We start from the raw sequence: 56104 nt of genomic DNA on the forward strand, positions 1-56104 counted from the left end.
CCGCATCAGGGCGTGGCGCTCCTCGGTCCAGCCCCGCCGTGCCAGCTCGGCGTCCAGGAGGGCGTCCTGCTCCGGGTCCCCGGTGGTGATCTGGACCAGCGCGGGCAGGGAGCGCTCGGCGTACCAGGCGGTCACCCGGTCCACGGCCTCCGGCAGCGGCAGCCCGCAAGGGCCGAGGGGCAGGACCGAGTTGGCGCGGGCGGTGAAGCCGCCCGCCGCGCGCAGGGTCCAGGCGCCGAGCCGTGCGGTCTCCCGCGCCGGCCAGCCCCGGGTCGCGATCTCCTGGAGCTCGCGCACGGTCGCCGCGGGGCCGCGGCGGCGGGGCGGCGGGCCGGGGACGACCTTGCCGGCCACGAGCGAGGCCTCGTCGAAAGTGACAATCTCTCCGGTCCGCCGTGTGATCCGCAGCACGCCGCCCTCCCAGGAGGTGAGGGTGCCGACGGTGTCCGTGAACCGCTCGGAAGATCCTTCCGAAGACCCTGCGGAAGGGTTCAGACGGCGTACGGATACCCTTTTTCCCACATCAGCGGTACTGATCCTGATTTCCAGCCGTCCGCCCGTGGTGAATTCCACAGCTCTCCTCGCCCCTCTTGTTCGTCAAGTGCCCGGGAACGGAGATACTAGGTGTGGGCATCGACGACGCCGCGCTCCCGCGCGAGATGAGCCCTACCGAGGAGGAACGACAGCGTGACCTACGTCATCGCGCAGCCTTGTGTCGACGTGAAGGACAAGGCGTGCATCGAGGAGTGCCCCGTCGACTGCATCTACGAGGGTTCCCGGTCCTTGTACATCCACCCGGACGAATGTGTCGACTGTGGTGCCTGTGAGCCGGTCTGCCCCGTCGAGGCGATCTTCTACGAGGATGACACTCCCGAGGAGTGGAAGGACTACTACAAGGCGAACGTCGAGTTCTTCGACGAGCTCGGTTCGCCCGGTGGCGCCTCGAAGCTCGGCCTGATCGAGCGCGACCACCCCTTCATCGCCGCGCTGCCCGCGGACATCAACCCGGCGGAGCACTGACCCGAGCGGCCACCCCGGCCCCGTACGGCCGCCGCCGTGCGGGGCCGCGGCGTATCGCCGGTCACCCCCAGAGCAAGAGAGCGAACACCGTGAGCGCAGTCTCCTCCCGCCTCCCCGTCTTCCCCTGGGACCGGCTCGCCCCCTACAAGGCGAAAGCGGCAGCCCATCCCGGCGGAATAGTGGACCTCTCGGTCGGCACGCCCGTCGACCCGGTGCCCGCGCTGATCCAGCGGGCGCTCACCGACGCCGCCGACAGCCCCGGCTATCCCACGGTGTGGGGCACGCCCGCGCTGCGCGACGCGCTGACCGGCTGGGCGGAGCGCCGGCTGGGCGCCCGGGACCTGGCGCACACCAACGTGCTGCCGATCGTCGGCTCCAAGGAGCTGGTGGCCTGGCTGCCGACGCAGCTCGGCCTCGGCGCGGGCGACAAGGTCGCCTACCCGCGCCTGGCCTACCCGACCTACGAGGTCGGCGCGCGCCTCGCGGGCGCCGAGCCCGTCGTCTACGACGACCCCACGGAGCTCGACCCCACGGGCCTGAAGCTGCTCTGGCTCAATTCTCCGTCCAACCCCACCGGCCGCGTCCTGTCCGCCGAGGAGATGCGCCGCACCGTCGCGTGGGCGCGCGAGCACGGGGTGCTGCTCTTCAGCGACGAGTGCTACGTGGAGCTGGGCTGGGAGGCCGACCCCGTCTCCGTCCTGCACCCGGACGTCTGCGGCGGCTCCTACGAGGGCATCGTCGCCGTGCACTCGCTCTCCAAGCGGTCGAACCTGGCCGGCTACCGCGCGGCCTTCCTGGCCGGCGACCCCGCCGTCCTCGGTGAGCTGCTGCAGATCCGCAAGCACGGCGGGATGATGGTCTCCGCCCCGGTCCAGGCCGCCACGGTCGCGGCCCTGGGGGACACGGCGCACGTGACCGAGCAGCGGGCGCGCTACGCCCGCCGCCGCGACGCCCTGCGGGCCGCCTTCGAGGGCGCGGGCTTCCGCATCGAGCACAGCGAGGCGTCGCTGTACCTGTGGGCCACGCGGGACGAGCCGTGCTGGGACACCGTCGCGGCCATGGCCGAGCTCGGCATCCTGGTGGCGCCCGGCGTCTTCTACGGGGAGGCCGGGGAGCGGTTCGTGCGGGTCGCCTTCACCGCGACCGACGAGCGGGTCGAGGCGGCGGTCCGCCGCCTGGCGCAGTAGCCGCCCGCAAGGGAGCACACGCGAGAGGGCCCGGGAGACGTCTCCCGGGCCCTCTCGCGTGCTCGTGCGTGCGCTGGGTCAGCCGCCGATCGGGAGCTGGCCGCCGCCGAGGGGCAGGCCCTTGGCGTTGACGCCGTTGGCGGCCTGGGTGGCCTGGCCCGCGAGCCCGGAGGTGGCGCCCGCGGCCTGGCCGGCGACCTTCTGGACGGCGGGGGTGGCGGTCTTGGCGGCCTTGCCGGTGGCGTCGGCGGCACCCGGGACGGTGGTCTTGATGGCGCTGGTGCCGACGCCCGTCACGGTGTCCCCGGCCTTGTGGGCGGCCGCGTCGACGTTGGTGCCGAGGTTCGCGCCGTCCACCGCGGTCAGGCCGCTCGCCAGGTCGGTGGCCTGCGGGGCGGCGCTCGCCGCTCCGGCCGCGCCGAGGACGGGTGCCGCACCGGCGGCTACCAGCAGGGCGGCCCGGGCGATCCGACGCGTCAGGGGGAGGGACATGATGCTCCTTTGGCGGAGTTGAGGACGTTGGCTGTCCGGCGAGCGGACGCAGTGACTACCGCGCGAATCCGTGGAAGGTTGCGGTGCGCCACGGTAAAGAGTTGGTAATGCGTCGCATTATCTGTCCCCCTAAAAGCGGGGCAAAACGGGCGCGCGGTATGCAGGTCGGGAAGGCTGACAAGCCTTTAGTCACAAGGAATTCCCGGGAAATCCGGACGCCTGGGGCGGGCGTTGCCCATTAAGCGCGCGGGGCTGTTGTGCCTACCTCCGGCGGGGGGACGCTCGCACTACTGAGCGGTCGTGATCCGTACCTCTGCGGCCGCGTTCCCGGGGGAATTCCCGGCCTCCGCCGCGCCCTCGCCGTCCTTGCGCCAGCCGTCCCGCGAATCGGCCGCCGTCCACACCCGGCCGCCGAAGGCGATCCGCTCGATCCGCAGTTCGGTCGCGTGGGCCACCGCCCACGAGGCCAGCTGCCAGCCGCGCCGCTCCCGGCCGCTCCCGGCCGGCTCGCCCGGCCCCGTCGCCCTGTCCGGCACGGGCACCGCCAGCGTCCGCGCGGCGGCACCGCCCGCCACGCCCGAACCGCCGCCCCCCGGGGCCGCCAGGGTCTCCGCCGCCGGCACCGCCGCCGCACCGAACTCCCGGCGCAGCTTGGCCCGTACCGCCGCGACGTCCCCCTTCTTGCCGTCGCTCGGGCTCGTCGTGCAGCTGAAGGCCGCCACCGCCCGGCCCGTGAGCGCCGACGACAGCAGCGACGCGTCCGGCTCGTGCTTGGCGTACGCCTGCGGGAAGCCGCTGCGCTGCACCTTCTGCGCGGCCACCGTCAGCGGCAGCCGCGAGTAGCCCGGCACCTCCACCAGGTGGTCGTAGAACTTCCCCGCCGCGTACACGGGGTCGGTGATCTGCCGCGCGGAGCCCCAGCCCTGCGTGGGCCGCTGCTGGAACAGCCCCAGCGAGTCCCGGTCGCCGTGGTGGATGTTGCGCAGCCCCGACTCCTGCATGGCCGTGGCCAGGGCGATCGTCACCGCCCGCTCCGGCAGCCCGCGCTCGGACCCCACGGCCGAGATCGTCGCCGCGTTCACCGCCTGCTCGGGCGAGAGGGAGTACGAGGCGCCGTCGGCGCGCACCGTGCAGCGCGGCGCTCCCGGGCCGCCCGTCACCAGCTGGGCGATCCCGTAGCCGATCAGCGCCAGCAGCACGGCGCAGGCGGCCACGATGCGCAACACGCGGCCACGTCGGGTGACGAAGATCCGGGACATGCGGCCCACGTTACTGGAGAGGACAGGTGGCGGCCCGGGGCCGCCCTCCGGCCCGGCCGCGCCCGCACCGCCCGGGCTAGAGTCGCACGCATGGATGACGCCGCACTCGACCTGTCCCTCGACGCCGCCGCCCTCACCGCCCAGCTCGTCGACGTCCCGTCCGAGAGCGGGAGCGAGAAGACGCTGGCCGACGCCGTCGAAAACGCCCTGCGCGCACTGCCGCACCTGACGGTGGACCGGTACGGCAACAACGTCGTGGCCCGCACGAACCTGGGCCGCGCCGAGCGCGTCGTGCTCGCCGGTCACATCGACACCGTCCCCATCGCCGGCAACGTCCCCTCCCGGCTGGACGAGGACGGCTTCCTGTGGGGCTGCGGCACCAGCGACATGAAGTCCGGCGTCGCGGTGCAGCTGCGCATCGCCGCCACCGTGCCCGAGCCCAACCGCGACCTGACCCTCGTCTTCTACGACAACGAGGAGGTCGCCGCCCACCTCAACGGCCTCGGCCGCATCGCCGACGCCCACCCCGACTGGCTCGCCGCCGACTTCGCCGTCCTCCTGGAGCCCTCCGACGCCCAGGTCGAGGGCGGCTGCCAGGGCACCCTCCGGGTCCACCTGCACACCGCGGGCGAGCGCGCCCACTCCGCACGCAGCTGGATGGGCAGCAACGCCGTCCACGCCGCCGCGCCGATCCTCGCCCGCCTCGCCGCCTACGAGCCGCGCCGCCCCGTCATCGACGGCCTGGAGTACCACGAGGGCCTCAACGCCGTGCGCATCGAGGGCGGCGTCGCCGGCAACGTCATCCCCGACGCGTGCACCGTCACCGTCAACTACCGCTACGCGCCCGACCGCAGCCCCGCGGAGGCCCTGCAGCACGTCCGCGAGGTCTTCGCGGACTGCGGCGTCGCCGGGCTCGTCGTGGACGACGAGTCGCCCGGCGCGCTGCCCGGGCTGTCCCACCCCGCCGCCGCGGCGTTCATCGAGGCCGTCGGCGGGACGCCCAAGCCCAAGTTCGGCTGGACCGACGTCTCCCGCTTCAGCGCGCTCGGCGTCCCCGCCGTCAACTACGGCCCCGGCGACCCGACGCTCGCCCACAAGCGGGACGAGCGCGTCCGCGCCTCGCTGATCAACGACTGCGAGGAGCGGCTGCGCGCCTGGCTGACCGCCTGACCCGGCGGGTCACCGCGCGCGTGGGCCTACGCTGAACAGCAACGATCTGCAGCGGAGGGAGCACGGCATGGCACATCCCGAAGGATCGCGCGCGCGGCGGGAGCAGCGCCGGGGGCCGGTGGTACGCCGGTACGGCCAGATGCAGGCGGGCACCACGGACCAGCACCTGCTGGACACGAGAGGGGCCGCGGACTGGGTCCACGAGGACCCCTTCCGGGTGATGCGCATCCAGTCCGAGTTCGTCGAGGGCTTCGGGGCCCTCGCCGAACTGCCGCCCGCCATCAGCGTCTTCGGCTCGGCCCGCACGCCCCGGGACTCGCCGGAGTACGAGGCCGGCATCGCCATCGGGCGCGGCCTCGTCGAGTCGGGCTTCGCGGTCATCACGGGCGGCGGGCCGGGCGCGATGGAGGCCGCCAACAAGGGGGCGACGGAGGCGGGCGGCATCTCCGTCGGCCTCGGCATCGAACTGCCCTTCGAGCAGGGGCTCAACCAGTACGTCAACCTCGGCGTCGACTTCCGCTACTTCTTCGTGCGGAAGACGATGTTCGTGAAGTACGCGAGCGGATTCGTCGTCCTGCCGGGCGGACTCGGCACGCTGGACGAGCTGTTCGAGGCGCTCACCCTCGTCCAGACCAAGAAGGTCACGCGCTTCCCGATCGTCCTCTTCGGCTCCGCCTACTGGGGCGGCCTGGTCGACTGGTTCCGGGACACGCTCATCGCCGGAGGCAAGGCCGGCCCGAACGACCTGCACCTCTTCCACGTCACGGACGACGTGGAAGAGGCGGTGCGGCTGGTCACGAAGGAGGCGGGGGCCTGACGGACCCCGCCGCGCCGGATCCCCGCCGGGCCACCGCGGAAACGCGGTGGCCCGCGAAGGAGAACGACCGGCTGCGCCGGACTCCGTCCGTCGGGTCGTGGGTGCGGTCAGGCCAGGCCGCGGCGGGTGGCTGCCGGCGCGCGGTGGCCTGCGATGGACGCCACCATTTCCAGGATTTGCTTGGTCTCCGCCACCTCGTGCACGCGGTAGACCTGCGCGCCCAGCCACGCCGAGACGGCCGTCGTCGCGAGCGTGCCCAGGAGGCGTTCCTTCACCGGCTTGTCGAGCGTCTCGCCGACGAAGTCCTTGTTCGACAGCGAGACCAGCACCGGCCAGCCCGTCTCCGCCATCTCGCCGAGCCGCCGGGTCGCCTCCAGCGAGTGCCGGGTGTTCTTCCCGAAGTCGTGCCCGGGGTCGATCATGATGCCGTCGCGCCGGACGCCCAGCGCCACCGCGCGCTCGGCCAGCCCGAGCGTGACCCGCAGGATGTCCGCCATCACGTCCTCGTACTCCACCCGGTGCGGGCGCGTGCGCGGCTCCACGCCGCCCGCGTGCGTGCACACCAGGCCCACGCCGTAACGGGCCGCGACCTCGGCCAGCTTGGGGTCCACGCCGCCCCACGCGTCGTTCAAGAGGTCGGCGCCGGCCTCGCACACCGCCTCGCCCACGTCGTGCCGCCAGGTGTCGACGCTGATCACCACGTCCGGGTGGCGCCTGCGGACCTCGGCCACGAAGCCGACCGTCCGCCGGGCCTCCTCCTCGGCGGTCACCTCCTCGCCGGGGCCGGCCTTCACCCCGCCGATGTCGATGATGGCGGCGCCCTCCGCGACGGCCTGCTCCACCCTGGCCAGGGCGGGCTCGTCGCTGAACGTCGCACCCTGGTCGTAGAAGGAGTCCGGCGTCCGGTTGACGATCGCCATGATCACCGGCTCGTGCGCATCGAACTCGCGTCGTCCCAGCCGCAGCATGTCCCTACTCCCTCTCGGTGGTCCGCAGCGACCTTAACCGTCAGTGCGGCATGGCACGATCGGGGTGGACGGAAACGCAGTCCGTGTTCCTGGGAGATGGTCGTGTTCTGGTTCCTGCTCATCGCGCTGGTCGTGGTGGTCGCCGCGGTCGCGCTCTTCGTCGCCGGAGGCGGAAGCGGCGCGGCGCTGCCCGAGGCCGCGGCCGACCGGACCGTCTGGCCGCTCCCCGCGGACCGCCCCATGGCCCGCGCCGACGTCGAGACCCTGCGCCTGCCCGTGGCCCTGCGGGGCTACCGCATGGCGGAGACGGACGAGGCCCTGGACCGCCTCGGCGCCGAGCTCGCCGAGCGCGACGCCCGCATCGCCGAGCTGGAGGCCGCCCTCGCGGGCGCGCAGGCCGCGGCCATGGCCGGCGGCGCGAAGGCCGGCCCCGAGAAGGGCGAGAGCCGCGACCGCCACGAGGACGAGGGGGAGAAGGAATGAGCGGCGCACCGGTCATAGGGGCGGACGGGCTGCACCGCTGCCCGTGGGGCCTCGAAGCGGAGTCCATGGCGGACTACCGCGTCTACCACGACACCGAATGGGGCCGCCCCGTGCGCGGGGACGACGCCCTCTACGAGCGGATGTGCCTGGAGGCCTTCCAGTCCGGGCTCTCGTGGCTGACGATCCTGCGCCGCCGCGAGGGCTTCCGGGCCGCCTTCGCCGGCTTCTCCATTGCCAAGGTCGCGGCCTTCACCGACGCCGACGCGGAGCGGCTGCTGGCCGACCCCGGCATCATCCGCAACCGCGCCAAGATCACGGCCACGATCGCCAACGCGCGGGTCGCGGCGGAGGGGGCACCCGGTGAGCTGGACGCCCTGATCTGGTCCTACGCCCCGGAGCGGGCCGCCGCGCCGCGCACGGCCGCCGACGTCCCGGCGGTGACGCCGGAGTCGACGGCCCTCGCCAAGGACCTCAAGAAGCGGGGCTTCCGCTTCATCGGGCCGACGACGGCGTACGCACTGATGCAGGCGTGCGGGCTGGTGAACGACCATCTGGCGGGGTGTCACGCGAGGGAGAGCGCGGGGGCCCGCTGACGCCGGGCCCGGCCCGCCGGGCTCCGGCGGTGCCGAGCGGAGCTCAACCCGTACTCAGCGCCCCACGAATCGCGGCTTCTCCTTCTTCAGGAACGCGTCCACCGCGATCCCGTGGTCCTCGGAGGCCCCCGCGCGGGTCTGCAGCTCGTCCTCCTTGGCCAGGGCCTCGGTCAGGGGCCGCCCCGCCCCGTAGGCGAGGCACTCCTTGATCGCGGCGTAGGCCCCGGTGGGCCCCTCGGCCAGGCGCCGGGCGACGGCCGTGGCCTCCGCGGCCAGCTCCGCCGCCGGCACGACCTTGTTGGCGATGCCCAGCTCGTACGCCTCCTGCGCCGGCACGTTGCGCGGGAACAGCAGCAGGTCCGAGGCCCGGCTGTGGCCCACGAGGCGCGGCAGCGTCCAGGAGACCCCCGAGTCGGCGGTCAGGGCGACCCCGGCGAAGGAGGTGTTGAACGCGGCGGTGTCGGCCACCACCCGGTAGTCCGCGGCGAAGGCGAACCCCGCCCCGGCGCCGGCGGCGACCCCGTTCACGCCCGCCACGACCGGCTTCGGCATGCCGGCGATGGCCGTGACGATGGGGTTGTAGTGCTCCTTGACCGTCGTCATGGTGCTCCCCGTGCCGTTCTCACGGTCGGCGGCCAGCGACTCGACGTGCTCCTTGAGGTCCTGCCCGACGCAGAAGGCGCGCCCGGTGCCGATGAGCAGCACCGCCCGGACGGCGGCGTCGGCCCCGGCCCGCTGCAGGGCGTCGCGCAGGGCGGCCTTGGTGTCGGTGTTCAGCGCGTTCATCGCGTCGGGACGGTTCAGCGTGATCGTCGCGAGCCCGTCCGTCACCTCGTACAGCACGGAGTCGGCCATGTGCCGGTCCCTCCCTCGTCGCAAGCCCCGTCGGCGTCGTTCCGGGCCCAGCATGCCGGAGATCACCGGACACCGATATGTGACCTGCGTCAAAGAAACCGGCCACAGATGCATGGTCGAAGCGGCGCAGTATCGCAGTCCGATCGCCGAATTGAGTGGTTTTGCGTGATCGCGTTGCCGAAGGGATACGGACCGATGTTGTTCATTGGGTCACGCGATGCGAGATAATGGCCTGGAAGCAATGTGTTCGATGCCGGTGACGCGGGCCTGTCGTGGGGCCGTCGGCTGACGATGAGCTGGTTTCAGGAAGGGGAACGAGCATGGCGGCCATGAAGCCGCGGACGGGCGATGGCCCGCTCGAGGTGACCAAGGAGGGGCGGGGCATCGTCATGCGGGTTCCGCTCGAAGGCGGCGGTCGGCTCGTCGTCGAGCTGACCCCGGATGAGGCCGAGGCCCTCGGAGACGCCCTGAAGAAGGTTGTCGGCTGACGCACGCCGAACCACCGTTCTTACGCTGCCCCGGCAGCCGGTCCGCACCGGCTGCCGGGGCAGTGGTGCATCCGGGGTGCGCCGCGCGCGGCGGCGGTCCGGGGCGGCGGCGCCGGCCCCGGGGAGCGCCCGGCGGGCGGGGTGCCCGCGCCGGGTCAGCCGCGCCGGGCCGCGCACAGCAGCCCGTCGCCCACCGGCAGCAGCGACGGCACCAGCACCCGCGACTCGCGCACCGCCCGCAGCAGCTCGCGCAGCCGCTGCACCTCGGCGGGCTGGGCGGCGGAGTCGACCGTGCGGCCGTCGGCGAAGACGCCCTCGAAGCAGACGAGGCCGCCGGGCCGCAGCAGGCGCAACGATTCGGCTAGATAGTCCAGGCACTCCAGCCGGTCGCCGTCGCAGAAGACCAGGTCGTAGCCGCCGTCGGCGAGACGCGGCAGCACCTCCAGGGCGCGGCCGGGGATGAAGCGCGCGCGGTTGCCCGCGAAGCCCGCCGCGCGGAACGCCTGCCGGGCGAACTGCTGGCACTCGGGGTCGCTGTCCACCGTCGTGAGCACGCCGTCGGGCCGCATGCCGTGCAGGAGGTGGATGCCGGAGACGCCGGTGCCCGTGCCGATCTCGGCCACCGCCTTGGCGTCCACCGCCGCGGCGAGCAGGCGCAGCGCGGCGCCGGTGCCGGACGACACCGAGCGCAGGCCTGCCTCCAGGGCCCGGTCCCGGGCCCAGCGCAGCGCCTCGTCCTCGGCGACGAACGCATCGGCGAACGCCCAGCTCGTCTGCCGGTTGCCGGTAATGGCCCTCTCCTGTCCCCGTAGTCGACGCAACCGTGACTGTATCCGCTGACCACGGGAACCCGCAGATGGGACCGTGCGTTGAAGGGGCGGGACGGCAAATGGAGGGGATGGCCGGGAGGACGGGGGAAGCAAGACCAAATGCAGGTCAAAATTCCTTATCCGGAGCTAACGGGCGGGATGGATATGGTAGGGGCTCTACTGGACACCACCAGAGCCGACAGGGGAGGTGCGGCTGCGGCCGACGACCGTCGGGGAGTGCTCAAGCGCTTTCGCAGGTCCGCCGGCGAGCCGAAATCCGTGACCAAGACCGCTGACCGTTCGCGCACCAACGACTCCGCACAGACCGCGACCTTCGCCACCGATGCGGACTCGCAGGCGTGGACGCCTCCCACCTGGGAGGAGATCGTCAGCACGCACAGCGCCCGCGTCTACCGCCTGGCCTACCGCCTCACCGGCAACCAGCACGACGCCGAGGACCTCACGCAGGAGGTCTTCGTCCGGGTCTTCCGGTCGCTCTCCACGTACACCCCCGGCACGTTCGAGGGGTGGCTGCACCGCATCACCACCAATCTCTTCCTGGACATGGTCCGGCGACGCCAGCGCATCCGCTTCGACGCGCTCGGCGAGGACGCCGCGGAGCGGCTCCCCAGCCGCGAGCCCTCCCCCCAGCAGCACTTCAACGACACGCACTTCGACGCGGACGTCCAGCAGGCGCTGGACACGCTCGCCCCGGAGTTCCGCGCCGCCGTCGTCCTGTGCGACATCGAGGGCCTGTCCTACGAGGAGATCGCCGCGACGCTCGACGTGAAGCTCGGCACGGTCCGCAGCCGGATCCACCGCGGCCGCTCCCACCTGCGCAAGGCCCTCCAGCACCGCTCGCCCGCCGCCCGGGCCGAGCAGCGTGCCGTGGCGGGCGTGGCCCCCGGCGTTCCTGTCAGTGGGGAGGTAGGGATCGCGTGACCGGTTCAGGCGGTCAGTCCCCCGCCGAGCACCATCTCGGCGACCGCCTCGCGGCCCTGGTCGACGGGGAGTTGGGACACGATTCTCGGGAGCGGGTGCTCGCCCACCTGGCGACCTGCTGGAAGTGCAAAGCCGAAGCCGACGCGCAGCGCCGGCTCAAAAACGTGTTCGCGGAAGCGGCGCTCCCGCCGCTCTCCGAGAACTTCCTGGCCCGGCTGCAGGGCCTGGCCGGGGGCGATCCCCGCGCCCCGCTCGGCGCGGACCACGACGGCTGGGCCGACCGGGACCACCCGGATGCCCGGGAGGGCCACGAGGGCCCCGGAGGGCCGGGAAAAGCCGGCCTCGGCGCCCGGGCTGACTCCCTCGCGCCCCTCGGCCTCATCCCCGGCGGTGCCGCCCGGCCCCGCGAGGGCGGCTTCCGGATCCACGAGATGCCCGAGCCGCCCCGCGGTGGCATACGGGGGCGGCGGATCGCCTTCGCCGCCGCCGGGGCCGTCTCGCTGGCCGCGTTCGCCCTCGGCGGCGCGGCTCCGCTGACCTCGGTCGCCGGCCCCCAGGGCCCGCGCGCCGAGAACCCGCGCACCGCGACCACCCCGCTGTCGGCCTCTTCGGCATCCTCGGCCGCCGGGCGCGACCGGCGCCTCGCCCGCTCCGCCTCGCAGGGCGGCGCCGGGGGCTCCGGCGGGTCCGCCCCGTCGGCCGCCGTGCCGGTGCGGGAAGTGTCCCTGCTGCGCCCCTCCGCGGCGCCCCTGCTGCCCCCGCTGATACGGAGGGGGCACCCGGCACCGGGAGCGCCGCCGGGGGACACCGCCCGGCGCTGACCCCCGCCCGGGCCCCCTGCGCACTTGTGTGCAGACCTGGTTGAATTCCTGTGGGCCGCGCATCCCTCGGGCGATGCCGTGCGCCCTCCGGCGATCGGTGGGGAGAACATGGACGAGGGGAAGGCGCGGACGTCCGCGCCGCAGTGGTGGAGCCGCCCGCGCCCGGCCGGGCCGGCCCCGGCCGAGCACGAGGGCCCGCAGTTCCTGGACGAATCCCCGTCCCCGGCGGACGAGCCGTCCCCCTCGGAGGCGGAAACGCGCCTGCTGCCGCAGTACGGCCCGGATGCGCCCGCGCCCGACGACTCACCGACGCGCCCGCTGCCGCCGTACGGCCGGGAAGGGTCTTCCGGCGCCGCGCCCTCACCCGCCCCGCAGGCCGGCCAGGACGCCGTGCGCGGCCGGCCCGACCGGTCGGCGACGGCTCCGCTGCCCCCGTACCGCCCGGACGAGGCTTCCGCCGCCGGGCCTGTGACGGGGCAGTCCGCCGAGGACGTCACGCGCCCGCTGCCTGCGTTCGGGGCCGAGGAGGCTTTCGCCGCCGGGCCGGAGGCCGGCCGGTCCGGCCAGGGCCCCACGCCGCCGCCCGCGCCGGATGCGGCTTCCGGTGCCGCGCCGGGCGTCGGGCAGTCCGCCCAGGACACCACGTACGCCTCCGGCGCCGTCCCCGCCTACGGGGCCGACGCCTCTTCCGGGGCCGGGACCGGGGCCGTTCCGCTGCACGCTCCCGATCCCTACGGCACGCCTCCGTACGGGCGGCCGGGGCCGTGGGCGCCTGCGCCGCCCGTTCAGCGGCCGGTCACGCCGCCGCAGGGCACGCTGCTGCCGCCCGCAGGGCCCGTCGTAGGGCCGCCCGCGCCGCAGGGGGCTGCCTTTCCGTCGTCCGGCATGACGCCGCCGCAGGGCACCCCGCTCCCGCCCGCAGGGCCCGCCGCGCCGCAGGGTGCTGCCTTTCCGCCGCCCGGTGTGACGCCGCCGCACGGCACTCCCGTTCCTCCCGTGGGGATGACGCCCGCACACGGCACCCCGGGGCCGTGGCAGTACGACCCCTGGGCGGCCGCGTCCGCGGCCCGTGCCGCGGAGCCCGTTCCGGGGAAGCGCGGCCGCGGGCGGCTGCTCGCCGGGGCGCTGCTCGTGGCGCTGGTCGCCGGCGGCATCGGCGGCGGCGTCGGGGCGTATCTGGAGCGGGACGGCGCCATGGGCCGTCACGTCAGCCTGCCCCAGGCCACCGCGGACCGCTCGGCGCGCGCCCCGGGCAGCATCGCGGGCATCGCCGCCCGCGCCCTGCCGGGCGTGGTGACGATCCACGTCCGCGGCGGCAGCGACCAGGGCACCGGCACCGGCTTCGTCCTCGACAAGGAGGGCCGCATCCTCACGAACAACCACGTCGTGGAGCCCGCGGGAGCCGCCGGTGACATATCGGTGACGTTCAGCAGCGGTCAGACCGCCAAGGCCACCCTCGTCGGCCGGGACAGCAGCTACGACCTCGCCGTGATCAAGGTTTCGGGCGTGTCCGGCCTGACCCCCCTCGCCCTCGGCAACTCCGACTCCGTCCGCGTCGGCGACTCCGTGATCGCCATCGGCGCCCCGTACGACCTCGCGGGCACGGTCACGACGGGGATCATCAGCGCCAAGGAGCGCCCGATCACCGCGGGCGGCCGGAAGGGTGACGGCAGCGACGTCAGCTATGTCGACGCCCTGCAGACCGACGCCCCGATAAACCCGGGCAATTCGGGTGGTCCGCTGGTGGACTCGGAGGCCCGGGTCATCGGCATCAACAGCGCGATCCGTTCCGCGGGCGACAGCGGGGACCTCGGCGGCGGCCAGGGCGGCAGCATCGGCCTGGGCTTCGCCATACCGATCAACCAGGCCAAGCGGGTGGCCGAGGAGCTCATCAACACCGGCAAGGCCACCCACCCGGTCATCGGCGTGACGCTGGACATGGGGTATTCGGGCGACGGCGCCCGGGTGAACACCAAGAGCGGCGACAGCGCGCCCGTCACCCCCGGCGGCCCGGGCGACAAGGCCGGCCTCCGGGCGAACGACGTGATCAAAAAGGTCGACGGAGTGGCCGTGCACAGCGGCCAGGAGCTTATCGTCAAGATCCGCAGTCATCGTCCGGGCGACCGGCTCACGCTGACCGTGGAGCGGGACGGCCGGGAGCGGGCGGTCGAGCTGACCCTCGGCTCCGCGGGCGCCCGCTGACGCCCGCGTCCTCCGGGGCCGGCCCGGGGCGGGCCCCGGAACCGTCGCCGGCGTCGGCTTTGGCCTGATCTTGCCCCAGGTGTATCCCTTCGACCCCGCAGGGCCAGGTACCGTGATAGGTGGCCTGGACCGTCGGCCATTGACGCATCAAGGAGCTTCAACGTGCTCGACATAGGACCCCTCGAGCTGGTCGCGCTCGTGGTGCTCGCTGTGCTCATCTTCGGACCGGACAAGCTGCCGAAGATGATCCAGGACGTGTCCCGCACGCTGCGCAAGATCCGGCAGTTCTCCGAGAGCGCCAAGGAGGACATCCGCTCCGAGCTGGGCCCCGAGTTCAAGGACTTCGAGTTCGAGGACCTCAACCCCAAGACGTTCGTCCGCAAGCACGTGCTGGACAAGGACGAGCTGGGCCTGAAGGAGATCCGCAACGGCTTCGACCTCAAGTCGGAGATGACCGAGGTCGCCGACGCCGTCCACGGCCGCAGCGGCGACACGACGGCGGCCCCGTCCTCCGGAGCCGCCCAGGCTCCCTCGAACGGCGGCTCTCCCGCCCGTCCGGACCTGCTCAAGAAGCAGGACAAGCCGGACCCCGGAGAGCGTCCTCCGTTCGACTCCGACGCCACCTGAGTACCGCGCATCCCGTGCGCCATTGACGGGGGTGGCTATCCTCCCTGTGTTTGGGGTGAAGTCGTCCGAGGGGGGCGGGCTCGCCCAGGACACCGGGCAACAAGGAGGCGCCGCGCAGATGGAGACGACGAGTCGGGTTGGGGCTCAAGGGGCCGGCACGGCCGACGCGTCCGCCGCGGACGCCGCAGCGCAGGACGCACCGGGCGTGCCCGCCGACAGGCGGGCGGTCGACGGCTATCTGCGGGCCTCGTTCCCCTGGTACGGCCTGGACGAGGCCTACACCGGGCCGCGCTGGCTGATGCAGGTCGGCACCGCCGCCGACGGGACGGTGGAGCACGGCTCCACGGGCCACGGCGAGGAGCCCACGCTGCGCAGCGAGCGCGCCGATCCCCACGCCGCCAAGCAGCGGTTCGCGGTCGTCGTGACCGTCGCCAGCCGCCCCGGCCGCCGCAGCGCCGACGGCACGGGCGTCCTGGAGGCCACCTCGGTCTCCTCCGCGGCGTGGCTGGCCGGGTCGGGGCTGCTGTCGTGCACCTGGCCCGCGCAGATGGAGCGGGCGCTGCGGCAGGACTGGCTCGACCAGCAGACGGCCCTCGCCTGGGAGCTGGCGGACCACCTGGACGACCCGGCGTGGTCGACGCTGTCGCTCCCGGTGGACGGCGTGCCCACCGACTTCCGCTACCGCGAGTCGGAGTACGGCTGGGTGCTCGCCGGATCCGCCACGGACGAGGGCGGGGACGGCCGCGCCGGTGCCGGCGGCGGGGTGCACATCGGGGCGTACGGCCGGGGCATGAGCGCCTACGGCATGGGCTTCTCGGTGATCAAGGACATCACGGCCTACCGGGGCTGACGGCCGCCGGGCGGCTCCCGCCGGGGCCGCCGGTCACCCGCTGGGCCCTCCCGGGCTGCGAGTGCCGTTGCGCCGGGCTTGAATTTCCGGCAGGGGGCAGCACTCGGAGAGGTGATGAGCCATGCCAGGCAAGTTCGAGATGTACGAGGACAACTCCGGCAAGTACCGCTACCGCCTTAAGGCGGGCAACGGCGAGATCATCGCCGTCGGCGAGTCGTACAACAGCAGGTCGGCCTGCGAGAAGGGCATCGAGTCCGTGAAGCAGAACGCGGCCTCGGCACCGGTGAAGGACCTGGGGCACCAGAGCTAGCGGTGCGCGCTCCGGCGCGCGGACAGGGCCGAAGGACAGCCTGCCCGCGCGTCGGCGCGACCGGTCAGAACTTGTTGCGCGGCGTGATGCCCAGCGACATTCCGGAGAGGCCGCGCTGCCGGCCGCCGAGCTTGCCGGCGATGGCGCGCAGCGCCGCACCCGCCGGGGACTCCGGGTCCGTCAGGACCACCGGCTTGCCCTCGTCGCCGCCCTCGCGCAGGCGGACGTCGATGGGGATGGAGCCCAGGACGGGTACGTTGGTGCCCGTGGTGCGGGTCAGGCCGTCGGCGACGACCTGGCCGCCGCCGGTGCCGAAGACGTCGACCATCTCGTCGCAGTGGGGGCAGGGCAGCCCGGACATGTTCTCCACGACGCCGACGATCTTCTGGTGCGTCTGCACGGCGATCGATCCGGCCCGCTCGGCGACCTCGGCGGCCGCCTGCTGAGGCGTCGTCACGACGAGGATCTCGGCGTTCGGCACGAGCTGCGCGACCGAGATCGCGATGTCGCCCGTGCCCGGGGGCAGGTCGAGCAGCAGGACGTCCAGGTCGCCCCAGTAGACGTCGGCGAGGAACTGCTGGAGGGCGCGGTGGAGCATCGGGCCGCGCCACACCACCGGGGCGTTGCCCGGGGTGAACATGCCGATGGAGATGACCTTCACGCCGTTCGCCGACGGCGGCATGATCATGTTCTCGACCTGGGTGGGGCGGCCCTCCGCGCCGAGCATGCGCGGGACGGAGTGGCCGTAGATGTCCGCGTCCACGACGCCGACCTTCAGCCCGTCGGCCGCCATGGCCGCCGCGAGGTTGACCGTGACGGAGGACTTGCCGACGCCGCCCTTGCCGGACGCCACCGCGTACACCCGGGTGAGCGAGCCGGGCTTGGCGAAGGGCACCTCGCGCTCGGCCGTGCCGCCGCGCAGGGAGGCCGCGAGCTCGCGGCGCTGCTCGTCGCTCATGACGTCGAGCTCGACCGTGACGCCCGTGACGCCGGTGACGCCCGAGACGGCGGCCTGCACCCGGCTGATGATCGTCTCCCGCATGGGGCAGCCGGAGACCGTCAGGTAGACCGCCACCGCGACCGAACCGTCCGCCGCGATCTCCACCGATTTGACCATCCCCAGGTCGGTGATGGGTCGCTGGATCTCGGGGTCGTTCACCGTCGCGAGCGCGGCGCGGACCGCGTCCTCGCTCGGGGACGTTCCGTTCGTGTCGGTAGCCATACGGACGATGGTACGGCGCGTGAGGGGGCCTCCGGAAAGAGCCGTCAGCGGTCGCGTTCCTCACTCTCCGCGGGGAATACGCGGCGCTGTTCCAGTTCCTTGACGAGCTCCTGGAACTCGGAGCGGATCCAGTCGCGCGTCGCGACCTCGCCGAGGCCCATCCGCAGCGCGGCGATCTCCCGGGTGAGGTACTCCGTGTCCGCGATCGACCGCTCGTTCTGCTTCCGGTCCTGCTCCAGGTTGACCCGGTCGCGGTCGTCCTGGCGGTTCTGCGCGAGGAGGATCAGCGGCGCCGCGTAGGAGGCCTGCAGCGACAGCATCAGGGTCAGGAAGATGAAGGGATAGTTGTCGAACCGCAGGTGCCCGGGGACGGTCGTGTTCCACACCACCCACAGGATGATGACGACCGTCATCCAGACGATGAACCGCCCCGTCCCCAGGAAGCGCGCGATCCGCTCCGAGGTGCGGCCGAACGCCTCCGGGTCGTACTCCGGCAGCCAGCCGCGCCGCTTGACCCGCGGCAGGTCCAGCCGGACGCGCGGTCGGGCGTGCGGGTGCGGGTGCACGGCCTCCGCCTGCGCCCGGACGCGTTCGGCCCGGTCGGGGCGGTGCCCCGGGGTGCCCTCGCGTCCCCGCTCACTGCCCGCCATCGATGCCCTCCGGCAGCTCGGTCATGCCCGGCGCCCCGTGGTGCAGCTCGGTCTCGCGCCAGTCCTCGGGCAGCAGGTGGTCCAGGACGTCGTCGACGGTGACCGCGCCCAGCAGGGAGCCGCTCTCGTCGACGACGGGCGCGGCGACCATGTTGTACGTGGCCAGGTAGCTGGTGACGGCCGGCAGCGGGGTGCCCGGCGGCAGGGGCCGCAGATCGGTGTCCACGATCGAGCCGACCAGCGTGAAGGGCGGGTCCCGCAGGAGCCGCTGGAAGTGGACCGTGCCGAGGTACTTGCCGGTGGGCGTCTCGTCCGGCGGCCGGCACACGTACACCTGGGCGGCCAGCGCGGGGGAGAGGTCGCGGTTGCGCACGCGCGCGAGGGCGTCGGCGACGGTCGCGTCCGGGCGCAGCACGATCGGCTCGGTCGTCATCAGACCGCCCGCGGTCCGCTCCTCGTACGCCAGGAGCCGGCGCACGTCCGCCGCCTCGTCCGGCTGCATGAGGGTCAGCAGCCGCTCCTTGTCGTCCTCCGGGAGCTCCGAGAGCAGGTCGGCCGCGTCGTCCGGGTCCATGGCCTCCAGGACGTCCGCGGCGCGCTCCTCCTTGAGCTTGCCGAGGATCTCGATCTGGTCGTCCTCCGGGAGCTCCTCCAGGACGTCCGCGAGCCGGTCGTCGTCCAGCGCCGCCGCGACCTCCGAGCGGCGCTTGGGGGAGAGGTGGTGCAGGACGCTGGCGAGGTCGGCGGGGCGCAGCCGCTCGAACGTCGCGAGGAGGCTCGCGGCGCCCTGCCCGTGCTCCTCCAGGGAGAAGCCGGTGACGGCCGACCACTCGACGGTGAGCGTCTCGCCCTTGCGGCGCAGGGCCCCGCCCTTGCCGCGGCGCACGAAGACCTTGTCGATCTCCCAGTCGCGGCGGGCGGGCAGCTGGATGATCGCTACATCGAGGACGGTCACCTCCTCGCCCCCGTCGACCAGACGTACGCGCCGGTCGAGCAGCTCGCCGAGGACCAGGGTCTCGGTGGGGCGCTGCTCGAAGCGCCGCATGTTGATCACGCCCGTGGTGATGACCTGGCCGGACTCCACGCCCGTCACCCGCGTCATGGGCAGGAAGATCCGGCGGCGGCTGACGACCTCCACGACCAGGCCCAGGACGCGGGGCGGCCGGCCGCCGACGCGGAGCATCGCGACGAGGTCCTGGACGCGGCCCACCTGGTCGCCGTTGGGGTCGAAGACCGCCACGCCCGAGAGGTGCGACACGAAGACCCGGTGGGCGCCTGCTGCCATGCCGCGCACCTCCTCCGTGGTCCGGTGTCCGGTTCAGGCTAACGTGACCGGGTTCTCCCCGGCGCGGGGGAGACGCCCGTCCGGACTGCTTGCTTCCGCCTGCGGGCGGCACGGGTACGCTGCCGTACTCCAGCGGCTGAACAGGGCTGAACAGGAGGCAGGAGCGACGTGCGAACCCGGAAGGCGGCTCTCGTGGGAGCGCTGTGCGCCGGCCTGTCCGTGGCGCTCACCGCCTGCGGCGGCGGTGGTGGTGCCGAGGACCCCGACGCCGGGACCAACGGCGTGGGCAGGCTCGACCCCGCGAAGATCCAGGACAAGGCGCGGTCGGCGGCGCGGGACGCCTCCTCCGTCCACCTGTCCGGCAGCGTCGTCAGCCAGGGGCGCACGTACAAGCTCGACATGCGGCTGAAGCGGGACGGCGGGACGGGCCGGGTCGCCTCCGACGCCAGCACCTTCGAGCTGCTGCGGGTCGGCGACGAGCTCTTCCTCAAGGCGCCCGCGGCGTTCTGGTCGCGCGGCGACAAGGACGCCAAGGACGGCAAGGGGGACGGCGCGGCCGCCGCGGGCAAGCTGGAGAAGAAGTACGTGAAGGTGCCGACCGGCGACCCCGCGTACCAGCAGTTCAAGGGCTTCACCGACAAGGACGTCCTGCTCGACGGGCTCATCGGCCTGCACGGCAAGCTCGCCCGCGGGGAGCACGGCACCGTGGCCGGCACCCCCACCATCCGGGTCAACGGCGCCGGCGGCTCGGGCGGCACGCTCGACGTCTCCCTCATGGACACGCCGTACCCCCTGCGCGTCCGGCGCGCGGGCGGGGCGGGCCAGCTGGAACTGTCGGACTGGGGCAAGGACTTCGCCCTGGCGCCCCCGCCGAAGCAGGACACGGTCGACTACGGCAAGCGGATCCCCTCCGGGGGAGAGGGATCCTCACTACCGGGTCCGGCGAAGTAGCTCCGCGGCTCGCGCCGCCTCTCGGCGTACCGGGCCTCTCGCTCGGCCACGCCATGTGCTTCCGCCGCGATGGCGAGACGCCCGACGGCGGTGTCCGGCGTGCCGGGCTGTGCGTAACTCTCGAAACAAGGCCGGGCCGGCACCGCCGGTCAGGTGCGTCCCGGCCGGGCGCCGCTGCGGCGGAGACGTGCGGGGCGCCCGGAACGACAGCCGCTCCTAGCGGCCCGCGCGCCGGCCCCTCCGGAGGAGTTTCGGGAGTGCCGCGGGCATCGGGCGGCGCGTCGTCGCCGGTGTCGGGAGCGGGCGGGCCGTCAGGGCCGTGTCCGGGAGCGCCGCCGTGGCCCCGGTCGGCTCCAGGCGCAGGACGCGGCAGCCCTCCGCCCACCGCTCCGTGACCCGCTCCGCATCCGGCGCGTTCAGCCGCTTCGCCTTCAGCTCGGCGACCGCCGCCGTCCACGCCTCGCCCCCGGCCGGGAGCTCGGCGACGCGCGCGGTCCAGGAGACCAGGCGCCCGCCCTTGTCCTTGCTGCGGACGGTCACCGTCGCCTCGGCGCCGTCGGCGAGCCCGAGCCCGTCCAGCGGCTGCTCACCGGTGCCGCCGACGAGGTGGACGGCCCCCTCGTGCCACACGTGCCACAGCGCACGGCTCGGCCCCGCCGGTCCCTGCACCCAGATGAGGCCGGACTTCTTCGTGGCCTCCTCGATGAGCGCCCGGTCGAGCAGCTCCTGCGTCTGTGTCATGCGGCCTACTGTATGCGCCGGTGCCCGCGACCAGGAGATCTACCCTGGACGGGTGACCAGTGCCCGTACGCGCAGCGATGCCCCGCCCGGCGCGACCGCCGCCCGGGCCGAGACCGCCCACCCCCACCCCGGCGTCCGTACGGACCTGTTCCTGCTCGCGATCGCCATCTCCGGCATCTCCCTGTCGGCTCCCCTGATCGCCGCGACCGCCGCCCCCGCCCTGGCCATCGCCTTCTGGCGCAACGCCATGGCCGTGGGCGCCCTGACCCCCCTCGCGCTCGTCCGGCACCGCGCCGAGCTCCGCGGCATCGGCCGCCGGAACCTGCTGCTGGCCGTGGCCGCCGGCGCGCTCCTGGCCGTCCACTTCGGGGTGTGGCTGCCGAGCCTGCACATGACGTCGGTGGCGTCCTCGACCGCCCTGGTCACCACCACCCCGATCTGGACGACGCTCCTGATGCGCCTGCGCGGACACCGGCCGCCCGCGCTGGTGTGGGCGGGCACCGCCCTGGCCTTCCTGGGCGTGGTGATGCTGACCGGCGTCGACCTGTCCCTGTCCCCGCGGGCCCTCGCGGGCGACGCGCTGGCCCTCTCCGGCGGCATGGCGGCCGCCGGCTACGTCCTGCTGGGCGCGGAGGTGCGCCGGACGGTGGGCACGGTCACGTACAGCTACGTCTGCTACGCGACGACGACCGTCCTGCTGCTCGCCGCGTGCCTGTTCTCCGGCTCGTCCCTCGCGGGCTACAGCGGGGACACCTGGCTGAAGCTGGCCGTGCTGACGGTCACCGCGCAGCTGCTCGGGCACTCGCTGATCAACCGCGTGGTCAAGGGGCTCGGCCCGTCCGTCACCTCGACGGCGATCCTCCTGGAGACCCCCGGCGCGGCCCTGATCGCCGCGCTGTGGCTGGGGCAGACCCCGCCCGTGGCCTCCTGTCCCGCGCTGGCGGTGATCCTGGCCGGGCTGGGCCTCGTCATCATGGCCGGCCGCGCGGCGAAGAAGGGCTGAAGAACGGCTCAAGAACGGCTGAAGAGCGGCTAGAGCCAGCCGTTCCGCTTGAAGCCGCGGTGGATCGTCACACAGATGGCGACCGTGACGACCATGACCGCCGGATAGCCGTACTTCCAGTGCAGCTCCGGCATGTGGTCGAAGTTCATCCCGTAGATCCCGGCGATCATCGTCGGCACGGCGAAGATCGCCGCCCAGGACGTGATCTTCCGCATGTCCTCGTTCTGCGCCACCGATGCCTGCGCGAGGTTGGCCTGGAGGATGGAGTTCAGCAGGTCGTCGAAGGACAGCACCTGCTCGTGGACGCGGGCGAGGTGGTCGGCGACGTCCCGGAAGTACTTCTGGATGTCCGGGTCGACCAGCCGCATCGGCCGCTCGCTGAGCTGCTGCATCGGCCGCAGCAGCGGGGCGACGGCCCGCTTGAACTCCAGCACCTCGCGCTTGAGCTGGTAGATCCGGCCCGCGTCGCCGCCGCGCGAGGCGCCCTTGCCGGCGGGCGAGAAGACATCGATCTCCACCTCGTCGATGTCGTCCTGCACGGCGTCGGCGACGGCGATGTAGCCGTCCACGACCTGGTCGGCGATCGCGTGCAGGACGGCGGAGGGGCCCTTGGAGAGCAGCTCCGGGTCGTCCTGGAGGCGGTGGCGCAGCGCGCGCAGCGAGCCCTGGCCACCGTGCCGGACGGTGATGATGAAGTCCGGCCCGGTGAAGCACATCACCTCGCCGGTCTCGACGACCTCGCTGGTGGCGGTGAGCTCGGCGTGCTCGACGTAGTGGATGGTCTTGAAGACGGTGAACAGCGTGTCGTCGTAACGTTCCAGCTTGGGCCGCTGGTGGGCGTGGACGGCGTCCTCCACGGCGAGCGGGTGCAGCCCGAACACCGCGGCGATGCCCGAGAACTCACGCTCCGTCGGCTCGTGCAGCCCGATCCAGGCGAAGCCGCCGCCGGTCCGCACCCGGCGCATCGCCTCGGCGGGGCTGACGTGGTCGCTGAGGCGCTTGCCGTCGCGGTAGACGGCGCAGTCGACGACCGCACTGCTGACGGACGGGTCCCGGGTCGAGTCGTACTCGTACGGCAGGGCGCCGCGGCGCAGGGCGGGGCGGACGGCCTCACGCAGATCACGGATCATCGACATGGCAGGGCTCCTTCACGGGCCGGCCGCCAGCCGGTGCGGAGCGCGAGTGCAACGCGGCCCGGAACGTGGACGTGAGGCCCTGTACGGCGGGAGGCCGTGTGCGGGACACGTCCGCAAATCGGACGGCGCTTCGTGCGGTGCGGCGAGGCTGACGGCAGTTCGCGGAGAACTTCGCAGAGAAGCAGAGAACTTCGCGGAGAACACGGAACAAAGCGGGACGAAGGCGCTCTTCCGTCGGCGCTGCGGGCGCAAAAGAACTTCCGGGAAAACGTCGGCGGCACTGCCGAGGGCGGAAGATCTCAGATCACGAGGAGTGCGTCCGGAGCGAAGGGACGGGAGAACTGTCGGTACTGCACGGTCGACTAGGATCCACCGCAGCCCCACCTCCTCCGGCCGGTCCCCGCTGAGGGACGAACGTAACTCCCTGACCAGAGGTCAAGGCTAGCAGCCACTTGACCCGTCAATACCCTCCTTTGCCCGTTCGATACGCGTTCTATGCTCACTGCATGTCAGACGTTCTCGCACTGGTCGAGGCCCGGCTCCGGACAGCCCTGGGCGAACCGGACGCGCGCGCAGCGGTGACCTTCCTCGGCACGGACCGGATCGAGGTCCTCCGCTTCCATGACGGGGACGTCGTGCGCTACGCCACGCTCGGCATGTCCGCCCAGCCGATGGCCGACCCGACGGCCGTGATCGCCGACCCGCTCCGCGGGCCCCGCGCCGAGCTGGTCCTCTCCGTCCGCGCCGGCCTCGCCGACACCGACAAGGTGCTGCGGCCACTGGCCGTCCTCGCCGCCTCCCCCCAGGTGGAGGGCCTGATCGTGGCGCCCGGCGCCTCCCTCGACACCGGCGAACCGCTCTGGCCCGGGGCGCCCTTCACCTCCGTCCTCGTCGCCGAGTCCGGCGGTCTGGTCGAGGACCTGGAGCTGGACGAGCCGATGGACCCCGTCCGCTTCCTCCCGCTGCTGCCCATGACCCCCAACGAGGCGGCCTGGAAGAGGGTGCAGGGAGCGGCCGCGCTGGAGGAGCGGTGGCTGAGGAACGGCACCGACCTGCGTGACCCGATGCGCTCCGGGGTACCCCTGGGATGACCGTCCGGGCCGTCGACGTCCGGACGGGTGATCGTCCTTGACGCGGCGGCGGCCTGGGAGGACCGTTGGAGGTTATGAGGGGCGAACCCAGTTGCCCGAAGTGCGGTGGCCGGGTGCGAGCGCCCGGTCTCTTCGCCGACTCCTGGCAGTGCGACGTCCACGGCACGGTGCACCCTCTGCAGCCCGTCGTCCCGCCGAGCGTGGAGGCCCTGGCCGTCGTCGTCAACCGGGCCCGGGTGCCCGTGTGGATGCCCTGGCCCCTGCCCGTCGGCTGGCTCTTCACCGGCGTGGTCTGCGCGGGGGACGACCGCAGCGGCGGGCGGGCCACCGCCGTCGCCTGCTCCGGCCCCAGCCCCCTTGGCGGCCCCGGTGAGCTGCTCCTCGTGGCCGAGGAGCTCGGCGTCGGCCTCGGCGCGCGCTACGCGGGCGTCGCCGGCCCCGACCCCGGCCCCTACCTCCGCGTCGACCGCTCCCCGCACGCCAAGGTCCACGCCGCCGGCCGCCCCACCCCCCTCTGGCACGTCGAGGGCGCCCCGGAGGACCGGGCCGTCTTCGCGGGCGAGGCGCGCGGGCTGTGGCTGTGGGCCGTGGTCTGGCCGGAGCAGTCGGGACTGCTGATGTACGACGAACTGGTCCTCACGGACCTGCGGGACGCGGGGGCGGAGGTCGACCTCCTGCCGTGCGGGGCGCTGTCGCCGCGCCTGCTGCCACCGGCGGGGCGCTAGCCCGCCGACCCGGCGCGGGGCCTTCGGCCGACCGCCCCCGCTGCCCGGGCCTTCGGCCGACGGCCCCCGCTGCCCGGGGCGCCGGGCCCTCGGCCTGCTGCCGCCTGCCGGGTCTCGTTCCGCCGCGGCGGCGATCTGGCACAGCGGACGTGTCCGGCGGTGCCGTACGAGCTCAGGTGCGCTCGGCACCGCCGGGTTCCACCGTGGTGGTTGCGCGCCGCTGCGGCGGATGAACGGCGCGGGGGCGTCTTCGGCCGGCGGCCGAGCAGCCCGGGCGGGCGCCCGGGCGGGCGCCCGGCTCGCGCGGCGTGCGGGCCCGGCAGTCCGCGCGCGGCCCGGTGCGAGCCTTCGCGCCGGTTATCCTGAACCGGTCCCTGTCCGCCGTCAGTCGTGAGGAGTCGTGTCGTGCGCATCGACCTGCACACCCACTCCACGGCCTCGGACGGTACGGACACCCCCGCCGAGCTGGTCCGCAACGCGGCCGCCGCCGGGCTGGACGTCGTGGCGCTCACCGACCACGACGGCGTCGGCGGTCACGCCGAGGCCATCGCGGCGCTCCCCGCCGGGCTGACCCTCGTCACCGGCGCCGAGCTCTCCTGCAGGCTCGGCGGCCCGGACGGCTTCAGCGTTCACATGCTGGCCTACCTCTTCGACCCGCTGGAGCCCGAGCTGGCCCGCGAGCGGGATCTCGTCCGCGACGACCGCGTCCCCCGCGCCCGCGCCATGGTCACCAAGCTCAACGAGCTCGGCGTCCCGGTCAGCTGGGAGCGCGTGGCGCAGATCGCGGGCGACGGCGCCGTCGGCCGGCCGCACGTGGCCACCGCCATGGTCGAGCTGGGCGTCCTGGACAGCGTCTCCGACGCCTTCACCTCCGAGTGGCTCGCCGGCGACGGCCGTGCCTTCGTCGAGAAGCACGAGCTGGATCCCTTCGACGCGATCCGCCTGGTCAAGGCGGCCGGCGGGGTCACCGTCCTCGCGCACCCGTTCGCGCTCAAGCGCGGCAACTGCGCCTCCGAGAGCGCGATAGCCGAGCTGGCCTCGGCCGGGCTCGACGGCATCGAGGTCGACCACATGGACCACGACGCCCCGACCCGCGCCCGGCTGCGCGGCCTGGCCGCCGACCTCTCCCTGCTGACCACCGGCTCCAGCGACTACCACGGCAGCCGCAAGACCTGCGCGCTCGGCGAGTTCACGACCGATCCGGAAATCTACGGCGAGATCACGCGCCGGGCCACGGGCGCGTTCCCCGTCCCCGGCGCCGGCGGCTGACCGCACCCACCCCTCTTCCGGGTCCGGTCGCGTACGCACGTCCCCATCCCTGTGATGCCGTGCGCGGGTGACCGCGCCCGTACGCCCCTGCCCGCGCCGCCCGTACGCCCGTACGGGCCCGGCGGGCGTCCCGCACCTGCTCGCACCACCCACTCCCGCAAGGCTCAACTGTGTTCGACTTCGCCGTCTTCGGATCCCTCTTCCTCACCCTTTTCGTGATCATGGACCCGCCCGGGATCACCCCGATCTTCCTGGCGCTCACCTCGGGCCGCCCGGCCAAGGTCCAGCGCCGGATGGCCTGGCAGGCGGCCGCGGTCGCCTTCGGCGTGATCACCGTCTTCGGGCTCTGCGGCCAGCAGATCCTGGACTACCTGCACATCACCACCCCCGCCCTGATGATCGCGGGCGGCCTGCTCCTGCTGCTGATCGCGCTGGACCTGCTCACGGGCAAGTCGGAGGAGCCGACGCAGACCAAGGACGTCAACGTGGCGCTCGTGCCGCTCGGCATGCCGCTGCTGGCCGGCCCGGGCGCGATCGTCTCGGTGATCCTCGCGGTGCAGCACGCGGACTCCGCCGGCGCGCAGATCTCGGTGTGGGCGGCGATCGCCGCCATGCACGTCGTGCTGTGGCTGGTGATGCGCTACTCGCTGCTGATCATCCGGGTGATCAAGGACGGCGGCGTGGTGCTGGTGACGCGGCTCGCGGGCATGATGCTCTCGGCGCTCGCCGTCCAGCAGATCATCAACGGCATCACGCAGGTGATCGCGGCCAAGTGACGGCCTCCGCCGCACGGGCGGCGAACGGCGACACCCCCGTACGGACAGTCCGTACGGGGGTGTCGCCGTTCGCGAAGGAGCGTCGGCGCCGCTGCGCCCGCTACTGTGCCGCGGAGGTGGCTGGGCGGATGTAGATGCGCTGGCCGGTGGAAGCGGCCTGCTGCACGATCCGGTTGACGGAGGCGGCGTCCACGACGGTGCTGTCGACGGCCGAGCCGTCGACGTCGTCCAGGCGCATGATTTCGAAGCGCAAGGGCTTCTCCCTTCGTCTGATCCTCCTGAGGAGAACTGCATGGCTGACGGAGCACGCCGCGTCGGCGGGGCGCGTTCCGTACGGGTACAACGAGGTTACCCCTGAAAACATTCCCTACGCTAAGGAAATTTTTAACTTGACTAAGAGTTGTTAAATCCGTGCAACGGAACGTGTCCGTCGTGTAACCGAACGAGATGACATCCTATGGCTGACTCCCCCGAGCACCTGCACGCGATCGCCGCCGCCGTCGAGCGCACCAACGACCTCCTGACGCGCGTGCTGGCCGAGGTCGCGACCACCCCGTCCACCCACGCGATCTTCGTCGACGCCGGCTACGTGTACGCCGCGGCGGGCCGCCTCGTCGCCGGCACCGAGGACCGCCGCTCCTTCGACCTCGACGCCGAAGGGCTGATCGAGGCCTTCATCGACCGGGCGCGCACGATCTTCCCCGACAGCCGGCTGCTGCGCGTCTACTGGTACGACGGCGCCCGCCGCCGCATCCACACCACCGAGCAGCAGCGCATCGCCGAGCTCCCCGACGTCAAGGTCCGCCTCGGCAACCTCAACGCCAACAACCAGCAGAAGGGCGTCGACTCCCTCATCCGCACCGACCTGGAATCGCTCGCCCGCCACCGGGCCATCAGCGACGCGGCCCTCATCGGCGGCGACGAGGACCTCGTCTCGGCCGTCGAGGCCGCCCAGGGCTACGGCGCCCGCGTCCACCTGTGGGGCATCGAGGCGACCGGCGGGCGCAACCAGGCCGAGCCGCTGCTGTGGGAGGTGGACAGCCAGCGCACCTTCGACCTCGACTTCTGCAAGCCGTACGTCACCCGGCGCCCCGTCGCCGAGCTCTTCGCGGACGCCGCCTCCGCGGGCTGGCCCGCACCCGGCCGCGACGACGTGCGCTTCGTCGGGGCCCAGGTCGCCGCCCAGTGGCTGGCCTCGCGCGGCCGCGACACCGTCGCCGAGCTGATGCCCGGCCACCCGATCCTGCCCGGCGCCGTCGACCAGGAGCTGCTCGTCGAGGCCGAGGCGCTGCTCGGGCTCTCCCTGCGCGGGCACGCGGACCTGCGGCGGGCGCTCCGGGACGGGTTCTGGGACCACTTGCAGACGCAGTTCTGACCACCTGCGCACGCAGTTCTGACCGCGCGGTTGCGGCGGCCCGGCCGCGCGGCCGTCCGCACAGGCGGCCGGGCCTCCCTCGGATAGGACGAACTCCGCGGTGAACGCGCGTGCCGGAAATGCATACGGGGAAGCCGAGTGGAACCCTGGCAGGGGGTCGTGGCCACCGGCCCGGCCACCCCTGACGGGGATCCCCGACCCGCAATCCGGAACAGAAACGAGGCGATCGGCCATGTCGCTCACTGACCGTGCCGTGCCCGGGGCACCGTGCTGGGTGAGCCTGCTGACCGGCGACCTCGCCGCGTCGCAGGCCTTCTACGGTGCCGTCATGGGCTGGACCTTCCGCCGCGGCAGCCTCGGCGAGGACTTCTCCGTCGCACTCTCCGACGGCAGGCCCGTCGCCGGCATCAGCAACGTCGCCCGCCGCATGGGCGTCAACGTCAAGGTCCCCGTCTCCTGGACGTCCTACTTCGCCGTCGAGAACGCCGACGTGACCGCCTCGCGCATCCGTGAGCGCGGCGCCACCGTCGCCGTCGGCCCGCTCACCGTCGGGCCCGGCCGCGCCGCGCTGGCCGCCGACCCCGCGGGGGCCGTCTTCGGCTTCTGGGAGGGCAAGACCCTGCGCGAGTGGAGGATCGGCCGGCAGGGCGCCCCCGCCTGGCTGGAGCTGCGCACCCGCGACGCCTTCGCCTCCGCCATCTTCTACGGCGAGGTCTTCGAGTGGGCCACGGGACGTCCCGACCGCTGCGAGGTCCGCTACGAGGACGAACTCGTCATGGTGCGGTCCGGCGGCCACACCGTGGCCTGCCTGCGCGGCGGCGCCATCGAGGCCGCCCCCGACCCGCAGGTCCGGCCGCGCTGGCACGTCTACTTCTGCGTCGACGACGTCGAGAAGGCCGTCGAGTCCGCGCTCGCCGCCGGCGGCACGGTGGTCGCCGAGCCGGGGGAGTCGCAGGTGGGGCACGAGGCGACGCTGCGCGACCCCGACGGCGGGCTCTTCACGGTCACGACGGCCACGAGGAGCTGACCGCTCGCGGGCCGGCTGTTCACGGGACCGGGCTCAGGACAGGTCCCAGAAGCGGACGAGCGCCTCCGCCGTCGGGCCGGGGCGCTCGGCGTTGGGGGAGTGCTCGGCGCCCTCCACGACCGTACGGACCGCCGACAGCTCCTTCGCCATCGCGTCGATCGACGGCACCGGCCAGGCGTAGTCCACGGCGCCCGAGATCACGTGCTTGGGCAGCGGCACCGCCGCCAGCTCCGCCGTACGGTCCGGCTCGGCCGTCAACTGCCTGCCCGTCGCCATCAGTTGCTCGGGCGCCGTGCCCATCCAGCGGCGGCGCAGGAACGCGTCGAGCTCCGGCGGGACGGGCGCGGCCGGCGCGCTCTCCCCGTCCGCCCTGCGCATCTCCAGCCACACCGTGCCCATGTCGTACGCGCCCAGCGCCGCGACCAGGAGCCGCGTGCGCTCCTGCTGCGCGGCGCAGATCGCGGCCGGGCCGCAGCTCATGATGGTCAGCGACCGGAACGGGGACGCGTCGTCCAGCACCGCTGCGCGCGAGATCAGCCCGCCGAGCGAGTGCCCCAGCAGGTGCACCCCGCCGCCGTCGCCGCCGAGGGCCTCCGCCTGGGCGAGGACGTCGCGCGCCAACTCGCCCAGCGCGTACGCCGCCTCGTCCCGCGGCCCCTCGGTCTCGTGCTGCCCGCGCCCGTCCACGGCGACGGCCCGGTACCCGGCCGCCGCGATCGGCTCCAGCAGCGCGATGAAGTCCTCCTTGCTGCCGGTGAACCCCGGCACGAGCAGCACGGTGCCGCGCGGCGGTGAGGAGGGCTGCGCATCGTGCACGGCGAACTCCCCGCGGGAGGTGGACAGCCGGTGGGCGCGGGCGCACGGGGGCAACGTGAGGAAGGGGGGCCTGCTCATGGGTCGAGGCTAACGCGGTGCGGTACGGGGGGTGCGCCCCGGGCGCTGCGGATGTCCGGCACCGCCGGGCTCCCCGGTGGCGGGTTGCGCGCCGCTGCGGCGGAGGGAACGGCCCCGCTCCCGCCCTTCCACCGTTTCCCGGGGGCGCAGCCCCATCCCCGGCGCGGGGCTGCTCAGCCCACCACCGGCGTATCCGGCGGTGCCGGACCGGCCGGTGGAACGGCGAAGGCCGGTCACCCCACTGCAGTGGGACGACCGGCCTTCGTCAGTGGACCTGGCGTCAGGCGTCCACGTCGGCCTTGGCCTTGGGCGCAGCGGCCTTGCGCGTGCGCTTCGGCTTCTCCGCCGCCTCGGCCGGGGCCTCCGCGGCGTCCGCCTTGGGAGCGGCGGCCTTACGGGTGCGCTTGGGCTTCGCCTCGGCGTCCGCCACGGGCTCGGCCACCGCGGCGGCGGCCTTCTTCGTGGTGCGGGTGCGCTTGGGCTTCGCCTCGGCGGCCTCGGCGGTGCCGACCGCGGCCTCGGCCTCGGCCTTCTTGGCCGCGGCGGTCTTGCGGGTCCGCTTGGGCTTCTCCGCGACCTCGGTCGCGGCCTCGGCCACCGGCTCCACCGCGGCCGCAGCCTTCTTGGTGGTGCGGGTGCGCTTCGGCTTGACCTCGGCCTCGGCCTCGACGGCCGGCTCCGCCACGGGGGCGACGGCGGCCTTCTTGGCGCGGGTGCGCTTGGGCTTGGCCTCGACGGTCTCCACGACCTCGGTCGCCTCGGCGGCGACCTCGGCGGGCGCGGCCTCGGCCTTCTTGGCGCGGGTGCGCTTCGGCTTGGCCTCGGCCGGAGCCTCGGTCACGGCCACGGCCTCGGCGACGACCTCCGCCACGGGGGCGGCGGCAGCCTTCTTGGCGCGGGTCCGGCGGGCCGGCTTGGCCTCGGCCTGCTCCTGGGCCTCCTGGGCCGGAACGACCGGCGCGGCCTCGACCGGGGCGGTCTCGACGGGCGCGGTCTCGACGGGAACCGTCTCCGCCGGCACGAGCGCGGCAGCGGCCTCCGGCTTCGCGGCGCGCGTACGGCGGCGGCGCGGCTGGGCCGGAACCTCCGCGGTGGGCGCCGCGACGGCGGTCTCGGCGGGAGCGGCGGCCTCGGTGGTCACCACGGTCTCCGTGGCGGCCGGCGTCACGGCTGCGGCCGGGCCCGAACCGCCGCGCGTACGACGGCGGCGACGCGGCTTCGACGGCGTGGCGGGCGCGCCCTCGGCCACCGGTGCGGCGGACGCGACCGGAGCGGACGCGGTCTCGGCGCCGAGCGCCGATCCACCGCGGGTGCGGCGGCGCTGACGCGGCGTACGCGTACGGGCGGGACGCTCCTCGGACTCCTGGCGCGGGCCGCGGTCGCGGTCACGGCCACGGTCACCGCCGCGGTCGCGGTCACCGCCACGGCCGCCGCGGGCACCACGGCCGCCGGTCTCGCCGAGGTCCTCGATCTCCTCCGCCGCGAGCCCGGCACGGGTCCGCTCGGAGCGCGGCAGTATGCCCTTCGTACCGGCGGGGATGCCCAGCACCTCGTACAGGTGCGGGGAGGTGGAGTACGTCTCCTCCGGCTCGTCGAACGGCAGCTCGAGCGCCTTGTTGATGAGCTTCCAGCGCGGGATGTCGTCCCAGTCGACCAGGGTGACGGCCGTGCCCGACTTGCCCGCGCGGCCGGTGCGGCCGATGCGGTGCAGGTAGGTCTTCTCGTCCTCGGGGGACTGGTAGTTGATGACGTGGGTGACGTCGTCGACGTCGATGCCGCGGGCGGCGACGTCGGTGCAGACCAGGACGTCGACCTTGCCGTTGCGGAAGGCGCGCAGCGCCTGCTCGCGGGCGCCCTGGCCGAGGTCGCCGTGGACCGCGCCGGAGGCGAAGCCGCGGCGGACGAGCTGGTCGGCGATGTCCGCGGCGGTGCGCTTCGTGCGGCAGAAGATCATCGCGCGGTTGCGGCCCTCGGCCTGCAGGATGCGGGCGACCATCTCCGGCTTGTCCATGTTGTGGGCACGGAAGATGTGCTGCGCGATGTTGGCGTGGGTCTGGCCCTCGTCGTCCGGCGAGGTGGCGCGGATGTGCGTGGGCTGGGACATGTAGCGCCGCGCCAGGGAGATGACCGCGCCCGGCATGGTGGCCGAGAAGAGCATGGTCTGGCGCTTGGCCGGGAGCATCGTGATGATGCGCTCGACGTCGGGCAGGAAGCCGAGGTCGAGCATCTCGTCGGCCTCGTCCAGGACGAGGGCCTTGACGTGCGCGAGGCTGAGCTTCTTCTGGCCGGCGAGGTCGAGCAGGCGGCCGGGGGTGCCGACGATGACGTCGACGCCCTTCTTGAGGGCCTCGACCTGCGGCTCGTAGGCACGGCCGCCGTAGATCGCCTGGACGCGCACGTTGCGCACCTTGCCGGCGGTCAGGAGGTCGTTGGTGACCTGCTGGCACAGCTCACGCGTGGGGACGACGACGAGCGCCTGCGGGGCGTCGGTCAGCTGCTCGGGGCGGGCCCGGCCGGCCTCGACGTCCGCGGGGACGACGACGCGCTCCAGGAGGGGCAGGCCGAAGCCCAGCGTCTTGCCGGTGCCGGTCTTGGCCTGGCCGATGACGTCGGAGCCCGAGAGGGCGACCGGGAGCGTCATCTCCTGGATCGGAAAGGGGTGCACGATGCCGACGGCTTCGAGCGCTTCGGCAATCTCGGGGAGGATTCCCAGATCTCGGAAAGTCGAGGGGTTCGAAGGAGTGGACAGGATCTTGCCTCTTCTGTGAGACGCGGCGGCGCTGGGCGGCGAAGGGGGTCGTACAGGTCGTACGGACCGCGCCGGAGTACTGTCCGGCCTGGGGACGCCGGATGGCGCGGGACCACTGCCTTCGCTCGAGCACACGTGCCGCGAGCGGATCCCTCCTGGTGCACACGTCTCGTGTGCGCCGCGCGGAGGGCGGTCGGTTTTGGAAGCCGATCGGGCCACCGACCGGGCATCCGCTGGAGGTCCAGGGGCTGGGGCGAGAAGACGCCCCCGGAAGACACAGCATGGGACTGCCTGCCGACACACTCGACAGGCGCATTACCACTGTACCCCGGAAAGGCGCATGTGTGTCCGGACAATCCTTCGGACAGATCCGGATGAAGTAGCTGACCTGGGCCTTCACCGGGTTGCGAAGCGGGCTATTGTGCGCTCCATGGAGACGTCCGACAACGCTGAGAACGCCAACGAGCCCGCCGAGGCGCTCACCGGGATCGCCGCCCAGGACTGGGCTCAGGCATCCGCCGACCCGCAGTACCGCGCGGCGGTCGTGGACCTGCTGGGCGCGCTCGCCTACGGCGAGCTGGCCGCCTTCGAGCGCCTCGCCGAGGACGCGAAGCTGGCCCCCACGCTGGACGACAAGGCAGAGCTGGCGAAGATGGCCGCGGCGGAGTTCGGCCACTTCCAGCGGCTGCGCGACCGGCTGGCCGCGATCGACGCGGAGCCGACCGGCGCCATGGAGCCCTTCGCGGCCGCCCTCGACGAGTTCCACCGCCAGACCGCGCCGTCCGACTGGCTGGAGGGCCTGGTCAAGGCCTATGTGGGCGACTCGATCGCCAGTGACTTCTACCGCGAGGTGGCGGCCCGGCTGGACTCCGACACCCGCGCCCTGGTGCTGACCGTGCTGGACGACACGGGGCATGCGACCTTCGCGGTCGAGAAGGTGCGCGCCGCGATCGAGGCCGAGCCGCGCGTGGGCGGCCGCCTCGCGCTGTGGGCGCGCCGGCTGATGGGCGAGGCGCTCTCGCAGGCGCAGCGCGTGGTCGCCGACCGCGACGCGCTCTCCACGATGCTGGTGGGCGGCGTGGCCGACGGCTTCGACCTCGCGGAGGTCGGGAAGATGTTCTCCCGGATCACCGAGGCGCACACCAAGCGCATGGCGGCGCTGGGCCTCGCGGCCTGACGCCCCCGGCCCGGGCTCCGGCCCGGGCCGCTCCGGCCCTCTTCAGGCCGTGGCTGATCGGCGGGCCCGGTCCCCCTGGCGCAGCAGCAGGGACAGCAGGGCCACGGCCACTCCGAGTGACACCGCCAGCGTGGCCGGCGTGTGGCCCGGGCCGAGGACCGAGTGGGCGAGCAGGGCGCCGAAGAGCGCCGCGACGGGACCGGTGGCCAGCGTCAGGGTCCGGGAGCGGAACTGCCCGTACCGCTCGGGCAGCCAGCGCAGGGCGCCGTAGGAGACGGCGAGTCCGATGAGGACCGAGCCGAGCGCTTCCCACAAGATCATGGTCACTTCCCTCCCGTGCCGGGGCGAGGAGCGGGTGCAAACCGGTCGAAGCCGTACTACCCCTCGGGGATGCGTGGCAACCCTCGTCCGGTCTGCACCGGGGTGTACCGGTAAAGACAACGGCGGGGCCCCGGTGATTCCTCACCGGGGCCCCGCCGTGCGAAGCCTCTGCAGCCTCCGAAGCGCGGGCTCAGAGCGCGCCGAAACCGACCTTGCGGGTCGCGGGCTCGCCGATCTCCACGTAGGCCAGGCGCTCGGACGGGACCAGGACCTTGCGGCCGCGGCTGTCCTCCAGGCTGAGCAGCGGTGCCTTGCCGGCCAGCGCGTCGGAGATCGCCCGCTCGACCTCCTCGGCACTCTGCGTGCTCTCGATGACGATCTCGCGCGGCGCGTGCTGCACGCCGATCTTGACCTCCACGGCTTATGTCCCTCCGAAGGTGTGGGTATTCGTCCACACATTAGCCGGTCGGGCGCCGGGTCAGCCCTGCTCGGGGGCGTTCTTCGGGAAGCCCGCGATGCCGCGCCACGCGAGCGAGGTCAGCAGCTGGACGGCGGTCGCGCGGGGCACCGTGCTCTCGCTGGAGAGCCAGTAGCGCGCGACCACCTGGGAGACGCCGCCGAGGCCCACGGCCAGCAGCATCGCCTCGTCCTTCGACAGGCCCGTGTCCTCGGCGATGACGTCGCTGATCGCCTCGGCGCACTGCAGCGAGACCTTGTCGACGCGCTCGCGCACGGCCGGCTCGTTGGTCAGGTCGGACTCGAAGACCAGGCGGAAGGCGCCGCCCTCGTCCTCCACGTACGCGAAGTAGGCGTCCATGGTGGCCGCGACGCGCTGCTTGTTGTCGGACGTGGAGGCCAGCGCGGTGCGCACCGCGTGCAGCAGGTTCTCGCAGTGCTGGTCCAGCAGGGCCAGGTAGAGGTCGAGCTTGCCGGGGAAGTGCTGGTAGAGGACCGGCTTGCTGACGCCCGCCCGCTCGGCGATGTCGTCCATCGCCGCCGCGTGGTACCCCTGTGCGACGAAGACTTCCTGGGCTGCGCCCAGCAGCTGGTTGCGTCGGGCTCGGCGCGGCAGGCGCGTGCCCCGCGGCCGCGCCTCGGTCTGCTCGATGGCTGTCACGCCGCCTCCCATGATCGTTCACTGCACGGTGTGCACCGCGTCCGCCATCGTACTTTTGGGTAACCCGGGCGTGCGTGGTCGGAGCGGAGAATTTCACGGACCGGACGCTGTGGGAAGTTGACAAAATCCTGACAATTGGCGCAGCTCAGCCCATGGCCCCGCGGTCATTCACGATCAGCGGTAGTCGTCCTCGTCCAGGTCCACGACACGCGCCTGCTCGGCGACGTCCGCCATGTTGGCCGTGGTGGGGTCCAGGAGGGCGAGCGGGTCGTCGCGGTGCTGGGCGAGGTCGGCGTGCTGCTCCGCGGCGTCCGCTTCCGGGGCCTCTGCGTCGAATTCCGTCACGTCGGCGTCCTCCTCGTCGAAGTCTTCGAACGTCTCGGGGTCGCTCGGGTCGACAGGCATGCGGAACCTCTTTCCGGTATCCGGGATGTGCGCCCTCGTACTCCTTGCGGTCGAGCCTAGGAGACAAGGCCCCGGGCCGCCAGGTGATCTGTGACGCCCGCCACAACAGGCCCGGCGTGATCGTCTCGTAACATTGCCCGCATGTCTTCGACCGAGTCACCGGATGCCCGCACCGTCCCCGTGGTGCCTCCCGGTCGGCCCTCGCGCGTCAGCGAGGGCGAGGAGGTCCGTACGGTGACGCTGCCCGGCGTCACGCTGGCCGTGCGCTCCCGCCCGCCCCGGACCGAGGGGCTGCCGCCCGCGCTCTGCATCCACGGCCTCGGCGGCTCCTCGCAGAACTGGTCCGCGCTCATGGAGCTGCTCGCCGGCGACACCGCCTGCGAGGCGCTCGACCTGCCCGGCTTCGGCGACTCCCCGCCCCCGGACGACGGCAACTACTCGATCACCGGCTTCGCCCGCGTGGTCATCCGCTACCTCGACGCGAGCGCCCGCGGCCCCGTGCACCTCGTCGGCAACTCCATGGGCGGCGCCATAGCGACCCGCGTGGCCGCCGTCCGCCCGGACCTCGTCCGCACGCTCACCCTGATCTCGCCCGCGCTGCCCGAGCTGCGCCCGCAGCGCACGGCGGTGCCCACGGCGCTGCTCGCGATGCCCGGCGTGGCCTCCCTCTTCGCCCGGATGACGAAGGAGTGGACACCCGAGCGGCGTACGCGTGACGTCCTCGCCCTCTGTTACGGAGACCCCGGACGGGTGACATCCGAGGGCTTCGCCCTGGCCGCCGCGGAGTACGAGCGGCGGCTGGAGCTCCCCTACTTCTGGGACGTCATGGCCCGCTCCGCACGCGGAGTGGTCGACGCATACACCCTTGGGGGCCAGCATTCGCTGTGGCGGCAGGCGGAACGCGTCCTTGCCCCTACTCTTCTGGTCTACGGAATGCGCGACCAGCTCGTCTCCATCCGGATGGCCCGCCGTGCCAGCAGGACTTTCCGCGACTCGCGGCTGCTGACACTGGTGGATTCAGGACATGTCGCCATGATGGAGGACCCGGACGCGGTGGCTCGTGCCTTCCGCGACATCCTCGTGGACACCGACACTGCCGATCGGAGCGCCTCGCCTCGTGGGTAAACACAGCGCACGCGCCCCCCGCGCCGTCTCCCGGCCCGCCGCGCCCACCGCTCCCGGTGCGGGCGGCGGACAGGGAGCGGCCGGCCACGAGCCCGCGGCCGCCCCGGGGGAGGGCGAGGGCGACCCGCTCCACGACCCCGCCAGACCTGCGGGCCCGGTGGGCCAGGCGGGCCCCGACGGGTTCCCGGGGCAGCGCCAGGAGGTCGGCGTCGGCTGGGGCGTCATCGGAGTGCAGCGCGCCCCTGCGGCGGACGCGGGGGCGTACGGGCCGGGGAGCGTGCCCGGCTACGACACGCGGCTGGCCGGATACCTCGGCGGGTACGGAACGGGTCAGGACGCGGCGGCCTACGACGCCTCTTTCGACGCTCCCTACGCCTCCTCCTACGCCTCCTCCGATTCCTCTTACGCCTCCTCCTACGAGGCGGGTCACGACACGTCCTATGACACGTCCGCGTCCTACGGCACGTCCTCGTCCTATGACGCGTCCTATGACACGGCCTACGACAGGGATGCCGCCGGACCTGCGGCCGCCACGGATGCCGCCGGGCACGCCGCCTACGTGGACCAGGCGTACTCCGCGTACTGGCTGGGAGGCGCCCCCGCCCCCTCCGCCCCCGCACCGGACGGCGGCCTGGGCGACGATCCGGGCAGTGTGCTGACCGACGTCCACGCGCGCGTGGACGTCGGTCAGCACACTGCCCGGATCGTCGCCCAGGCCGCCGTCCGGTGCGGGGGCGGAGGGGGCGGGGGCGCCTCCCAGCCAGTACGCGGAGTACGCCTGGTCCACGTAGGCGGCGTGCCCGGCGGCATCCCTGTCGTAGGCCGTGTCATAGGACGTGTCGTGACCCGCCTCGTAGGAGGAGGCGTAGGGAGCGTCGAAAGAGGCGTCGTAGGCCGCCGCGTCCTGACCCGTTCCGTCCCCGCCGCTGCAGCCGCCCCCGGCGGCGGGCGCGGCCCCGCGCGCGGGGCGGCCGGCGGGGCCGGCCCCGCCGGCCGCCCGGCCCGTCCCCGCACCGGCGGCTCCCGCGGCGCCCCCTCCGCGAAGCCCGGCGGCGCCGTGGCGCGCACGGCCACCGGCGTGGCCGCGGCCGTCGTGACGGCCGTGCTCGCCGTCGTCGTCGCCGGACAGGTCGAGGACGGCACCGAGACCCAGGCGCAGGCCCGCCCGGCGGACGTCGAGCGGCAGAGCCCGGACGCCGCCTCCCGCTCCGACAGCCGCCCGACGCCCAACGGCGGCGTCGCCGCGCCGGTCACGTACGAGCAGAAGATGGACCGCAAGTACCCCCTGGACGCGAAGGCCAAGGGCAGCGGCTCCTTCGACACGGTCGGCGGGCACGACCGCGCTCCCGGCCGGGGCGACGTGGTGCACTACCGCGTCGACGTGGAGAAGGGCCTGCCGCTCGACGGCGAGCTCTTCGCCACCGCCGTGCACCGCACGCTCAACGACGAGCGCAGCTGGGGCCACGGCGGCACCCGCACCTTCGAGCGGGTCTCCTCCGGCGACGCCGACTTCGTCATCACCCTGGCCAGCCCGGGCACCACGGCCGCCTGGTGCGCCAAGTCGGGGCTCGACACCACGCAGGACAACGTCTCCTGCGACTCCGCCGCCACCGACCGCGTCATGATCAACGCCTACCGGTGGGCGCAGGGCGCTGCGACGTACGGCGACAAGATGCACGCCTACCGGCAGATGCTCATCAACCACGAGGTCGGCCACCGCCTCGGGCGCGACCACGAGTCGTGTTCCAAGGAGGGCGCGCTCGCCCCGGTGATGATGCAGCAGACCAAGTTCCTGACGTCGGACGGCGTCACGTGCAAGCCGAACGCCTGGCCCTATCCGTGATCCAATGTCTCGTTTTCCGGGATGATTCATCTCTGGATATGAGACACCTTGGACAGGGGGCGAAAATTCGTTCAGTGTTCTGCGCATGTCGCACCACCACGCCCCCGAGACCGCCGGCTTCGAGCTGGCGCTGATCGGCGTGGCCGCGCACAGCGTCGCCGACATTCACTGTCGCTGAGACCGCACTCTTCCCCCGAGCACTTCCCCGCGCCTGCACTTCCGCGTTTCCGCACGCAGCGTCGCGTCCGCCGGGGGGCGGTCCGGCGCCTCCGCGCTCCCTTCCACCGCCTTCCGTGGGTGCTTCCGGCTCAGCAGCTCACCCCCTCGCTCTCCCGCTTCCGCGAAAGGCCTCCTTCGTCATGCGTCAACTTCCCGCGATATCCCGCCGTGTGGCGGCCGCCGCCGTCAGTGTGGTCCTGATCGGGGGCGCGGCAGCGTGCGGCCCGGAGGAGAGCGGCGCCAAGGGCGGCGGCGCCGACGGCGCGCCCGAGAAGGGCGGCACGCTCACGGTGCTCAACAGGGCACCGCAGAAGCAGTTCGACCCGGCCCGCCTGTACACCTCCGGCGGCGGCAACATCCCCTCGCTCGTCTACCGCACCCTCACCACCCGCAACCGCGAGAACGGCGCCGAGGGCACGAAGGTCGTCCCCGACCTCGCCACGGACACCGGCACCCCCAGCGACGACGCCAAGACCTGGACGTACAAGCTGAAGGACGGCCTCAAGTACGAGGACGGCTCGCCCATCACCTCCGCCGACATCAAGTACGGCGTCGAGCGCTCCTTCGCCGCCGAACTCTCCGGCGGCGCCCCGTACTTGCGCGACTGGCTCATCGGCGGCGACAGCTACCAGGGCCCCTACAAGGAGAAGAAGGGCCTCGACTCCATCGAGACGCCCGACGCGAGGACCATCGTCTTCAAGCTGAAGAAGTCCGAGGGCGACTTCCCCTACTTCGCCACCTCCACCCAGTTCGCCCCCGTGCCCAAGGCCAAGGACACCGGCGCCAAGTACGCCGAGCACCCGGTCTCCTCCGGCCCGTACAAGGTCGTCAAGAACGTGGGCGACGGCGAGCAGATGACGCTGGAGCGCAACACCCACTGGTCGGAGGAGACCGACAAGGAGCGGCACGCCTACCCCGACCGGATCGAGGTCAAGTCCGGCCTGTCCCCGGCCGTCATCAACCAGCGGCTGTCGACCGGCTCCGGCGCAGACGCCGCCGCGGTGACCACCGACACCAACCTCGGCCCGGCCGAGCTCGCCCAGGTCACCGGTGACAAGAAGCTCGCCGGCCGGGTCGGCACCGGCCACTTCGGCTACACCAACTACCTGGCGTTCAACCCCGAGGCCAAGCCCTTCGACGACCCGAAGGTCCGCCGGGCCGTCGCCTACGCGATCAACCGCACCAGCGTCGTCAACGCCGCCGGCGGCTCCTCGCTCGCCGAGCCCGCGACGACGTTCCTGCCCAACCAGAAGTCCTTCGGGTACACCGCGCACGACCACTTCCCGGCGGGCGCCAAGGGCAATGCGGCCAAGGCCAAGGAGCTGCTGAAGGAGGCCGGTCACGAGAACGGCCTGGAGATCACGCTCACCCACTCCACCGCCCAGAACTTCGAGACCAGCCCCGAGATCGCGACCGCGATCCAGGCGGCCCTGAAGGAGGCCGGCATCACGGTCAAGCTGGAGGGCCTGGAGGACAACGACTACGAGGAGAAGGTCCACAGCGTCGACAAGCAGCCGGCGCTCTTCCTGGCCCACTGGGGTGCCGACTGGCCCTCCGGCGGCCCCTTCCTCGCCCCGATCTTCGACGGCCGGCAGATCGTCAAGGACGGCTACAACTTCAACGCCTCCCGCCTCGACGACTCCAAGATCAACGACGAGATCGACGAGATCAACAAGATCACGGACCACGACGCCGCCGCACAGCGCTGGGGCGCGCTCGACAAGAAGATCGGTGAGCAGGCCCTGACCGTGCCGCTGTTCCACCCGGTCTACAAGCGCCTCTACGGCAAGGACGTCAAGAACGTCGTCATCAGCAACTGGACCGGTGTCCTCGACGTCTCGCAGGTCGCGGTCAAGTGACCACCGATCTGCTGACCACCAAGGAACCGGAGGCGGGAGCCGTTCCCGCCTCCGGCGCCCGGCAGGTCCTGCGGCGGCTGGGAGCGCGCAAGTCCGCGCTCGCGGCCGCCGCCGTGCTGGGCCTGCTCGTCCTCGTCGCCGTCGCCGCGCCCCTGCTGGCCGCGCTGGAGGGCCAGGACGCGAACACGTACCACGACACCCTGGTCGACTCCGCGCGCGGCGGCGTGCCCTTCGGCGACTTCGGCGGCATCAGCGCCGAGCACTGGCTGGGCGTCGAACCGGGCACCGGCCGCGACCTGTTCGTACGCCTCGCCTACGGCGCCCGCGTCTCGCTGCTCGTCGCCCTCGGCGCCACCCTCGTCCAGGTGCTCATCGGCGTCGGCGTGGGCGTGGCCGCCGCCCTGGGCAGCCGCTTCGTCGACAGCGCGCTCAGCCACCTCACCGACGTCATGGTCGCCATGCCGATGCTGGTCTTCGCCATCGCCCTGATGGCCGTCGTCCCGGCGGACTTCCCGCGCCCGGTGCTGCTCGTCATCGCCATCGGGCTGCTGGCGTGGGGCGGGATGGCGCGCCTCGTGCGCGCCCAGACCCTGGCCCTGATGAAGCTCGACTTCGTCTCGGCCGCCCGGCTGACCGGAGGCTCCACCTGGCGGGTCGCCCGGCGCGAGCTGCTTCCCTCGCTCGCCGCCCCCGTGATCACCTACGCGGCCGTCCTGCTGCCGACCAACATCGTGCTGGAAGCGAGCATGTCCTTCCTCGGAGTCGGCGTGAAGCCCCCGACCCCCTCCTGGGGCCACATGCTCTCGTCGGCCACCACCTGGTTCCGCGCCGACCCCATGTACGTGCTGCTGCCGGCGCTCATGCTCTTCGTCACCACGCTCGCCTTCACCGTCCTCGGCGACGGGGTGCGCACGGCGCTCGACCCGCGCGAGGCCTCACGGCTCCGCGTCGGCCGGAACCGGCGCAAGGCGCGCACGAGCGGCGCAGGAGGTGCGGCGTGACCGGATACGTCCTGCGGCGCGCCGCAGGCGCGCTCGCCGTCCTCCTCGTGCTCTCCGCCGTCGTCTACGCGACCTTCTACATCGCGCCCGGCGACCCCGCCCGCCTGGCCTGCGGCCCGCGCTGCAACCCCGAGCAGATCGCCCAGGTCCGCGAGCAGCTCTCCCTCGGCGACCCCGTGTACGTCCAGTACTGGCACTTCCTGCAGGGCATCGTCGCCGGGCACGACTACTCCACCGGCACCGCGGTGCTGCACTGCGACGCACCCTGCTTCGGTTTGTCGTACCAGAACAACCAGCAGGTCACCGACATGCTGATCGACCGGCTGCCCGCCACCGCCTCGCTCGCGGTCGGCGCCATGGCCGTCTGGCTGCTGCTCGGCACCGGCACCGGCCTGCTGTCCGCGCTGCGCCGCGGCGGGATCACCGAGCGGGTGCTGACCTGGCTCACCCTCGCCGGAACGGCCACGCCGGTCTTCATCAGCGGCCTCGGCCTGCTGATGCTCTTCTGCGCCTACCTGGCCTGGCTGCCCTTCCCGTCCTACGTGCCCCTCACCGACGACCCGGAGCAGTGGGCCTGGAACATGCTGCTGCCGTGGGCCGCGCTCGGGCTCCTGGAGTCGGCGAAGTACGCCCGGCTCACCCGCAGTTCCGTGCTGGAGACCCTGGCCGAGGACCACATCCGCACCTTCCGCGCCTACGGGGTCGCCGAGCGCTCCCTCGTCACGCGCCACGCCCTGCGCGGCGCCGTCGCGCCCGTCATCGCCCTGACGGCGGCCGACTTCGGGTCCATGTTCGGCAACGCGGTACTCACCGAGATGATGTTCGGCCTGCCCGGCATCGGGCAGCTCCTGGTGCACGCCACCAAGAGCCTCGACCTGCCCGTGGTCGTCGCCGTCGTGATGGTCACCGGCACCGCCGTCGTCATCGCCAACATCGTGGCGGACGTGCTCTACGCCGTCGCGGACCGAAGGGTGGCCCTGCGATGACGTCCGAAACCCGCACGACCGGCTCGCCGGCGCCCGCAGCCGCGGCAGCGGACGGACCCCTGGTGGCCGTCTCCGGCCTCTCCGTCACCTTTCCGGCCGGGCCCGGCGGCCGGGCCGGAGGCGGCCTCGTACGGGCCGTCGACGACCTGTCGTTCACCCTCCCGCCGGGTGGGTCCCTCGGCATCGTCGGAGAGTCCGGATCGGGCAAGTCCACGGCCGCCTACGCACTGCTGGGGCTGCACCGGGACACCGGCGCCGAGGTCACCGGCGCGGTGACCGTCGCCGGTCACGACGTACAGGCCGCCGGCGACGCCGCCCTGCGACGGCTCCGCGGCGGCGTCGCCGCCATGGTCTTCCAGGACCCGCTCTCCTCCCTCGACCCCTACCAGGCCATCGGCGACCAGATCGCCGAGGTCTACCGCGTCCACCGCCGCGACGCCTCCCGCCGTGCGGCACGCGCGCGTGCCGCCGAGGTGCTGGACCGCGTGGGCATCCCGGACGCGGCCCGCCGCGCCCGCTCCCGCCCGCACGAGTTCAGCGGCGGCATGCGCCAGCGCGCCCTCATCGCGATGGCCCTCGCCTGCGAACCGCGCCTGCTGGTCGCCGACGAGCCCACCACCGCCCTCGACGTCACCGTCCAGGCCCAGATCCTCGACCTCCTGCGCGACCTGCGCGCCGAGACCGGCATGGGCCTCGTCCTGGTCACCCACGACCTGGGCGTGGCGGCCGGAAGCGTCGACGAGCTGCTCGTGATGAAGGACGGCCGCGCCGTCGAGCGCGGCCCCGTCCGCACCCTGCTCGACACCCCGGGCGAGACGTACACCCGCGACCTCCTCGCGGCCGTCCCGCGGGTGAACGTCCGCCGCCCGGGCGCGGGCGCGCGGGCCGCCCGCGCGGACGAGGCGCCGCTGCTCGAAGCCACCGGCCTCACCAGGCGGTTCGGCCGCGGCAAGGACGCCGTCACCGCCGTCGACGACGTCTCGCTGACCGTACGGCCCGGCGAGACCGTCGGCGTCGTGGGGGAGTCCGGCAGCGGCAAGACCACCCTCGGCCGCATGCTCGTCCGGCTCCTCGCCCCCACCGGCGGCGAACTGCGCTACCAGGGACGCGACATCGGCGGCCTGAAGGAGCGCGAACTGCGTACCTTCCGCAGCGAGCTGCAGATGGTCTTCCAGGACCCCGTCTCCTCGCTCAACCCCCGGCGCAGCATCGGCGAGTCGATCGCCGACCCGCTGCGCGCCGCCGGGAAGCTCGACGAGGCCGCGATCGTCGCGCGCGTGCGGGAGCTGCTGGAGCGCGTCGGGCTCGACCCCGGCGCCTACCACCGCTACCCGCACGAGTTCAGCGGCGGCCAGCGGCAGCGCGTCGGCATCGCGCGGGCCCTCGCGCCCGAGCCGAAGCTGATCGTCTGCGACGAGCCCGTCTCCGCGCTCGACGTCACCACCCAGGCGCAGGTCGTGCGGCTGCTCGGCGAGTTGCAGCGCGACCTCGGCCTCGCGCTCGTCTTCATCGCCCACGACCTCGCGGTCGTACGGCAGGTCAGCGACCGGCTCGTCGTGATGCGCGGCGGCCGGATCGTCGAGGAGGGCGCGGCCGACACCGTCTACGAGCAGCCCCGGCACGCCTACACCAAGGGCCTGCTCGCGGCGGTCCCGCGGCTCGAAGGGGCCGAAGCCGCCGCATAGCGCGAGGCAACGCCTCATCTCCTGGAAAGTCACCTCTGTTCACCCCTTCCGGTGGCGCGACGGACAACCGTCCGTCGCGCCACGGGCGAGCCCGCATAGCGTGCTTCCGCTGCCGTTCGGCGGTCACGAGCCACAAGAGGGCGACCACAAGGGACAGACGGGGGTGCGTGCGTGCGCGTGGGACTCCTTACGGAGGGTGGGTATCCGTATGCCTCGGGTGAGGGCGGCCAGTGGTGCGACCGGCTCGTGCGGGGCCTGCCCGGGCACGACTTCGAGATCTGCGCCCTGAGCCGGCGCGCCCGGCAGGACGCGGGCGGCTGGTGCGATCTGCCGGAGCACGTCCGGCGCGTGCGGACGGCTCCTCTGTGGGGGGATCCGGCCGGGGCCGTGGGGCGCGCGCACCGCTCGTACGGGCGCCGGGAACGGCGCCGCTTCGGTGCCTATTTCGCCGGGCTGGCCGAGGCGCTGACCGCCACCGTCGAGCCCGGCCCCGACGACCGCAGAGATCAGGCGTACCGTTTCGCCGACGCCCTGCACGGCCTCGCCGACCTCGCCCGCGACGCCGGCGGCCTCGGCTCGGCCCTCCGCTCCGAACAGGCCCTGCGCATCCTGGAGACCGCCTGCCGCACCCCCGGGTCCCACCCCGCGGCCTACGGCATCCGCGTCGCCGACCTCCTCGCCGTCACCGCCCTCCTGGAGCGCGCACTGCGCCCCCTGTCCCTCGACTGGTACGGCACCGGCACCGACCGCGGGCTCGCGGGCGTCGATCTGTGCCACGCCACCACCGCCGGCCCCGCCGCCCTCCCGGGACTGCTGGCCAAACGCTTCTTCGGCACTCCCTTCCTCGTCACCGAGTACGAGGTGCGCCTGCGCGCCTACTACCTCAACAGCGCCGCCAGCGCCGCCGGCCTCTCCCTGCCCGTCCGCACCCTGCTGTCCGCCTTCCACCGGCAGCTGACCGCCGAGATCTACGCCGGCGCCGACATCATCACCTCCGGCGACGCCCAGGTACGGCGCTGGCAGGAGCGCTGCGGCGCCGGCGCCGCCCGGCTGCGCACCGTGCACCCCGGCCTCGACCCCGCCCCCTACGAGGGCGTGGGGGAGCGGGCCGAGACCGGCGACGACGGCACGGACGACGGCCGGACCGTCCTGTGGGCCGGAGGCAACGCCGACCCCTTCCTGTGGGAGGCCCTCGCGGCCCTGCGCCGGGCCGAGCCCGAGGTGCAGCTGCGGATCGCCGCGCCCCCGCTGCCCGGCGTCCAGCCCGCGTTCGGCGTCTCCTACGCCCCCGAGGCGACCCCCGACACCTACGCCACCGGCACCGTCGTCGTCCTCGCCGGAGGCGCGGAGACCTTCCCGCTGCCGCTTGTCGAGGCCATGCTCTGCGGGCGCGCCACCGTCGCACCGGACTGCGCCACCGTCCGCGAAGTCGTCGGCGGCACCGGCCTCGTCGTCCCGCCGCGCGACCCCGGCGCCCTCGCGGAGGGCTGCCTGGAGCTGCTGCACGACCCCGGCCGAAGAGCCAGACTCGGTGCCGCCGCCCGCGCCCGCGCCCTCGAACTCTTCACGACCGAAAGGCACGTGACGGACTTCCACGGCATCTACCTCGAACTCATCTCCCGTGCCCCCGCACGCGAGGACACCGCCGACCCCGCCGTCCCCTTCTCCCGCGCCGCGGAAGCCCGCGCACCGATCGACCTGACGCCGCGCCAGTCCTCCCCGACCTGGGCAGGGCGCCCATGACCACGCCCCTGAGGGACGGCAGCGCACCGGCCGCCGCCGGCATAGCCGCCCCCCGCACCGACCCGGTGAAGGCTCTCCTGCACCGTCACCACGGGCTGTGCGCCCGCGCCGTGGACCCCCTGGAGATCGCCGCCGTCCTGGAGGACGGGGGCCTCACGGACCGCGCCGCGGCCGAGTGCCGGCACCGCGACGTCTTCTCCCTCTCCGACGAGCTCTACGCCCGTGCCGAGCGCGAGGAGCCCGCCCGGCCCGCGCCCGGCGCGGCCTGCGACGCGGGGGCGCTCGCACACACGGTGCGCGCCCCGTGGCGCTTCGCCGGGCTGCTCGCCGGCGCCTGGCTCGTCGCGTACGCCCTCCTCGGCGGCCCCGCCCTCGCCGTGCTGCTCTCCGGTCATGCCCCCGGCCCTCTCCCCGGCGGCGTTTCCGGCCACGTGAGCGGCCCGGGACCGGTGGACCTCCTACGCGCCGCAGCCCCGGTCGCCGTCGCCCTCGCGTGCGGTCTCGTCCCCGCCCTGTGGTGCGCACGGTGGTTCACCGGGCGCGTGCGGCACGCCCTCGCCGCCAGTCGCTCCCGCGCCGAGTTCCGGGCCCGCGCCTGGCCCCTGCTCCTCACGTCCGTAGGGCTGTTCACGACCGCCCTGGGCACGCTCCTGTGGTCCGCGCGGGCCGCCCTGGGAGCTCCCGCCGTCCCACCCGGCGAGCTCGTCGCCGTCACCGCGCTCGGCGGGCTGCTCTTCCTGGCCCGGCTGCTCACCGCCCGCGGCTTCGGACGGACCGCCGCCGTCGCCGTGCTGACCGCCTGCGGCGTGGAAGCGGCCGCACTCGCCGCGGCGGCGCTGGGCGCGGGAGCCCCGGGGGCGGGGCCGTTCGCCGCGGCGCCGTTCGCCGCGCCCGCCGTCGCCTGGGCCGCCGGTGCCTACGGACCCGCCGCCATACCCCTCGTGGCCTGCGCACTCCCCGCGCTCGCCCTCCTCGTCCACGCCCTGACCGCGCTCTCCCGGGCCTCCGCCCACCGCTGCGGGGCGTTCGCCCCCGTCCCCGCCGACCCCGGAGAGGCCCCCGTCCGGGCCCGGTGACCGCATCCGTCCCACCGCACACCCCCGTCAGAGGAGCAAGCAAGATGACCGTTCACCCCATCCGCACCGCCGGGCGAGAGCGAGGGCGCGACCGATGAGGGTTCTGTTGCTCGGTGCCAACGGCTACCTCGGCCGCTACGTGGCCGACCGGCTGCTCGCCGACCCCGCCGTCCAGCTCACCGCCCTCGGCCGCGGCGACGACGCGGACGTCCGCTTCGACCTCGCCACCGGCAGCCCCGGCGCGCTCACCCGCTTCCTCAACGCCGTCCACCCCGGCGTCGTGATCAACTGCGCGGGCGCCACCCGCGGCGGCGCCCGCGACCTCACCCGCCACAACACCGTCGCCGTCGCCACCGTCTGCGAATCGCTGCGCCGCAGCGGCTGCGGGGCCCGCCTCGTCCAGCTCGGCTGCTCCTCCGAGTACGGGCCCTCCCAGCCCGGCTCGTCCACCGCCGAGGACGCCGTCCCCCGCCCCGGCGGCCCGTACGGGGTGAGCAAGCTCGCCGCCACCGAGCTCGTCCTCGGCTCCGGCCTCGACGCCATCGTCCTGCGCGTCTTCTCGCCCGTCGGCCCCGGCACCCCCGCCGGCTCCCCGCTCGGCAGGCTCGCCGACGCCCTGCGCCGCGCCATGCAGAACGGCGACAGCGAGCTCAAGCTCAGCGGCCTGGGCGTCCAGCGCGACTTCGTCGACGTCCGCGACGTCGCCCGCGCCGTGCACGCCGCCTCCCTCTCCGCCGCCCAGGGCGCCGTGAACATCGGCACCGGCCGCGCGGTCAGGCTGCGCGAGGCCGCGGCCACGCTCGCCCGCGTCGCCGGATACGGCGGCTCCCTCCACGAGCTGGACGACCCCCACCTGGGCACCCCGCCCGCCTACCCCTACCCCGACGGCTGCGGCAGCTGGCAGCAGGCCGACGTGCGCACCGCCCGCGACCGGCTCGGCTGGCGCCCCCGCATCGGCCTGGAGGAGTCCCTGGCCGACATCTGGATGGAGGCCGCGTGTCGCATCTGAGCCCGCCCGGGCAGCGCCGGTCCCGCGCCGTCCGCGAGGCCCCGCTGCGCTTCGGGGTCCCGGGCTTCGCGCACCCCCTGCTCGCCCCCGCCGAATGGGGCGAACTCCTGCGCACCGACGTCCCCGTGGAGTGGGTCGTGCTCGGCAGCGGCGCCATGGCCGCCCCGGGCGGGACGGCCTCCGGAGGCCCCGGCGACCGCCCGGACCCGTATCGCGTCGCCGCCGCCGCCCGGCTGCGCGAGGCGGGCATCCGGGTCCTCGGCCACCTGGACCTGCGGTTCGGCGAGCGCCCCCTCGGCGAGGTGCTCTCCGAGGCCCAGCGCTATCTGAACTGGTACAAGGTCGACGGGTTCGCCCTCGACGCCACCCCCGCGGACCCCGCCGCCCTGCCCGGCACCCGGCGCACCGTCGCCTCCCTGCGGACGATCCTCGACCGGGCGTACGTCGTGCTCGTCCACGGCACCCATCCCTCGCCCGGCTACGCCGACCTCGCCGACCAACTCGTCACGTTCTACGGGCCCTGGTCGGCCTACCGCTGGTCGCAGGTCGCCGAGTGGACCGCCGACTTCCCGGCGGCCCGCTTCTGCCACCTCGTGCACGGCGTCCCCCGTGCCCACCTGGACGAGGCGCTGCGCCTGGCCCGCTGGCAGGGCGCCGGCACGATCTACTTCACCGACCGGACGGACCGGGACGAAGCGGACCCCTGGGAGGTGATGCCCGGCTACTGGGACGAGATCGTCTCGCGCATCGGACCGGGTGTCTCGGAATGAGACGGGGCGTGGCAGGGTTACAGGGGAAGAACCGAACGCCGCCTGTATGTTCCCCGCGCGAGCGGGGACGCCTCTCCTGGAGACCCCGTGTCGCTGCCACCCCTGGTCGAGCCGGCTGCCGAGCTCACCGTTGACGAGGTTCGTCGGTACTCCCGCCACCTGATCATCCCGGACGTCGGTATGGACGGGCAGAAGCGCCTGAAGAACGCGAAGGTGCTCTGCGTGGGGGCCGGCGGCCTCGGTTCCCCCGCGCTGATGTACCTGGCCGCCGCGGGCGTGGGCACGCTCGGCATCGTGGAGTTCGACGAGGTCGACGAGTCGAACCTGCAGCGCCAGATCATCCACAGCCAGGCGGACATCGGCCGTTCGAAGGCCGAGTCCGCGCGGGATTCGGTGCAGGGCATCAACCCGTACGTGAACGTCGTCCTGCACGAGGGCCGGCTCGAGGCCGACAACGTGATGGAGATCTTCTCCCAGTACGACCTGATCGTCGACGGCACCGACAACTTCGCCACGCGCTACCTCGTCAACGACGCCTGCGTGCTGCTGGGCAAGCCGTACGTGTGGGGCTCCATCTACCGCTTCGACGGCCAGGCGTCCGTCTTCTGGAGCGAGCACGGCCCCTGCTACCGCTGCCTGTACCCCGAGCCCCCGCCGCCGGGCATGGTGCCCTCCTGCGCCGAGGGCGGCGTGCTGGGCGTGCTGTGCGCCTCGATCGGCTCCATCCAGGTCAACGAGGCGATCAAGCTCCTCGCGGGCATCGGCGATCCGCTGGTCGGCCGTCTGATGATCTACGACGCCCTGGAGATGACCTACCGCCAGGTCAAGGTCCGCAAGGACCCCGAGTGCGCGGTCTGCGGCGAGAACCCGACCGTCACGGAGCTCATCGACTACGAGGCGTTCTGCGGCGTCGTCTCGGAGGAGGCCCAGGAGGCCGCGGCCGGCTCCACGATCACTCCCAAGCAGCTCAAGGAGTGGCTCGACGACGGCGAGAACATCGACGTCATCGACGTCCGCGAGCCGAACGAGTACGAGATCGTGTCGATCCCCGGCGCCCGGCTGATCCCGAAGAACGAGTTCCTGATGGGCACGGCCCTGCAGGACCTGCCGCAGGACAAGCGGATCGTCCTGCACTGCAAGACGGGTGTCCGCTCCGCGGAAGTCCTCGCGGTGCTGAAGGCGGCGGGCTTCTCCGACGCGGTGCACGTGGGCGGCGGCGTGATCGGCTGGGTCCACCAGGTCGAGCCGGACAAGCCGGTGTACTAGACCTTCACTTTTGTGTGAGTAAGGGGCTCCCCACCATGGTGGGGAGCCCCTTACTCATGAGCAGGTCGTGCCCCGGGCCGGGGCCTTGCCCTCCAGCAAGTAGCCGTTGACGGTGCGCACCATGCACGCGTTGCCGCTGTTGTACGCCCCGTGCCCCTCGCCCTTGTACGTGACCTCCACGGCGACGTCCTTGCCCAGGCCCTCCGCCATGCGGTGCGCGCCCGCGTACGGCGTTGCCGGGTCGCCGGTGTTGCCGATGACGACGATCGGGGCGGAGCCCTGCGCGCTCACGTCGATCGTCTTCCACTTGCCCTCGACGGGCCAGCCCGTGCAGCCGAGGAGCGACCAGGCGGCGGACTCCCCGAAGACCGGGGACGCGGCCCGGAAGTCCGCCAGGCGGCCCTTCACGTCGTCGGCGGTGTAGCGCTGCCGGGCGTCGGCGCAGGAGATCGCCCGGTTGGCCGGCCCGAGGTTGCTGTAGCGGCCGTCGGAGCCGCGGCCGGTGAGGAGGTCGTAGAGCAGCAGCAGGGTGTCGCCGCTGCCCTTGTTCATGGCTTCCTGCAGGCCCTGCGTCAGGAACTTCCAGGTCTCCTTGGAGTACAGCGCGGACGCGATGCCGTTGACGGCCTCGTCCTGGGTCAGCTTGCGGCCCTGGCGCGTCGGCAGGGGCTGCGCGTCGAGCTTCTTGAGCAGGGCGACGATCCGCTCCTGCGTGGGGCAGCGGGACGCCTGGGCCGAGGAGGCGCAGTCCTTGAGGTAGTTGTCCAGGGCGAGCTGGAAGCCCTTGGCCTGGCCGAGGTTGCCCTGCACGGGGTCCTGCGTGGGGTCGACCACCGCGTCGAGCACGGCGCGCCCCACGTTGCCGGGGAACGTGTGGGCGTAGACGCCGCCGAGCTCGGTGCCGTAGGAGATGCCGAAGTAGTTGAGCTTGTCGTCGCCCAGGGCGGCCCGCAGGCGGTCCATGTCGCGGGCGGCGCTCAGCGTGTCGACGTGCGGCAGGAGTTTGGCGGAGTTCTTCGCGCAGGCGTCCACGAACGCCTTGTTCGTCGCGAGGGTGGTCCGCTCCTCGGCCGCGTCGTCCGGCGTGCCGTCGATCTGGCTCGCGGCGTCGTTCTCCTTGTCGCTCAGGCAGCGGACGCCCGCGCTCTCGCCCACGCCCCGCGGGTCGAAGCTGACCAGGTCGTAGCGCTCGCGCAGCTTTTCGTAGCTGGTGGCCAGGCCCGGCAGGGTGGCCACGCCGGAACCGCCGGGGCCGCCGAAGTTGAAGACGAGCGAGCCCAGGCGCTTGTCCTTGTCCCGGGCCTTCGTACGGATCAGGGCGAGCTCGATCTTCTCGCCGTCGGGCTTGGCGTAGTCCAGCGGGACGGGGAGCTTCGCGCACTCCCACGCCTTGCCGGGGGCCTTGCCGTCGCTGCCCTGGGCGGCGGTCGGCGCGGAGCACGCCGTCCAGCGCAGCCGGACGTCGGGGGCGCGGTCGCCTCCGGAGGCGCTCTTGGCGTCCCCGGCGGCCGGGGAGTCGCCGCTGCCGCAGCCGGTGGCGGCGAGGGCCGTCACGAGCGCGATGCCGGCGCCGAGGAGGGCGGTGGTGGCCCGAGGGGTGGTGGCCCGAGGCCGTAGGGAACTCATTCCACCGACTGTACGGAGGTGAAGGCGGTGGAGCAGCCGCCGCGTGGAGGCGTCACCCGGCGCGCAGGGGCGCACAGCCCATTTGCGCGGCGACGGCGTCCACGTAGCGGGGGAAGGCCTCGCGCGGGTCGTCCAGACGGGTGTGGGTGCGGCCGGGGCCGCTGCGCATGGTGAAGACGGTGGGCCTGCCGTCGCAGTCGGCCCGGACCAGGGCTCCGGCCGCGTCGATGCTGCCCTGCGCCCGCCAGCCGGGGGCCGGCGGGCGGTCGCCGGTGAGGCCGTCGAAGAGGGCGACCAGGCGGGGCCTGCCGGTGGTCAGGAAGCGGGCCGCCCAGCCCTGGGCGCCCGCTATGGCGCAGCTGTGGAAGTCGCTGCTCGTGGCGGGGCTGGTGGCTGTGCTGGTGGCGGGGGCCGGGCCGGTGGCGGGGGCCGGGCTTGTCCTCCTGCCCTGACTCCCGCCCTGGTTCCGGCTCTGATTCAGGCCCTGGGCCAGGCCTGGGATGCCGCAGCGGTCTCGTTCGGTGTCCGAGGGCGGGGGAGCGGAGGGATCGTGGTGCAGGCGGATCGGGGGGAGCGTCGTGCAACTGGTGGCCTTCGTGGCCTTGTTGGCCGCCCTGACCAGCAACTCGCCCGTGGTGGCGGGGGAGAGGGCCGCGATGCTCTTCAGCGTCACCACCGACGGGCGGCCGTCCACGTCGCAGCTCTCCGGGAGGACCAGGGCGCCCGTGCCGGAGGCGGCGGTGAAGCCCGGCAAGCCGTCGGGGAGGGGGGTGTCGCCGTCCCCGAATAACTCGCCCAGCCACGAGCGGCGGTCGCCCTCCTGGCGCGGTCCCGTGCCCAGGCGGAGGTCCACCTGCTGCTCGTACGCGCCGAGGCCGTGGCCGCCGCGCCAGCGGAGCGAGCAGTGGCCGGTGGGGCGCCCGGGTGCGGGTGCGCTCTCGTCGGCGGTGCGGTCGTGGTCGCCGCGGCGGAACGGGGCCTCGTCCTCGGGCCAGGCGCCCCAGCAGTACGAGCGCCCGCCGAGCGGCGTGGACTGCGTCTGCCAGAGCGCCACGAGGGCGGCCACCAGCGCGGCGATGGCCAGGGCGCCGGTGAGGGCCCGGGCCCTGCGGTCGGCCTGTTCGCCGGTGGTGTGCGGCGTCCTGAACGGCGTCTTGTACGGCACTGTCGTCCCCCCGAACTTGCTTCGTCGTCCGCGGAACTGCTGTGCGGGCGATCGTAGTGCGAGCCACTGACATTCGACCCCGAATCCGGATCGATCACGCCTTGGGCCTCCGCCACCGGTGATATGTGCTATGTGTGCTATGAGCAGATCTTGTCTGTTTCCGGCACCGTACCGTTCAGCAGGTAGGCGTCGACCGCCCCCTTGACACAGGCGTTGCCGCTGTCGTAGGCGCCGTGCCCCTCGCCGCGGAACGTCAGCACGGCCGCCACGCCCGGCCCCAGCTCCTGCGCCATCCGCTTCGCTCCCTCGTAAGGGGTCGCGGGGTCACCGGTGTTGCCGACGACGAGGACCGGCGCGGAGCCCTTCGCGCTCACGTCGGGCGTCCGCCACGCGCCCTTCACCGGCCATCCCGTGCACTGGGTCAGGCTCCAGGCCATGAAGTCCCCGAAGACGGGGGACGCCTTGCGGAACGCGGGCACGCGCGGCTCGATCTCGGCCGCGGTGTAGCGCTGCGCGAAGTCCGCGCAGGTGATGGCGTTGAGGGACGACTGCAGCGTGCTGTAACGGCCTTCCTGGCCGCGGCCGTTCATGGCGTCGCCGAGGGAGAGGAGCAGCCGCCCGTCGCCGTTCTCGGCGTCCTCGATGCCCTCGGTCAGGTAGTCCCAGAAGTCCTTCGAGTAGAGGGACTGGGCGATGCCGCTCGTGGCCAGGGAGCGGGTCAGCTCGCGCCCGCCGGCGCCCGGGATCGGTTCCTTGCCCAAGCGCTGGAGGAGCGCGCTGATCTGCTCCTCCGTCGGGCAGTTGTCCGACGTCCTCGTGCAGGCCTCCATGTAGTTGGTGAGCGCGAGCTGGAAGCCCTGGGTCTGGCCGAGGGCGCTCTGCACGGGGTCCGCGCCGGGGTCCACCACGCCGTCGAAGACCGCGCGCCCCACTTTGTCCGGGAACAAGTGGGCGTAGACGCCGCCCAGTTCCGTGCCGTACGACACCCCGAAGTAGTGCAGCCGGGCGTCGCCCAGGACCTGGCGCATCAGGTCCATGTCGCGGGCGGCGTTCTCCGTGCCCACGTGCGGGAGGACCTTGCCGGACCTGCCCTCGCAGCCGGCGGCGTAGGCCGTCACCCGGTCCACCAGGGCCTTCTGCTCCGGCTTCGTGGCCGGGGTGGCGTCTGCGGCGTAGTACGCGTCGAGCCGTCCGTCGTCCAGGCAGGTGACGCCGCTGCTGCGGCCCACGCCCCGCGGGTCGAAGCTGACCAGGTCGTAGCGGGTGCGCAGGTTCTCGTAGTCGGCGGCGAAGGCCGGGAGCGTGGTGATGCCGGAGCCGCCGGGGCCGCCGAAGTTGAAGATCAGCGAGCCGATGCGGCGGGCCTGGTCCGTGGCCTTGGCCCTGATCAGGGCGATGTCGATGGTGTTGCTGTTGCTTCTGGGCTTGGCGTAGTCGAGCGGCGCGTGGAGGGTCGCGCACTCCCAGTCCGGGCCCGGGGCCCCGCCCGACGATCCGCTCTGCGCCGCGGTGGGGGGCGGGCAGGGCTTCCAGGCCGGCTTCTGGCGGGCGGCGTCCTGGGCGGCCGCCCCTGCGCCCGGACCTGCGGCCGCCCCTGCGCGGGTGGTCTCGTTCGCATGGGTGGTCCCGCGCGGGTTGCTCGCGCCGCTGCCGCTGTTGCCTGTGCAGCCCGCCGCAGTGACCGCCAGGAGTGCGGCGGTGAGTATGCCCCTTGCCCGTGCGGATCTGGTCACCTGCTCATCGTCCGGGCGGGGAGCTGCCGGTGCGCGCGGGGTGGGGCGTACGGGTTACGCAGGGGGTGGGTGGGGATGGGTGGATTGTGTGGGTGCGTGTGGGAGTGGGGGTCCGTGGTTGTGTTGGCTACAAACCCTCTACAGGGGGACGAATGTGATCTCTGTGGCCTTGACGCTCACCCACACCGGTGTGCCTTCCGCGAGGCTCAGCTCGGCCGCGGCGGCCGGGGTGATCTCCGCCACGACGTCCGGCTCGCCCGTGACGAGGACGCGCAGGCGGCCGCCGTGGGCGGTGATCTCGCGGACCGTGCCCTGCCAGGTGTTGCGGGGGCTGCCGGGGGTCGGGCGGACCGTGTGGAGGGAGACCGCCTCCGGGGGGACCACGGCCAGGCCTGTCGTCGGCTCGTGGCTGTCGGCCGTCGTGAGGGCGGCGCCGTCGTCCAGGAGGAGGGTTCCTTCCGCGGTCGACTTGCCCGGCCACGCGTTGCGGCCCAGCATGCGGGCCACCCAGGGCGAGCGGGGGTGGCGCGTCAGCTCCGCCGGCGTCGCGTACTGGACGGTGGCGCCGTCCTCCAGGACGAGGACGTGGTCGGCCAGGGACACCGCTTCGACGGGGTCGTGGGTGACGATGAGGCAGACGCCGGGGAAGTCCGCGAGGTGGGTGCGGAGGGTGTGGCGGACGGCGGAGCGGGCCGACTGGTCGAGGGCGGCGAGGGGCTCGTCGAGGAGAAGCAGCCGGGGGCGGGCGGCCAGGGCCCGGGCCAGGGCCACGCGTTGGGCCTGGCCGCCGCTGAGGCTCGCCGGCCTGCGGTGGGCGAGGGTGCCCACGTCCAGGCGGTTCAGCCAGTACCGGGCGCGGCGGTGTGCCTCGGCCCTGGGGACGCCCTGGGCGCGGAGGCCGTAGGCGGTGTTGGCGAGGGCCGTGAGGTGGGGGAAGAGGGAGGTGTCCTGCGGGACCCAGGAGATGCGGCGACGGTGCGGGGGCTCTTCGGCCATGTCCTCGTCGCCCAGGTGCAGGGGGGTGGCCGTCGCGCGGGTCGTCAGGCCCAGGAGGGCTCTGAGCAGGGTGGTCTTTCCTGCGCCGTTCGGGCCCACTACTGCGATGGTCGTGCCTGCGGGTGCGTTGAGGGTGGTGGTGGTTGCGCCCGTGACCGTGGTGCGCAGCGGGTGCGGGGTGGGGGCGGGGCCGGG

At 73.4% G+C, this 56104-nt stretch carries 56 protein-coding genes (1 of these 56 cut by a window edge); 34 read left to right on the forward strand and 22 right to left on the reverse strand.

Annotation, left to right across the window (positions count from 1 at the left end; all coding sequences use genetic code 11):
* Positions 1–573, reverse strand: the 5' portion of a protein-coding gene (locus tag AS857_RS28695) for a GNAT family N-acetyltransferase (protein WP_079110696.1). It extends 444 nt beyond the left edge of the window; the window shows 573 of its 1017 coding nt (coding positions 1–573); its start codon is at positions 571–573; its stop codon lies off the left edge, out of view.
* 114 nt (positions 574–687) lie between these two features.
* Here AS857_RS28695 and fdxA point away from each other — a divergent pair, with 114 nt between their 5' ends.
* Positions 688–1020, forward strand: coding sequence for a ferredoxin (fdxA, locus tag AS857_RS28700; protein ID WP_058046091.1), 333 nt, complete (start codon positions 688–690; stop codon positions 1018–1020).
* Between the two features lie 89 nt (positions 1021–1109).
* On the forward strand, positions 1110–2207 hold the full coding sequence (dapC, locus tag AS857_RS28705) for a succinyldiaminopimelate transaminase (protein WP_058046092.1): 1098 nt from the start codon (positions 1110–1112) through the stop codon (positions 2205–2207).
* 78 nt (positions 2208–2285) lie between these two features.
* On the opposite strand, the gene AS857_RS28710 is transcribed toward dapC, so the two are convergent.
* Positions 2286–2699 (reverse strand): hypothetical protein, encoded by a 414-nt coding sequence (locus tag AS857_RS28710; protein WP_058046093.1) that lies wholly within the window; start codon positions 2697–2699, stop codon positions 2286–2288.
* A 287-nt stretch (positions 2700–2986) separates the two neighbouring features.
* On the reverse strand, positions 2987–3958 hold the full coding sequence (locus tag AS857_RS28715) for a VldE C-terminal domain-containing protein (protein ID WP_058046094.1): 972 nt from the start codon (positions 3956–3958) through the stop codon (positions 2987–2989).
* 90 nt (positions 3959–4048) lie between these two features.
* Here AS857_RS28715 and dapE point away from each other — a divergent pair, with 90 nt between their 5' ends.
* Together dapE and AS857_RS28725 are read left to right on the forward strand one after the other, a co-directional pair.
* Entirely contained in the window at positions 4049–5128 is a 1080-nt protein-coding gene (gene dapE, locus AS857_RS28720; protein WP_058046095.1) for a succinyl-diaminopimelate desuccinylase, read from the forward strand.
* A 67-nt stretch (positions 5129–5195) separates the two neighbouring features.
* Positions 5196–5945 carry an LOG family protein gene (locus tag AS857_RS28725; RefSeq protein WP_058046096.1) on the forward strand — a complete coding sequence of 250 codons (750 nt, stop codon included), beginning with the start codon at positions 5196–5198 and terminating at the stop codon, positions 5943–5945.
* 107 nt (positions 5946–6052) lie between these two features.
* Here AS857_RS28725 and folP read toward each other — a convergent pair whose 3' ends face one another.
* Positions 6053–6913 carry a dihydropteroate synthase gene (folP, locus tag AS857_RS28730; protein WP_058046097.1) on the reverse strand — a complete coding sequence of 287 codons (861 nt, stop codon included), beginning with the start codon at positions 6911–6913 and terminating at the stop codon, positions 6053–6055.
* 96 nt (positions 6914–7009) lie between these two features.
* Between folP and AS857_RS28735 the strand changes: the two genes are divergently transcribed.
* Both AS857_RS28735 and AS857_RS28740 read left to right on the forward strand, forming a co-directional pair.
* Positions 7010–7396, forward strand: a complete 387-nt coding sequence (locus tag AS857_RS28735; protein ID WP_079110697.1) for a DivIVA domain-containing protein — start codon at positions 7010–7012, stop codon at positions 7394–7396.
* Entirely contained in the window at positions 7393–7989 is a 597-nt protein-coding gene (locus AS857_RS28740; RefSeq protein ID WP_058046098.1) for a DNA-3-methyladenine glycosylase I, read from the forward strand. Before AS857_RS28735 ends, AS857_RS28740 begins: the two co-directional genes overlap by 4 nt.
* Positions 7990–8043: 54 nt before the next feature.
* Here AS857_RS28740 and chcB read toward each other — a convergent pair whose 3' ends face one another.
* Positions 8044–8844, reverse strand: coding sequence for a 2-cyclohexenylcarbonyl CoA isomerase (gene chcB, locus AS857_RS28745; protein ID WP_058046099.1), 801 nt, complete (start codon positions 8842–8844; stop codon positions 8044–8046).
* Between the two features lie 320 nt (positions 8845–9164).
* On the opposite strand from chcB, the gene AS857_RS38150 reads away from it, so the two are divergent.
* Positions 9165–9332, forward strand: coding sequence for a DUF3117 domain-containing protein (locus AS857_RS38150; protein WP_009997451.1), 168 nt, complete (start codon positions 9165–9167; stop codon positions 9330–9332).
* Between the two features lie 155 nt (positions 9333–9487).
* Here the strand turns inward: AS857_RS38150 and AS857_RS28750 are convergent, their stop codons facing one another.
* Entirely contained in the window at positions 9488–10153 is a 666-nt protein-coding gene (locus tag AS857_RS28750) for an O-methyltransferase (protein WP_058046100.1), read from the reverse strand.
* Between the two features lie 153 nt (positions 10154–10306).
* On the opposite strand from AS857_RS28750, the gene sigE reads away from it, so the two are divergent.
* The 6 genes from sigE (at position 10307) to AS857_RS28780 (ending at position 15893) form a co-directional block, all read left to right on the forward strand.
* Positions 10307–11083, forward strand: coding sequence for an RNA polymerase sigma factor SigE (gene sigE, locus AS857_RS28755; RefSeq protein ID WP_079110698.1), 777 nt, complete (start codon positions 10307–10309; stop codon positions 11081–11083).
* Positions 11080–11904 (forward strand): anti-sigma factor family protein, encoded by an 825-nt coding sequence (locus AS857_RS28760; protein WP_079110699.1) that lies wholly within the window; start codon positions 11080–11082, stop codon positions 11902–11904. The genes sigE and AS857_RS28760 overlap by 4 nt, the downstream gene beginning before the upstream one ends.
* A 108-nt stretch (positions 11905–12012) precedes the next feature.
* Positions 12013–14106 (forward strand): trypsin-like peptidase domain-containing protein, encoded by a 2094-nt coding sequence (locus AS857_RS28765; protein ID WP_058046103.1) that lies wholly within the window; start codon positions 12013–12015, stop codon positions 14104–14106.
* 162 nt (positions 14107–14268) lie between these two features.
* Entirely contained in the window at positions 14269–14733 is a 465-nt protein-coding gene (locus tag AS857_RS28770) for a sec-independent translocase (protein ID WP_079110700.1), read from the forward strand.
* 118 nt (positions 14734–14851) lie between these two features.
* Positions 14852–15583: a hypothetical protein gene (locus AS857_RS28775; RefSeq protein WP_058046105.1), complete on the forward strand. Its 732-nt coding sequence runs from the start codon at positions 14852–14854 to the stop codon at positions 15581–15583.
* A gap of 121 nt (positions 15584–15704) precedes the next feature.
* Positions 15705–15893 carry a YegP family protein gene (locus AS857_RS28780; protein ID WP_058046106.1) on the forward strand — a complete coding sequence of 63 codons (189 nt, stop codon included), beginning with the start codon at positions 15705–15707 and terminating at the stop codon, positions 15891–15893.
* A 64-nt stretch (positions 15894–15957) separates the two neighbouring features.
* Here the strand turns inward: AS857_RS28780 and AS857_RS28785 are convergent, their stop codons facing one another.
* From AS857_RS28785 to AS857_RS28795, 3 genes are read right to left on the reverse strand one after another with little or no spacing between them, the layout of a single operon-like run.
* Positions 15958–17115 (reverse strand): Mrp/NBP35 family ATP-binding protein, encoded by a 1158-nt coding sequence (locus AS857_RS28785; protein WP_058046107.1) that lies wholly within the window; start codon positions 17113–17115, stop codon positions 15958–15960.
* A gap of 44 nt (positions 17116–17159) precedes the next feature.
* Positions 17160–17765 carry a DUF1003 domain-containing protein gene (locus tag AS857_RS28790; RefSeq protein WP_058046108.1) on the reverse strand — a complete coding sequence of 202 codons (606 nt, stop codon included), beginning with the start codon at positions 17763–17765 and terminating at the stop codon, positions 17160–17162.
* Positions 17752–19050: a magnesium transporter MgtE N-terminal domain-containing protein gene (locus AS857_RS28795; RefSeq protein ID WP_058046109.1), complete on the reverse strand. Its 1299-nt coding sequence runs from the start codon at positions 19048–19050 to the stop codon at positions 17752–17754. The genes AS857_RS28790 and AS857_RS28795 overlap by 14 nt, the downstream gene beginning before the upstream one ends.
* A 168-nt stretch (positions 19051–19218) precedes the next feature.
* On the opposite strand from AS857_RS28795, the gene AS857_RS28800 reads away from it, so the two are divergent.
* Positions 19219–20001: a hypothetical protein gene (locus AS857_RS28800; RefSeq protein ID WP_058046110.1), complete on the forward strand. Its 783-nt coding sequence runs from the start codon at positions 19219–19221 to the stop codon at positions 19999–20001.
* A 216-nt stretch (positions 20002–20217) separates the two neighbouring features.
* Here the strand turns inward: AS857_RS28800 and AS857_RS28805 are convergent, their stop codons facing one another.
* Positions 20218–20742: a hypothetical protein gene (locus AS857_RS28805; RefSeq protein ID WP_058046111.1), complete on the reverse strand. Its 525-nt coding sequence runs from the start codon at positions 20740–20742 to the stop codon at positions 20218–20220.
* Between the two features lie 52 nt (positions 20743–20794).
* On the opposite strand from AS857_RS28805, the gene AS857_RS28810 reads away from it, so the two are divergent.
* Positions 20795–21745 carry a DMT family transporter gene (locus AS857_RS28810; protein WP_058046112.1) on the forward strand — a complete coding sequence of 317 codons (951 nt, stop codon included), beginning with the start codon at positions 20795–20797 and terminating at the stop codon, positions 21743–21745.
* Between the two features lie 29 nt (positions 21746–21774).
* Here the strand turns inward: AS857_RS28810 and AS857_RS28815 are convergent, their stop codons facing one another.
* Positions 21775–22881, reverse strand: coding sequence for a magnesium and cobalt transport protein CorA (locus tag AS857_RS28815; RefSeq protein WP_058046113.1), 1107 nt, complete (start codon positions 22879–22881; stop codon positions 21775–21777).
* 506 nt (positions 22882–23387) lie between these two features.
* On the opposite strand from AS857_RS28815, the gene AS857_RS28820 reads away from it, so the two are divergent.
* The 4 genes from AS857_RS28820 (at position 23388) to AS857_RS28835 (ending at position 26742) form a co-directional block, all read left to right on the forward strand.
* Complete coding sequence (locus AS857_RS28820) at positions 23388–23972, forward strand: suppressor of fused domain protein (protein WP_058046114.1); 585 nt, start codon at positions 23388–23390, stop codon at positions 23970–23972.
* A 74-nt stretch (positions 23973–24046) separates the two neighbouring features.
* Positions 24047–24697 (forward strand): DUF6758 family protein, encoded by a 651-nt coding sequence (locus tag AS857_RS28825; RefSeq protein WP_058046115.1) that lies wholly within the window; start codon positions 24047–24049, stop codon positions 24695–24697.
* Positions 24698–25102: 405 nt separating this feature from the next.
* Positions 25103–25966, forward strand: a complete 864-nt coding sequence (locus AS857_RS28830; RefSeq protein WP_058046116.1) for a PHP domain-containing protein — start codon at positions 25103–25105, stop codon at positions 25964–25966.
* Positions 25967–26136: 170 nt separating this feature from the next.
* Positions 26137–26742, forward strand: a complete 606-nt coding sequence (locus AS857_RS28835) for a MarC family protein (RefSeq protein ID WP_058046117.1) — start codon at positions 26137–26139, stop codon at positions 26740–26742.
* Between the two features lie 100 nt (positions 26743–26842).
* Here AS857_RS28835 and AS857_RS40500 read toward each other — a convergent pair whose 3' ends face one another.
* A complete protein-coding gene (locus AS857_RS40500) occupies positions 26843–26995 on the reverse strand; it encodes a hypothetical protein (protein ID WP_168090753.1) in 153 nt (50 codons plus the stop codon).
* 204 nt (positions 26996–27199) lie between these two features.
* Here AS857_RS40500 and AS857_RS28840 point away from each other — a divergent pair, with 204 nt between their 5' ends.
* Together AS857_RS28840 and AS857_RS28845 are read left to right on the forward strand one after the other, a co-directional pair.
* Positions 27200–28117, forward strand: coding sequence for an NYN domain-containing protein (locus AS857_RS28840; RefSeq protein WP_058046118.1), 918 nt, complete (start codon positions 27200–27202; stop codon positions 28115–28117).
* A gap of 232 nt (positions 28118–28349) precedes the next feature.
* Positions 28350–29144, forward strand: coding sequence for a VOC family protein (locus tag AS857_RS28845; protein WP_058046119.1), 795 nt, complete (start codon positions 28350–28352; stop codon positions 29142–29144).
* 33 nt (positions 29145–29177) lie between these two features.
* On the opposite strand, the gene AS857_RS28850 is transcribed toward AS857_RS28845, so the two are convergent.
* Together AS857_RS28850 and AS857_RS28855 are read right to left on the reverse strand one after the other, a co-directional pair.
* Positions 29178–30038, reverse strand: coding sequence for an alpha/beta fold hydrolase (locus AS857_RS28850; protein ID WP_058046120.1), 861 nt, complete (start codon positions 30036–30038; stop codon positions 29178–29180).
* A gap of 280 nt (positions 30039–30318) precedes the next feature.
* Positions 30319–32679, reverse strand: a complete 2361-nt coding sequence (locus AS857_RS28855; RefSeq protein WP_058046121.1) for a DEAD/DEAH box helicase — start codon at positions 32677–32679, stop codon at positions 30319–30321.
* A 538-nt stretch (positions 32680–33217) separates the two neighbouring features.
* Between AS857_RS28855 and AS857_RS28860 the strand changes: the two genes are divergently transcribed.
* A complete protein-coding gene (locus AS857_RS28860; RefSeq protein ID WP_058046122.1) occupies positions 33218–33964 on the forward strand; it encodes a ferritin-like fold-containing protein in 747 nt (248 codons plus the stop codon).
* 42 nt (positions 33965–34006) lie between these two features.
* On the opposite strand, the gene AS857_RS28865 is transcribed toward AS857_RS28860, so the two are convergent.
* The 4 genes from AS857_RS28865 to AS857_RS28880 all read right to left on the reverse strand — a co-directional run bounded on the left by AS857_RS28865 (position 34007) and on the right by AS857_RS28880 (position 35807).
* Positions 34007–34285: a hypothetical protein gene (locus tag AS857_RS28865; RefSeq protein WP_173864816.1), complete on the reverse strand. Its 279-nt coding sequence runs from the start codon at positions 34283–34285 to the stop codon at positions 34007–34009.
* Between the two features lie 190 nt (positions 34286–34475).
* On the reverse strand, positions 34476–34703 hold the full coding sequence (locus tag AS857_RS28870) for a DUF3107 domain-containing protein (RefSeq protein WP_058046123.1): 228 nt from the start codon (positions 34701–34703) through the stop codon (positions 34476–34478).
* A gap of 60 nt (positions 34704–34763) precedes the next feature.
* Positions 34764–35402, reverse strand: coding sequence for a TetR/AcrR family transcriptional regulator (locus AS857_RS28875; protein WP_058047134.1), 639 nt, complete (start codon positions 35400–35402; stop codon positions 34764–34766).
* 174 nt (positions 35403–35576) lie between these two features.
* Positions 35577–35807: a hypothetical protein gene (locus AS857_RS28880; protein WP_058046124.1), complete on the reverse strand. Its 231-nt coding sequence runs from the start codon at positions 35805–35807 to the stop codon at positions 35577–35579.
* A 141-nt stretch (positions 35808–35948) separates the two neighbouring features.
* On the opposite strand from AS857_RS28880, the gene AS857_RS28885 reads away from it, so the two are divergent.
* The 12 genes from AS857_RS28885 (at position 35949) to moeZ (ending at position 50389) form a co-directional block, all read left to right on the forward strand.
* Positions 35949–36932: an alpha/beta fold hydrolase gene (locus AS857_RS28885; protein WP_058046125.1), complete on the forward strand. Its 984-nt coding sequence runs from the start codon at positions 35949–35951 to the stop codon at positions 36930–36932.
* 655 nt (positions 36933–37587) lie between these two features.
* Positions 37588–38775, forward strand: a complete 1188-nt coding sequence (locus AS857_RS28890; protein ID WP_420823996.1) for a DUF3152 domain-containing protein — start codon at positions 37588–37590, stop codon at positions 38773–38775.
* Between the two features lie 85 nt (positions 38776–38860).
* Entirely contained in the window at positions 38861–38953 is a 93-nt protein-coding gene (locus AS857_RS42140; protein WP_311766081.1) for an Ms4533A family Cys-rich leader peptide, read from the forward strand.
* Positions 38954–39134: 181 nt separating this feature from the next.
* Positions 39135–40853, forward strand: coding sequence for an ABC transporter substrate-binding protein (locus AS857_RS28895; RefSeq protein ID WP_058046126.1), 1719 nt, complete (start codon positions 39135–39137; stop codon positions 40851–40853).
* Complete coding sequence (locus AS857_RS28900; RefSeq protein ID WP_058046127.1) at positions 40850–41854, forward strand: ABC transporter permease; 1005 nt, start codon at positions 40850–40852, stop codon at positions 41852–41854. The genes AS857_RS28895 and AS857_RS28900 overlap by 4 nt, the downstream gene beginning before the upstream one ends.
* A complete protein-coding gene (locus AS857_RS28905) occupies positions 41851–42840 on the forward strand; it encodes an ABC transporter permease (protein ID WP_058046128.1) in 990 nt (329 codons plus the stop codon). The genes AS857_RS28900 and AS857_RS28905 overlap by 4 nt, the downstream gene beginning before the upstream one ends.
* Positions 42837–44525 carry a dipeptide ABC transporter ATP-binding protein gene (locus AS857_RS28910; protein ID WP_058046129.1) on the forward strand — a complete coding sequence of 563 codons (1689 nt, stop codon included), beginning with the start codon at positions 42837–42839 and terminating at the stop codon, positions 44523–44525. The genes AS857_RS28905 and AS857_RS28910 overlap by 4 nt, the downstream gene beginning before the upstream one ends.
* Positions 44526–44702: 177 nt before the next feature.
* Entirely contained in the window at positions 44703–46268 is a 1566-nt protein-coding gene (locus tag AS857_RS28915) for a DUF3492 domain-containing protein (protein WP_338058286.1), read from the forward strand.
* Entirely contained in the window at positions 46265–47344 is a 1080-nt protein-coding gene (locus tag AS857_RS39250) for a hypothetical protein (protein WP_058046131.1), read from the forward strand. The genes AS857_RS28915 and AS857_RS39250 overlap by 4 nt, the downstream gene beginning before the upstream one ends.
* Before the next feature lie 94 nt (positions 47345–47438).
* Positions 47439–48353 carry an NAD-dependent epimerase/dehydratase family protein gene (locus tag AS857_RS28925; protein ID WP_030366193.1) on the forward strand — a complete coding sequence of 305 codons (915 nt, stop codon included), beginning with the start codon at positions 47439–47441 and terminating at the stop codon, positions 48351–48353.
* Complete coding sequence (locus AS857_RS28930; protein WP_079110703.1) at positions 48341–49123, forward strand: spherulation-specific family 4 protein; 783 nt, start codon at positions 48341–48343, stop codon at positions 49121–49123. Before AS857_RS28925 ends, AS857_RS28930 begins: the two co-directional genes overlap by 13 nt.
* An 87-nt stretch (positions 49124–49210) precedes the next feature.
* On the forward strand, positions 49211–50389 hold the full coding sequence (gene moeZ, locus AS857_RS28935; RefSeq protein ID WP_058046132.1) for an adenylyltransferase/sulfurtransferase MoeZ: 1179 nt from the start codon (positions 49211–49213) through the stop codon (positions 50387–50389).
* Between the two features lie 54 nt (positions 50390–50443).
* Here moeZ and AS857_RS28940 read toward each other — a convergent pair whose 3' ends face one another.
* The 4 genes from AS857_RS28940 to AS857_RS38160 form a co-directional block, all read right to left on the reverse strand.
* A complete protein-coding gene (locus tag AS857_RS28940; protein ID WP_058047136.1) occupies positions 50444–52015 on the reverse strand; it encodes an alpha/beta hydrolase in 1572 nt (523 codons plus the stop codon).
* Positions 52016–52067: 52 nt separating this feature from the next.
* Positions 52068–53180 (reverse strand): hypothetical protein, encoded by a 1113-nt coding sequence (locus AS857_RS28945; protein WP_058046133.1) that lies wholly within the window; start codon positions 53178–53180, stop codon positions 52068–52070.
* 137 nt (positions 53181–53317) lie between these two features.
* Positions 53318–54913, reverse strand: a complete 1596-nt coding sequence (locus tag AS857_RS28950) for an alpha/beta hydrolase (RefSeq protein ID WP_058046134.1) — start codon at positions 54911–54913, stop codon at positions 53318–53320.
* A 138-nt stretch (positions 54914–55051) separates the two neighbouring features.
* On the reverse strand, positions 55052–56104 hold a 1053-nt coding region (locus AS857_RS38160; RefSeq protein WP_144440918.1), incomplete at its 5' end, for an ABC transporter ATP-binding protein.

The organism is Streptomyces roseifaciens (assembly GCF_001445655.1).
GTDB lineage: Bacteria > Actinomycetota > Actinomycetes > Streptomycetales > Streptomycetaceae > Streptomyces > Streptomyces aureoversilis.

Bases quoted from the DNA above. Each gene is read 5' to 3' on its own strand.
- sigE (WP_079110698.1), top strand. From the start codon at position 10,307: ATGGTAGGGGCTCTACTGGACACCACCAGAGCCGACAGGGGAGGTGCG.
- AS857_RS28815 (WP_058046113.1), bottom strand. From the start codon at position 22,881: ATGTCGATGATCCGTGATCTGCGTGAGGCCGTCCGCCCCGCCCTGCGC.
- AS857_RS39250 (WP_058046131.1), top strand. From the start codon at position 46,265: ATGACCACGCCCCTGAGGGACGGCAGCGCACCGGCCGCCGCCGGCATA.
- AS857_RS28885 (WP_058046125.1), top strand. From the start codon at position 35,949: ATGTCTTCGACCGAGTCACCGGATGCCCGCACCGTCCCCGTGGTGCCT.
- AS857_RS28710 (WP_058046093.1), bottom strand. From the start codon at position 2,699: ATGTCCCTCCCCCTGACGCGTCGGATCGCCCGGGCCGCCCTGCTGGTA.
- AS857_RS28940 (WP_058047136.1), bottom strand. From the start codon at position 52,015: ATGAGTTCCCTACGGCCTCGGGCCACCACCCCTCGGGCCACCACCGCC.
- AS857_RS28825 (WP_058046115.1), top strand. From the start codon at position 24,047: ATGAGGGGCGAACCCAGTTGCCCGAAGTGCGGTGGCCGGGTGCGAGCG.
- AS857_RS28850 (WP_058046120.1), bottom strand. From the start codon at position 30,038: ATGAGCAGGCCCCCCTTCCTCACGTTGCCCCCGTGCGCCCGCGCCCAC.
- AS857_RS28735 (WP_079110697.1), top strand. From the start codon at position 7,010: ATGGTCGTGTTCTGGTTCCTGCTCATCGCGCTGGTCGTGGTGGTCGCC.
- AS857_RS28845 (WP_058046119.1), top strand. From the start codon at position 28,350: ATGTCGCTCACTGACCGTGCCGTGCCCGGGGCACCGTGCTGGGTGAGC.
- AS857_RS28765 (WP_058046103.1), top strand. From the start codon at position 12,013: ATGGACGAGGGGAAGGCGCGGACGTCCGCGCCGCAGTGGTGGAGCCGC.
- AS857_RS28910 (WP_058046129.1), top strand. From the start codon at position 42,837: ATGACGTCCGAAACCCGCACGACCGGCTCGCCGGCGCCCGCAGCCGCG.
- AS857_RS28805 (WP_058046111.1), bottom strand. From the start codon at position 20,742: ATGACACAGACGCAGGAGCTGCTCGACCGGGCGCTCATCGAGGAGGCC.
- AS857_RS28740 (WP_058046098.1), top strand. From the start codon at position 7,393: ATGAGCGGCGCACCGGTCATAGGGGCGGACGGGCTGCACCGCTGCCCG.
- AS857_RS28725 (WP_058046096.1), top strand. From the start codon at position 5,196: ATGGCACATCCCGAAGGATCGCGCGCGCGGCGGGAGCAGCGCCGGGGG.
- AS857_RS28715 (WP_058046094.1), bottom strand. From the start codon at position 3,958: ATGTCCCGGATCTTCGTCACCCGACGTGGCCGCGTGTTGCGCATCGTG.
- AS857_RS28820 (WP_058046114.1), top strand. From the start codon at position 23,388: ATGTCAGACGTTCTCGCACTGGTCGAGGCCCGGCTCCGGACAGCCCTG.
- AS857_RS28790 (WP_058046108.1), bottom strand. From the start codon at position 17,765: ATGGCGGGCAGTGAGCGGGGACGCGAGGGCACCCCGGGGCACCGCCCC.
- AS857_RS28785 (WP_058046107.1), bottom strand. From the start codon at position 17,115: ATGGCTACCGACACGAACGGAACGTCCCCGAGCGAGGACGCGGTCCGC.
- AS857_RS28865 (WP_173864816.1), bottom strand. From the start codon at position 34,285: ATGATCTTGTGGGAAGCGCTCGGCTCGGTCCTCATCGGACTCGCCGTC.
- AS857_RS28860 (WP_058046122.1), top strand. From the start codon at position 33,218: ATGGAGACGTCCGACAACGCTGAGAACGCCAACGAGCCCGCCGAGGCG.
- AS857_RS42140 (WP_311766081.1), top strand. From the start codon at position 38,861: ATGTCGCACCACCACGCCCCCGAGACCGCCGGCTTCGAGCTGGCGCTG.
- AS857_RS28925 (WP_030366193.1), top strand. From the start codon at position 47,439: ATGAGGGTTCTGTTGCTCGGTGCCAACGGCTACCTCGGCCGCTACGTG.
- folP (WP_058046097.1), bottom strand. From the start codon at position 6,913: ATGCTGCGGCTGGGACGACGCGAGTTCGATGCGCACGAGCCGGTGATC.
- chcB (WP_058046099.1), bottom strand. From the start codon at position 8,844: ATGGCCGACTCCGTGCTGTACGAGGTGACGGACGGGCTCGCGACGATC.
- AS857_RS28855 (WP_058046121.1), bottom strand. From the start codon at position 32,679: ATGACGCTCCCGGTCGCCCTCTCGGGCTCCGACGTCATCGGCCAGGCC.
- AS857_RS28880 (WP_058046124.1), bottom strand. From the start codon at position 35,807: ATGCCTGTCGACCCGAGCGACCCCGAGACGTTCGAAGACTTCGACGAG.
- AS857_RS28895 (WP_058046126.1), top strand. From the start codon at position 39,135: ATGCGTCAACTTCCCGCGATATCCCGCCGTGTGGCGGCCGCCGCCGTC.
- AS857_RS28840 (WP_058046118.1), top strand. From the start codon at position 27,200: ATGGCTGACTCCCCCGAGCACCTGCACGCGATCGCCGCCGCCGTCGAG.
- AS857_RS28795 (WP_058046109.1), bottom strand. From the start codon at position 19,050: ATGGCAGCAGGCGCCCACCGGGTCTTCGTGTCGCACCTCTCGGGCGTG.
- AS857_RS28775 (WP_058046105.1), top strand. From the start codon at position 14,852: ATGGAGACGACGAGTCGGGTTGGGGCTCAAGGGGCCGGCACGGCCGAC.
- AS857_RS28780 (WP_058046106.1), top strand. From the start codon at position 15,705: ATGCCAGGCAAGTTCGAGATGTACGAGGACAACTCCGGCAAGTACCGC.
- AS857_RS38150 (WP_009997451.1), top strand. From the start codon at position 9,165: ATGGCGGCCATGAAGCCGCGGACGGGCGATGGCCCGCTCGAGGTGACC.
- dapE (WP_058046095.1), top strand. From the start codon at position 4,049: ATGGATGACGCCGCACTCGACCTGTCCCTCGACGCCGCCGCCCTCACC.